Origin of the sequence: Streptomyces sp. NPDC007084, assembly GCF_040703595.1 — a bacterium.
Lineage (GTDB): Bacteria > Actinomycetota > Actinomycetes > Streptomycetales > Streptomycetaceae > Streptomyces.
This window is the reverse complement of record NZ_JBEYFY010000023.1, coordinates 56,274-113,651: the sequence shown is the minus strand read 5'-3', so window position 1 is coordinate 113,651 and position 57,378 is coordinate 56,274. Positions and strand designations below refer to the sequence as shown.

Sequence of the window (57,378 nt, the reverse complement as noted above, 5' to 3'; positions counted from 1 at the left end):
GCATCGCCCGGCAGGCAGCCGCGCAGATGAAGGTGGCGGGGGAAGCGAAGGCGGTACTGGTCGCCGGGTCGGTGTCGCCGACGGTCACGATCCAGCAGCGTCCCCAGACCAGTCGTCAGGCACGAACCGCCGCGCTCCGCGAGCAGATCGAAGCCCTGGCCGAGGCCGACATCATTCTGCTGGAGACTTTCGGCTACCTCGAAGAGTTCATCGAAGCGATCGAAATCGCCACCCAGGTGACCGAGTTGCCCGTGATGGCGCAGGCGACCTTCGGTGCGGATGGCCGCACGCTCAGCGGGCACACTCCGCGGGAGGTCGCCGCCGCGGCAGCGAGCGCGCGGATCGCCACCCTCGGCATCAACTGCACACTGGGGCCGCAGCGTTCCCTCGGCGTGCTGCGGGAGCTGCGGGCCATCAGTGACCTGCCGCTGAGTGTCCAGCCCAACGCGGGCGTCCCCCGGCGGGTGGCCCCGGCCAGGTTCGAGTACGACGTCAACTCCGAGTACTTCGCGCGGTACGTCCGACAACTTCTCGAGGCCGGCGCGACCATCGTCGGCGGCTGCTGCGGAACCACGCCCACGCAACTGGCCGCCGCCGTCGCGACAGTCGGCGGCCACCGCCGGCGGCTCGCGTCCCGCCGGGTCCCCAGCGCCCGCGCCGAAACAGCGCCGGCCCGTACGACGACCCGGCAGGGCGCCGAAGCAGCTCCGGCCGCGACGGGGACGGGGCTGCCCTCGCTGGCCGAGCTTTCCCAGGCCGGTCCGGGCATCGTCGTCACCGAGCTGACCACTCCGGTCTACGGGAGTGCCGGCGAAACCCTGGACCTGGCACGGGAGTTGACCGAGGCGGGCGTCCAGCTGGTTTCGATAGCGCCTGCCCGGACCAGCCGCGCCCAGCTCAGCGCGATGGACGTCGCCGCGCAGCTTCGCCACAGTGCCGGCATAGAGACGATCGCCGGTGTCACCACCTGGGATCGCACCATCATGGCGCTACAGGCCGACCTCCTGGGACAGCACGCTCTCGGTCTGCGGCGCATCATCTGTGAGGCCGGAAACCCGCCGCTGCTCGGCGACTACCCGCATGTGGACGGAGTCTGGGATGTCGATTCCATCGGCTTGATCAGGCTCCTCGCCAGCCTTAACCGCGGCGCCGACTACTACAGTCTTCCGCTCGGAGCCAAGACCGACTTCGAGATAGGAGCCCGGATCAACCCCGGCAGCCGGGCCCTCGACCGGGAGGTCAGTCACGCTCTCAACAAGATCGCCGCCGGAGCTACTTTCCTCGTCACCCGACCGGTATACGAACTGACCGCTCTGGAACGGCTGCTGGAGGCGATCGACGGACAGGTCCCGGTGCTGGCCTCACTGCGCCCGCTCACCAGTTTCGAGGAAGCCGAGTACCTGGCCCATGAAGTTCCCGACGTGATCATCCCGCGCGACGTCCTCGACGCTCTGGAGCGAGCCGGGGACAGCGCGCCGCGGGTGGGCGTCGATCTGGCCGTGCGGATGGCGGCCAGGCTCCGGGAGATGGCCAGTGGCATCGTCATCACTCCGACCACCGACATCCTGGCAACCACCCGAGAGATCATGGCCGGCTGATACGCGGGGCCGGGCCGGGAAAAAACACCGCCTCTCGTGGTGCGGAGAAATACGTGTGGGAATTTTCGTACCCTGTCCCGGGCGAAACGTGTCCCGCCTGACCGGCCGGCGATCATTGCGCCACGAGTGCTGTGTCAGAGCACAGCGAAATGCGACCACTGTTGGTTTTCCGACCCATGACACATCTCTGCGGCGCTGTCAGAGTGGCATGTCAGAAACCTGATCGCCATCTCCGGCAAACACAAACCGTGCCCCTCGTAACGCACGGGAAACGGAGGTCGGCCACCGCCTGACAAAGCAGCAAGATCCACGACGAGACGGGTCTTCGGCAGGCGACCCAGAGCTTCTCGATCGAGTGAATCCCATTTTCTCAACGAAGAGGTTAAATGGATGTACACCACTACTCGTGACGCTATTCTTCCCACCACGGTGACCGGCTCCTGGCCGCGCCCTCGGTGGATGAGCGAAAACCTATCGGGGGAGCTGTTCTCCGGCAAGCTGAGCGACGTTCGATTCCGCGAGCAGTTCGTCGACGGTGTCACCACCATAATCAGCGACCAGGAAATGGCCGGCCTGGACATTCTCACGAACGGCGACTACCACCAGGATGACACCCTCGGTGGCGGCTCCTGGACGATCTACCCGCTGGAGCGCCTCGGCGGGGTGTCCAGTGAGCACCCGCAGAGGTCCTGGATGACCTCCCCCGCCCACCCGCCGGGCACGATCTTGCACGAGGTCATGAGCGGCGTGGTCTATCCGACCGTGGTGGACGCCATCACGGACGGCGTCCCCCTGGAGTACGACAAGATCTGGCGCATCGCGCAGGCGCGCAGCGTACGCCCCGTCAAGTTCGGTACGGCCTCCGCGCAGAGCATCGCCATGGCGGCGCCGCTGCGCACGGAGCGCTACGCCAAGGACAAGCGCCAACTCATCTGGGACATCGCCACGGTGCAGAACGCCGAGCTGCGCAAGCTCGCCGAGGCCGGCTGCAAGGCGATCCAGATCGAGGAGCCCCTGATCCACATGGTCGCGGCAACCGCCAACGACAAGGATTTCCTGGACTTCCTGGTCGAGGCGTTCAACCACGAGGTCGCCGGTCTCGATGACGTGGAGATCTGGATCCACACCTGTTGGGGCAACCCGGCGATGCAGCGGATCCAGGACGCGGTCTCGTACGAGAACTCGCTGGAGCTCTACCTGGACCGTCTGCACGGCGATGTCTGGACGGTCGAGTGGAAGAACAACGGCCAGCAGACGCTGAAGCTGCTGGAGAAGTACCGGGACAACCTGCCGAAGAAGGTCGCTCTCGGCCTCATCGACCACCGCACGCTGCAGGTCGAATCCGCTCAGGAGGTCGCGGCGGACATCCGTACCATTCTGGAGTCGGTCGACCCCCGGAATGTGGTGCTCTCCTCGAACTGCGGCTTCGGCCACCAGGGCGCAAACAGGCTGATCACCAATTACAAGGCCGCCAGTCTGGCCCAGGGAGCGAACATCGTCCGGGAGGAACTCGGCTACCCGACAACACCGGTACGGTCCGCGTCACCCCAGCTTCAGATCGACGTCTGACGGCCGGTCGTGTTCCGCCGAAGAGCCGAATGCGCGTGATTCGCAAAAGGCAGTCCCCCGAGGCCGACCGGGCGGCCGGCGCGTAGGGGAATCGCGAACCGTGCCGGGTTCATGAGACACCCCCTGCCCTCCCCGGCCGAGCCGTGAGGCCGGCCGGGGAGGGCGCGCGGAGAAGACTCGGAGACAGAACAGGAGAGAGCCGCATGACCCTTGATGAAAAGATCAACGCGCTGTGGGATGAGAAGCAGGTCGAGAAGTCCATCCTGCGCGCCGGCCACGCGCTGGACACCGACGACTGGGCGACCTTCCGTTCCTGCTTCACCGAAACCGTCCTCGCCGACTTCAGGCGGGCGACCGGGCTGGACGAGGTAGTCGTCGATGTCGACCTCTGGGTGAAATGGGCCAAGGACATTCTGGGCCAGGTGCAGCGTCGTCATGTCTACACCAATTGGCACATCACGGTGGACGGGGACCGCGCGCATGCCCGGGTCTACCTGACCGCGGAACACTTCAAGTCGACCGACCGGGGCGCGCCCTACAACACACAGCACGGCTGGGAAGACTTCTGGCTCGAACGCCAGGAGGACGACACCTGGCTGACGGCGCGGGTGAAGCACGATTTCATGTGGATCGACGGGAACTTCGGGCTGATGGACCTGAGCAGTCCGGCGGTTCTGGAGATGATGGGCCAGGTTTTCCGCGAGGAGAACTTCGAGGCAGCGCGACTGGCTCTCGCCGCGTACTGAACTCCCTTGCGTCGAGGGCGCCCTCGACGCATTCAGCCGGCGGTTTCGGTCGCCCAGGGCCTCTTCGGCTGCCGGTCTACGGTTGTATCGCTCCGCTGCTCGCCGTTGTCTGGCGGACAGTGAACTCGTGGATCCACTGGGCGGTCGTCCGCAGGCCGCCGAAGGTGTAGAAGTGCAGTCGGATCGTTCCGTGGGCGGCCGGGTCCAGCCGGGCGGCCAGGTCGGTGATGAATCTGTCAGGGCCGGCGGTCGACATCATGTTGGTCAGTGAGAGCCCGTATTTCTTGGCGATGCCGGCGCTGGTGCCGACTCCGAGGCGGCGGGCGTAGCCGAGCAACCGCTTGACGCCCGCCGGGCCGGGAACTCCGACGCGGATCGGCAGGTCGACACCCCGTTCGCGGACCTTCTCGATCCACCTGACGACCGGATCCACGTCGAAGGCGAGCTGGGTGATGATGTCCCCTTCCTTTCCTTGCGCCGCGAGCGTCTGTGCCTTGTCGACCAGGGCCGTCCACAGGGCGCCCGTGCCGATCTCGGGGTGTCCTTCGGGGTATCCGCTGATGCTGACCGCCCGTACACCGTGCGCGGACAGCGGCGCGGCGGTGATGAGGGCGAGCGCGTCCTCGTAAGGGCCTTCCGGCTGGACGGGGTCACCGGCGACAACGAAGACCTGGTCGCCGACGCCGTCGCGTCGCAGTGCCTGGAGGAACTCGGTCAGCGCGCTTTCGGAGGCCAGGCGGCGGGCGGACAGATGCGGGACCGGTACCAGGCCGGCCCGCCTTACCGCCGCGGCGGCCGCGGTGCGCATCCGGAGGTCCTCGTTGCCGAGGAACGTGATGTTCACCCGGGTTCCCGCCGGGAGGAACGGCTGCGCCTCTTGCAGAGCGGGGATGTCCTTGCCGGTGATCTCCAGGGAGAAGTCCCCGAGCAGTTCGGCGATGGGTAGGGGCATGATCAGTACCTCAGTTCGTGGTGGAGGCGACGGTGTCCTCCGCGGCGGCGATGGTGTTGGCCAGCAGAGTCGCGATGGTCATGGGGCCCACTCCGCCGGGGACGGGGGTGATCCATCCGGCGACCTGGGACACTTCCGCGAAGGCGACGTCACCGGTAAGCCCTTGTTCGGTGCGGTGGATACCGACGTCGATCACGGCGGCGCCGGGCTTGACGTGGCCTGGCCCGATCAGGCCGGGGACGCCGGCGGCAGCGATGAGGACGTCGGCCCGTCGTGTCACCCCCGCCAAGTCGCGGGTGCGGGAGTGGGCGATGGTCACCGTGGCGCCCCGCCGCAGCAGGAGTTCCGCTGCGGGGTGGCCGACAAGCTCCGAGCGCCCGACGACCACCGCTTCGGCACCGTCGAGCGAGACGCCGGCCGAGTCGAGCATGGTGATCACACCGGCGGGAGTGCATGGTCGCAGCCCGGGCAGGCCGCGGGCCAGCAGGCCCTGGTTCGCGGTGGTGAGACCGTCGACATCCTTCCCGACCGGAATGCGGTCCACCAGCGCGTGCCGGTCCAGTCCGGCGGGCAGGGGCAACTGCAGCAGGATTCCCGACACCCGGCTGTCGTCGGCGAGTTCGTCCAGCAGACCGGCGACGTGGGCCTCGGTGACATCGCCGGGCAGGTGGTGATGGAAGTCGGCCAACCCCGCCTCGGCGGCGGCCTTGCGCTTGCGGCGCACGTACACCCCGCCGGCCGGGTCATCGCCGACCAGGACCGTGGCCAGGCCCGGTGTCCGCCCGTGGGCGGACCGAAACGCCGTCACCCGCTCCGTGGTGCGATCCCGGCTCTCCTTCGCCAGCTGAGTGCCGTCGATGACGCGGGCCGTCATCACGTGAAAACGATCGTCGAGTTGCCGCTGCGGATGACCCGGTCCTCGGCGTGCCACGTGACCGCCCGGGCGAGCACCTGTCGCTCCACGTCGGCCCCGCGGCGCATCAGGTCCCGGGTGCTGTCCGCGTGGCTGACGCGTACGACGTCCTGCTCGATGATCGGCCCCTCGTCCAAGTCCTCGGTGACGTAGTGCGCGGTGGCACCGATCAGTTTGACGCCCCGGTCCTTGGCCTTCTGGTAGGGGCCGGCACCGATGAAGGCCGGCAGGAAGGAGTGGTGGATGTTGATGACCGGCACGCCGACATCGTGAAGGAATTCCCCCGAGATGATCTGCATGTACCGGGCGAGGACGACGAAGTCGACGTTCCCTGTCAGCAGCCGCAGGTGCTCGCGTTCGGTCGACTGCTTGTCGCCGTTCCTCACCGGCACGTGGAAGTAGGGGACGCCGAACTGGCGGACCTCCTCGGCGAGGTCGGGGTGGTTCGAGATCACCATGGCCACGTCGGCCGGCAGCTCGCCGCGCCGGTGCCGCCACAGCAGGTCCAGCAGACAGTGATCCGTCTTGGACACCATGATGGCCACGCGCTTGCGCTGCGCCTCGCCCGACAGCGACCACTCGGCGCCGTAGACCCGGCCGATGCGGGACTGGATCTCGGCTTCGAGGCGTTCACGGACCGCGGGGAGGTCCGCGAGCTGGAACTCCGTCCGTTGGTAGAGCTCCCCGCCCTGCGGGCCGGAGGAGTACTGGTCCAGCGAGATGATGTTGGCGCCGAACTCCGCCAGCAACCCGCTGACGGCGCTGACGATGCCGGGGCCGTCCGGGCAGCGGACCAGCAGCCTGCCGACCACGTCGGGGACCGGGGACGCGCTGGTGTGCTGCGATCGCGAGGGTGACGGCGGACGCGAAGCCGTGGCCGTGGATGCGGTCATGATTGTGCTCCTGATTGCCGTGTTGCGGGGTCTGCGAGAAAGCGGCCTGCAACGGTGCCGCAGAGGGCCACCCGGCGACGCCCTGCCGCCCGGTACCCGCGGAGTCCGCCGGACCGGGCCGGCAGGTGCCGTCGTGGTCAGCGGCCGAGCAGTGGCCGGATCTCGGTGGCCGCGGCTTCGCCGTAGGCTTCCGTCAGACGGGCCAGCGCCGTCTGCGGGACGAGTGACCACTCCTGCGGGCCGGAGGTTTCCAGTACCAGCGTGGCTATCAGTGCCCCCAGTTGCGCGGCGCGCCGCGCGGCCAGCCCGTGGCTGATCCCGGCGAGGAACCCGGCCCGGAATCCGTCGCCCACGCCGGTGGGGTCGACGATCTCCGCCGAAGGCACGGCGGCGACTTTGGTCTCCGTGCCGTCGCTGGAGGCGATCAAGCAGCCGTCACCGCCCAGCGTGGTGACGCGAAGCCCGACCCGCCGGGTGATCTCCTGATCGCTCCAGCCGGTGGCCTTGGCCAGCAGCTCCCACTCGTACTCGTTGGTGAACAGGTAGGCAGCGCCGTCGACCAGGGCGCGGCAGTCGTCGCGACCGAGGCGAGGCAGTTGCTGAGAGGGGTCCGCGGCGAAGGGGATACCGAGTTCTCTCGCCTCGGTGGTGTGGGCGAGCATGGCTGCCGGGTCGTTGGCCCCGATCAGTACCAGCTCGACGTCGCCCGAGGCCGCGACCGGCGCCAGCTTGATCGTGCTCGCCTCGCTCATGGCTCCGGGGTAGAACGAGGCGATCTGGCACTGATCGCTGTCGGTTGTGCACGTGAACCGGGCTGTGGCCGCCGTCGCGGATTCGTACAGCGCCGTGCAGTCGACGCCATGCTCCTCCAGCCAGACGCGATAGTCGGCGAAGTCGGTACCGACCGCGCCGACGATCACGGGCCTGAGTCCGAGCACGCCCATACCGAAGGCGATGTTGGCAGCCACACCGCCGCGGCGGGTGACGAGGTCGTCGACGAGGAAGCTCAGCGACACCCGGTCCAGGTGGGTACCGATCAGGCTGTCGGCGAACTTCCCGGGGAATCGCATCAGATGGTCTGTGGCGATGGACCCGGTGACTAGCGTGGTTCCGGCAGACATGCGGCCTCTCTCAAAGTTGATGGTCTTACGGATGGCGCCCAACCACCGTCCGCGCGGATTCGGCTGCTCCTCGCAGATCACGGGAGCGGTCCTGACCCGCCGTGACCGGGGCGGTGCAGGCCGAACACTGCTGTCCCGCAAGGGGTTTCGTCCGGTTCCCCCACGGTGGCCGCCCTGTCGGCCACCGCCTTTGTCTTCCTGGTCAGGCTCCGACCGGGCTGGTCAGGCTCCGACCGGGGCGGCTACCGTCTCCGCCCCGGTCAGGCCGGCGGCGGTGCGCAGCGCGTCCGCCCTGTCGGTCCGTTCCCACGGCAGGTCGACGTCGGTGCGGCCGAAGTGCCCGTAGGCCGAGGTCGGCGAGTAGATCGGCCGGTGCAGGCCGAGGTAGTCGCGGAAGGCGGCGGGGCGCAGGTCGAAGTGCTCGGTCACCAGGGCCTCGATGAGCTTGGGGTCCACCCGCTCGGTGCCGAACGTCTCGATCAGCACCGATACCGGACGGGCCACGCCGATCGCGTAGGCCACCTGGATCTCCGCCCGGGTCGCCAGCCCCGCGGCCACCACGTTCTTGGCGACATAGCGGGCCGCGTAGGCGGCCGACCGGTCGACCTTGGAGGGGTCCTTGCCGGAGAAGGCCCCGCCGCCGTGCCGGGCGAAGCCGCCGTAGGTGTCGACGATGATCTTGCGGCCGGTCAGTCCAGCGTCTCCGACGGGTCCGCCGATCACGAACCGTCCCGTCGGGTTGACCAGCAGGTCCTTTCGCAGCCGCTCCTCGTCGTAGAAGCCGACGGGCAGTTCCGCGGTCACGACGTGCTGCCACAGGTCCGCTCGGATTTGCTCGGCCGTGGCGTCTTCGGCGTGCTGGGTGGAGATCAGTACGTTCTCCACCGCGGTCGGTATCCCGTCCACGTAGCGGACGGTCACCTGGGTCTTGCCGTCGGGCCTCAGGTAGGGCAGCGTCCCGTCCTTGCGGACGGTGGCCAGCCGGCGCGACAGCCGGTGCGCCAGCGCGATGGGCGCCGGCATCAGCTCGGGCGTCTCGTCGGTGGCGTAGCCGAACATCATTCCCTGGTCGCCGGCTCCCGCCGCGTCGTACGCGTCGCCCGAGCCGCCTCCTGCTCGCTGTTCGTAGGCCTCGTCGACACCCTGGGCGATATCGGGTGACTGCTTGTCGAGTGCCACCAGGACCGCGCAGTTGTGCCCGTCGAACCCGTACTGGCCGTCGTCGTAGCCGATCTTGTTGACGGTGTCCCGGACGATCTGGGTGTAGTCCAGGTTCCGCGGGGTGGTGATCTCCCCCGCGATCACCACCATGCCGGTGGTGATCAGCGTTTCGCAGGCCACCCGGGAGTGCGGGTCGTTGGTGAGTGCGGCGTCGAGTACGGCGTCCGAGATCGCGTCGGCGATCTTGTCCGGGTGCCCTTCGGTCACGGACTCGGATGTGAACAGGAAATCACCGGTGGACGGCATGGCTGTTCTCCTTGGCATCTGATTCGGCGTCAGCGGAAAGGTCTGTCTCGGTGGGGAGGCTGAGTTCGCCGCGGACGAGCGCCGCGCCCTCGCTCATGGCGGAGAGCTTTGCTCGGGCCACGGACCCGGGCAGGTTGCGCAGACCGCAGTCGGGGTTGATGATCAGCCGGCTCGCGGGGACCAGGTCGAGGGCCCGGCGGATGCGGTCCGCGACCAGGTCCGGTGTCTCGATCTCGCCGCTCTTGACGTCGATGACACCGAGGCCGATGTCCCGGTCCCAGCCGGACTTCCGCAGCACCGGGAGGTCCTGGTAGCCCTTGCGGGCGAATTCGAGCACCAGTTGGTCCACCCTGGCCTCCAGGACCGCGGGGAACAGGAAGTCGTAGTGCCCCTGCCACAGGGGGCGCGCGTAACGGTTCCCGTAACAGACGTGCAGCGCCCAGGTCACCGGAACCTCGGCGGTGACGATGTTGATGGCCTCGACGGCGAGGTCCACGGCTTCGGGGTAGCCGGCCAGGAACGGCTCGTCGATCTGGAGGAGTTCCGCGCCCCGCGCGGCCAGCGCTCGGGCCTCCCTGTTGAGTACCCGCGCGATGGCCAGGACCAGGTCGCCGCGGCTGCGGTAGACGTCCTCGGTCACCCGGTGGGCCAGCGAGAACGGTCCCGTAAAGGAGAACTTGACCGGAGCCGCGGTGTGGGCGGCGGTGAACGCGTAGTCGTCCGCCAGTTGCAGCGGCGTCCCCTCCGCTTCCGGCAGGGGTTCGCTCAGGCTCGCCTCGTAGTAGTCGAAGTAGAAGTCCTTGGCCGTGTCCTTGATTTCGACACCGGGGATCCGGGCGAGAAAGTAGTCGATGTCGTTGTCCCGGCGCAGTTCGCCGTCCGAGACGATGTCGATGCCGGCCTGCCGCTGGTCGTGCAGGGCGGCCTTGATGGCCATCTCGTGCACGTCGAGCAGTTGCGCGCGGCTCATCCGGCCGCGGAAGTAGTCGGTCTTCAGCCGTTCCATCCACTCCGGGACCGGATAGGAACCGACCACGGTCGTGGGCAGCACGGGCACTCGCGTCATCAGGGATCCGTGGGCCACGTCAGTCACCCGGCTGAGTGGTCATCGTCATGATGTTTCCGCCGCTCCGGTGCCTGAATGGCTCGAACCGCACGTCGAATCCCCTGCGGCGGCCCGCGTGCGCGAGCAGCGGCCCGTTCACCCAGTTCACGACCGAGCCGTCGTACTTGCCCGGCCCGCGGAATCCGACCCGGTAGTCCTGCACCTTGGTCACGAACAGGTCGTGGCAGACCAGCCGGCCGAACGGGTGCAGCAACGGCAGGCTGTCGACGAAGCTTGCCACGGCGCCGCTGCTGACATGCATCCGGACGTCGGCACCGGATTCGAGGAGTGGCCGCAGCTCCTCCCCGCTGACGCCGGGGGCGAGGGAGTACAGGTCGAGGCCGGCCAGCGGCACGTAGCGTTCCTCCAGTCGCAGCGCCGACCAGGCTTCCTGCCAGAACCGCACGGCGGTGTCGGTGTCGCCGATGTGCTCGGGCGCCGAATCGGCCAGCAGGGCCGGCCCGAGCCGGAGCAACCGGCGGACCAGGCCCGGCAGCTCCTCCGGCTCGGCAGACACCGACGCGGCCAGCTCGGTCGCGGCACCGGGCGGGAAATAGGCCCTCGTCTGCACGGAGTAGGGGCGGCCGCCGAGCTGGGCCACCTCGTCGGTGGGCAGGTTGTCGTACACGTTGGAGATGTAGAGCAGGAACGTCTTACCGCGCAGGAACCCGAGCGAGTGTGACGGCCGAGTCGCGTCGAGCGCGACCGAGCTGACATGGCCGGCGTGGGCGACCACCGTCTCCCTCGCCAGGTCGAGGACATACTGCGAGTAGTCGCACATCAGGTAGTGCAGCCGCCGGTAGTAGCCTCGTTCGCCGGTCTGATCCAGGTCGCGGAACTCGTCGAGGAATATCTTGGCCTGGCTGCCGTTGCCGACGCCGAGTTCGGCCACGTACAGCTCCTCGGGCAGTGCCCCTGCCGCGGCCAGACGGTCCCAGACGGTGAACAGCCCACTGATCAGCTCACGGGCCGCTCCGCGGTTGCGCGCGTCGCTCTCGCCCCCCGGCAGCGCCTGCTCGTAGCCGCGGCCGGATGCCTTCTCCCACAGTTCGAGCGCGGACCAGTAGAGGGCGTTGAAGTCCCAGATGCAGCTCTGACCGGCGAGCCCCCAGTCCTCCAGGTACACCCGCCCGTCGAGGTCATCCCCCGCGAGCCGGGCGGCCGTGAGGTCACCGAGGGCGACCGTGCCGCTGCGCCGCACATCCACCGCGAGTTCCACGTCATAGCCGGGGGCGCCGGCGGCCTGCCCCGCCTGGCTCTCGGCGGAGTCGGGACGTGGCAGCACAGGTCGTACGTCGACTATGTCCCGGAAGTTCTCCCGGTACTGCACCCAGTCGCAGGCGACCCGCATCCTGCTGACGTCCCGCCGGCCGGCGGCCAGCGCGTTCAGCACCGGGCCGACCGCCGAGTCGAAGTCGACGGGGTTCTTGCCTCGCAGCCGCCCCGACGGGCGAAAGTCGATCAGCATGACTACCCTCCTCGATGTCCGCCGGCGCGGGGGTGAGCGGCTCTCGCACCTTCTCCGCGTCCACGGTCGGCTTCCAAAGCCACAGCGCGGTACTTCGGATCAGGCCCACCGCACCGGTTCGATAGCCAATTGGAAAAACGCAGCGTTCAATTCTCTGCGAGGCCGAGGAACCCATTGCCCTGGCCGAGGATCCGGTTTTCGGTATCTCTTAAGATTCCAGTCGGCGGGTGGGGCGTCATCGTGCGGAAGGTGAAGGATCGGACGCCGTGGTTAGACTGCGACACAACCGCGAACTCCGGTCGGACACACCCCTATTGAACAGGTGGACCGCAGCCCGCTGGGCTATGGCACATACGGCCGGACCTTTCCCTTGTGTCGCGGCACAGCGGCGATTTTCCGTTTCCGCGCATTGTGTTCAAGGTATTTCGCCGGAGCGCGCAAAGGCGCGGCTACGCCGTGTCCGGACCTTTTCCGGGCCACCCGTCCAGGTGGGGACGTCGGCCCCGGACCACAGCCACCCGCGCCACCCGCATCCCGGCCGGCGTCTGGGCGCCTCAGGCAGCCGCGGACGTGACAGCCCGGCCGTCGAGCCGGGCTCGCGCGCGGGTGTGGCCGAGCCGGATCAGCTCGGGAGCGGCGGACAGCCACTCGCAACCGACAAGCGGAGCATGCTCTCCACTCTCCCGTCGCGCAATCCTGGCCGATCACCTGGAGCGGAACCGATGTCGACGTCGAGCACGTTCCGGTACGCGCTCACCCGAAGCAGCGCGAGGACGACCAGGGAGAACTCGGCCCGGACCTCGGCTGGCCGCCCACCCGCCACAGGGCTGCTCGCCGGCCGCCTCACGTTAACAGGAGAATTGTCTCCGATTGGTATGGTGGGCGTATGGCAGCAACGGAGAGCACACCAGCGGGCCGGGGCGGTCTCCGCGCCGACGCACTGCGGAACAGGCAGCGGATTCTGGAGGCCGCGCGGCAGATCTTCGAGGAGCGGGGGCTGGACGCGCCCCTGGACGAGATCGCGGAGAGTGCCCGCGTCGGCGCCGGGACGCTGTACCGGCGCTTTCCCACCCGTGAGGCCCTGATCGAAGCAGTCTTCGAGAAGCAGCTCGCGAAGGTCGCGACCATCACCGAAGAGGCGTCACATTGCGAGGACCCGTGGGTCGGGTTCAGCACCTATCTCGAGCAGCTCTGTGCCGCCATGGCGGCCGACCGGGGCCTGAGCGAGCTGCTCCTGCTGAAGCTGCCCGACTCCGCCCCGGCGGCGGGATCGCGTGAACGCCATGCCCGCGCCATGGCCAGGCTGCTCCACCGCGCCCAGGAGGCCGGCGCCGTCCGGGACGACCTCGTCGCGGAGGACGTCTTTCTGTTCCTCGTCGCCAACGACGCCGTGACGCAGATGACTCGCTGCGCCGCCCCGCACGCCTGGCGACGCCTGGTCGCCCTCCTCCTCGACGCCTGCCGCCCGGAACACACGGGCCCTCTGCCCGCCGCGCCGACCCCCTTGCAGGCCGAGCGGGCCAGGCATGAGCGGGCGAAGTCGAAGGGGTTGAAGTCGGCGGGCGGCAAGGACCAGAGCGACCGCTGAGGCATCGGCGCCGACGGAGGGCGGTGGAGCCTGGAGGCCGCGCCGATACCCCGCCGCCCGGCACACCCACCCGCAGATGTGTGACGCGCATCACATAGAGCGCCGAAATAAGTGGAGACCTAGGTCCGTTTGCCTGATCAATGACGCAGGAATAGCCGGCGCATCTCTCCTAGGACGCGCCCCTCATTGATCAGGAGGCCGCCATGGCCTACTCCGTATCCGAGCAGGATGGCGCGTCCTCGTCGGCGAGTCCGGCGAAGCAACGGACCATATTCGTGATGCCGCTCTGGCAAGCGGCCAGGGCGCGGCGCCTGAACCGTCCGGCCTCCCCCGAGGCCGGCGAGTTCCGGTGAGCTCGGCTACCTGCGGCCACCGCATCCGTGGCACGCGGTATGCGGCGGCTCCGGACCGGACCGCGCTACGGGCGCGGACCGCCGGCCGGAGTCGCCGACCCGCGGTGGCAGCGGTGGCGGCGACGACGCTCGGGTACGTCTTCCTCCTCGCTCTGCCATACCGGGCCGATCTCGCGGACCGGGCACCGGCGTTGGGGCGGGATCTGAACGCGATCGGTGCCGTCGCCGCGTTGCCGACGGCGATCGTGAGCCTCTTCTGGCTGGCCAGGCGGGACCAGAGACTCTACACACGGCTCGCCGTCGCGACGCTGTTGTCCTGTGCGACCGATGTCGGCGTCCTTGTCGCGGTGCGCGGCTGGTCGGTACGCGACGAGTCGCTCTTCCTTGGCCATCTGACGCCGGCCGGTGTTCCCGCGGGCTGGTACCTGCTCATGGCGCTGGCGGTGGTCGCCTCCGCCACCCAGGTGTGGCTGAGGACGGCCGTGGTGCTGATCGCCGTGGCCGCGATGGCGGCCGCGATACCGACCGCTGGCGGACCCTGGCCGACGGCACTTCCCGCCACGGTCATACCTCTTCTGGCGTGGTACGCCACAGGGCGCCTCAAGAGTCGGGCAGAGGAACCGCCCGACGCCCGGGCGGCCTCGCGTGACGCGGCGTCGGCGGGCAGCCTGGTGTCGCTCCGACGCCGTAGCCCGGAGAAAACGCCCGAGCACTCCCCCCATTCCGTGCCGCTGCGGCAGGCGGGGTGACGCCATGAACGTCGACGCTCTGATCGAGACGGCGGGGTGGTGGTCGTACCTCCTGCTGTTCCTCATGACGGCCGGCGAAACCAGCGCCTTCGCCGGTCTGCTGCTCCCCGGTGAGACGTTCGTCCTCCTCGCTTCCGCGGTCGCGAGCCAAGGTGATCTCAACGTCCTGATCGTCGCGGTGGCCGTGGTGGCCGGGGGCATCACCGGTGACAACCTCGGCTACGCGCTGGGGCATCGGTGGGGGCGGCACGCGCACGCCCGACCGGCGACCCCGACCCGGTTCCACCGGAGCATCGACCGGGCGCGGACCTTCCTCGCACACCATGGCGGGGCGGCGGTCGTCACGGGCCGGTTCATCGGCTTCGTACGGTCCTTCGTCCCCTTCGCCGCCGGGGCGTTCGGCATGCCGTACCGGCGCTTCTTCCTCTACAGCGCCATCGCGTCACTGTCCTGGGGTGTCGGCAACGTGCTCCTCGGCTACTACGCCGGCGCTGCCGCTGACAGGTTCCTGCACTCGGTCGGCCTGATCGGCGCGGCCGTCCTCGCCGCCGTGGCGGTGGTGATTGTCGCCGCCGTGTGGGTCCTCAAGCGCCGTCGACGGGGCCGCGTGCCGGTGCCGTCGCCCGTAGTGGCATCCAGCCGAGCCCTCCGGTCCCTTGAACTGGATTCACCGCGCGTTCTCAACTCTTCGAAGGAGTAGTGGCTATGAGTTTCGATGACGGGGAACTGGCGGTTGTGCCGCTGGACTCCGAACTTGCCAAGGACCCGTTTGTCACCGGTGCGAAGGCCGCCAATCTGGCCCGCGCCGCCGTGGCCCAACTGCCGGTGCTGCCCGGCTTCGTGCTCGTGCCCGTCGAACGGGCGGGCGAAGCTGCCGCCGGGACGCACGCCGTACGCTCCGCCTGGCGTGCGCTGGCCGGCCCGGAAGGACGAGAGCGTCCTTTGGTCGTGCGGTCCTCCTCCGCGCACGAGGACACCGAGGCCTCCTCCATGGCAGGGCGTTTCGAGTCGGTGCTGAACGTGCGGGGCTGGGAGGACTTCACCACGGCGGTGCGGGCCGTGCTCGACTCCGCCCTGCGCGTACGCCCGTTGCATCCGCGCGAGGACGACATGCCGTACGACGGGATGGCCGTACTGGTGCAGCCGATGCTCGAAGCCGCCACGGGCGGCGTGATGTTCGGTGCCGACCCCGTCGAGGGGCGCCGCGACCGAATCCTGGTCAGTGCGGTGCGCGGCGGGCCGGACCGGCTGGTCGACGGCAGCACGCAGGGTGTCCGTTACCAACTGACGCGCCTGGCCCGGCTGGTGCACTCGGAACCGGCCGAATCCTGGGGCGACCATCTGCTGTCGCACCGGCAGCGGGTTCAACTGGTGGAGCTTGCCAAGAAGACGGAGAAGGCCTTCGGCGGGCCGCAGGACACGGAGTTCGGCTTCGACTCCGAAGGACACCTGTGGCTGTTCCAGGCCAGGCCCATCACCGCCATGGCCGCCCGGCCGCCCCGCCGTGCGCGTCTGCTGGGGCCTGGACCGGTCGCCGAGACACTCCCCCAGGTTCTCCAGCCGCTGGAGGAGGACCTCTGGGTCGCCCCGATGTCCCACGGACTGACCGTCGCCCTCGACATCACCCGGGCGGCACCGAGGCGTCAGCTGCGCAAGCTGCCGCTGGTGTCCACCGTGCGGGGACAGGCCGCCGCCGATCTGCGTCTGCTGGGCGCCATACCGTCCGCGCATCCGGTCCTGAACTTCATCAATCCGGCTCCGGGAGCCCGTCGCGCCTCCGCGGCCTGGCGGGTCGGCCGGCTGCGCGCGGCGCTCCCGCTGCTCGCGATCGACCTGATGGCCGACGTGGACCGGCAGTTGGCCGACTTCGCGCCACCCCGGGAACTGCTCAGCGGACAGTTGCTGGACGCCATCGCCTGGGGCCGTGAGGTGCTCTCCTCCTTGCACGCCCAGGAGTCGCTGGCGGGCGCACTCCTCGGTGCGGGCGCCGGGGCCACCGCGGCGGGAGAAGCACTCGCCGAACTGGCGGAAGGCCGCTCGCGGGGCCTGAGCGACGGTCAGCTCCTGGAACGCCACCCCGTCCTCCTGGCCCTGCTGCCTCCCACACTCGGCGCCCGCAAGGAGCTGCCGGACGTCGTCGGGCGGCGCACCGTGCCGCGAGGAGTGGGCGCGTTGCCGCCCCGTGAAGGCCTGCGGCTGCGCATCCGCTGGGTCCAGGAGATGCAGGCCCAGATGGTACGGGAACTGGCACACCGCTTCGACGCCGGTGAGTGCGGGCTCGGGCTGTCCCGCCTGGTACTGCTGCGGTGGGAGGAACTGGTCGAGATCGCGCGGGGCGGGGCGCTCCCCGCCGGCTTCGCCGAACGGCTGCCCAGGCCGGCCGCCGGTCCCCTGCCCGCGGCTTTCCGGCTGGCCGATGGCCGGCCTGTGGCCCAACTCCTGCCCGGACAACGAGGATCAGGCGACGGACAAGGCGCGGGCGGGGGCTTCGGGACCGGCACGGCATGGGACGGCCGGGGCGAACGCCCTGCCCAGCCGGTGCTGGTGGTCCGCTCCCTGTCGCCCTCCCTGGCTCCGCTGCTGCCCGACCTCGCCGGTCTGGTCGCGGAGACCGGCAGCGCACTGTCCCATCTCGCCGTGCTGGCCCGTGAATACCGAGTTCCCACCGCGGTCGGCGTACCCGCAGCGGTCGAACGATTTCCCGTCGGAACACTGCTCGCGGTCGACGGAGGCACGGGTGCGGTGACGGTGCCCGCCGACATCTCCGCGGCGGCGGAATCCACCACGGCACGTGAGGAGTCGGCGGCATGAAGGCCATGCGACTGGTCGGCTACACCTTCGGCGGCCTGTCCGCCGTGTACGCCGGCTATTACACCGTTCTTTATCTGACCCGCTGGGAATGGCAGCGGGCCCTGATGTCCGCGGCGCTCCTCATCATCGTCGAGGTCTTCCTCGTCGCCAACCTGGTCCTGTCCCGCCTTTCCCGGCTGGAGGACCGGATGGTGCGGTCCGACGCTCGCGTCGAGGAAGTACGGCAACGGATCGAGCAGACGCGGGCCCCCGCGCCCAACCGTTTCAACTGGCTCAGTTCCGTCGATTCCGCGGAACTGAGCGGAACGCAACGCACCTTCGTCTTCATCCCCGTGCTCATGGTCGCCGGTGCGACGCTCTCCGGCATCGCCATGGTCATCCAGAAGGTGGCCGGGGCCACCGCTCGTCCCGGCGCGGAGAACCGCTTGGCCCAACGCCTGGGGGCTCTCACCGCGCCGCCCATCACCTCGACCACGCTCGTGGGGACCCGCCCGGCCGTGCCGCCAAACCGCGCCGGGCGCAAGGCACTTGCCGTAGCGGCGGCGGTGGGGGGTCTTCTTCTGGTGCCGCTGTTGTGGTCGGCGCTGGCGGACGCCACCCAGACGCGGCCCGAGCAGGCGCCGAACGCGGCAAGCACCACCATGGTGTTCCGCGTCGAGACCCGCAATGATCAAAGCTCGCGATCCGTGCGGCTCGCGGCGGAGGACCTGTGGGAGACCTGCCGCCGGTCCACTGCCGCCCAGAACGACGATGCCACGCTGAATCGGATGAACGACGGCATCTACACCGGCGTTGTACGGCCCGCCCTGCCGCCCCACGACGTCATGCGCCTGCGCGGTTGCCTGGAGGACGCCAATACCAATCGCACCAGCGCTGTCGTCCTGGCGGAGAGCCAGGCCGTAAACCGCAAATGAACCTGTGCCGCACGTCCGCCACCAGGGCTCTCGCGTCATTTCCCGAGGCTCACGGCGGTTGTGAGGGCACCACGCCGGTAGCACACTGAATGCACGATAACAAACACATGTCGTGATATCGGGTGACCGAGGCAACGGACGGAGGCACGGAGATGGACGAGCGCGCCCCTGCCGAGGCAGGGCCGGCCGACCCCGGTCCCCCCGGCGTCGCGGTCGTGAACGGCCGGGGCGTCGTCACGGCATGGAGCGACAGCGCCTGCCGTCTGCTCGGTTACACCGCGCAGGAGGTCGTGGGCCGAGCAGTCGTCGAGGCGCTCTCCGCAGCGGCTGCGACATCTGTCCAGGAAAGGTGGAGCACGGGGGAGCCCTGGAGCCGGCGGATCTCGGTTCGGCGTCGGGACGGACACCGTATCGAGCTGGCGGTTCAGGCCTTCCCCGTGAGGGGTGACGCGGGCGTGGTCCAGTGGTGCCTGGTGGCCACCGAACCGGTCGATGCGAACGAAGGGGCGGGCACGGACGGCACGACGGCTGACCGACCTGAGGTGACGACGCTCAAGCAGTGGGCGTTGGAACAGATTCCGCTGCCGATGGCGCTCTTCGACCGTGAGACCCGGGCCATGGCGGTGAACGCGGCCATGGAAGAGGCGCTCAGGCGGACCGAGGGCGACCTTCGCGGTGTTTCCATGAGGGAGCGCCGGCCCGGCCTGCCGTTCGAGCCCACGATGGGCGTCGTGGAGGCGGCCGACGAGGTTCTTCGGTCGGGAGAGGCCGCTTCGCGTGAAATGTTTCTCCAAGTCCCGGGAGAGAGCCACGCGCATGCCTGGCTTCTCACGCTCTACCCGGTGAAGGACGCCACGGGACGCGTTCACGCGCTGTCGATGACCGCCATGGACAGCACCGAGCAGTACGAGGCCCGGAAGCGACTCGACCTGCTGAAGGAAGCGGGCCTTCGGATCGGAACGACCCTCGATCTACGGCAGACCGCCGACGAACTCGCGGTCCTGTGCACGGAGCACTTCGCGGACTTCGCCGCGGTCGACCTCGTGGACGGCATTCTCCAGGGCGAGGACACCAACGACTCGGTGTACCGAGGGGAGGCGGTACTCCGCCGTGCGGCACTGCGGTCCGTTCTCGCGGGCTGCCCCGAGGCGGTGATTCGGCTCAACGCCCCCTACACCTACACGGGCTCGATTCTCGAACGGGCCCTTGCTCCCGGACGCGGCACGCCGCGACATCTGGACGCACCCGCCTTGCGGCGGTGGGCCGAGCAGTCACCCCAGCAGGCCGGTGGCATGAAGGCCGCCGGAACCCACTCCCTGCTGCTCGTTCCGCTCCAAGCACGCGGCGTCACTCTGGGGTTGGCGATACTTGCCCGACACCGCTCCGCGGCCCCCTTCGACAACAGCGACATGGTTCTGGCGGAGGAACTGGCGGCGCGAGCGGCCCTGTGCCTCGACAACGCCCGCCGCTACACCCGGGAGCGTGCTGTCGCACTGGCTCTGCAACGCAGCCTCCTGCCCCGCAGAACACCCCGCCAGGCGGCGGTCGAGGTGGCCACCCGCTATCTGCCCACGGAGTCCCGCGTCGGCATCGGCGGCGACTGGTTCGACGCCATCCCCCTCTCGGGTGCCCGGGTGGCGCTGGTCGTCGGCGATGTCGTGGGCCACGGAATCCAGGCGTCCGCCGCCATGGGAAGGCTGCGCACGGCCGTCCGCAGCCTCGCTGACGTGGATCTTCCACCCGACGAGCTGCTCACTCACCTCGACGACCTCGTCCTGCACGTGGGCCGGGAGGACCGGCCGGCCGCCGGCGACGAGGCCTCGGCGTGGGGGGATGTGGGTGAAGTGGGTGCCACCTGCCTGTACGCCGTCTACAACCCCGTCTCGGGCCGATGCTCGATAGCCAGGGCGGGCCACCCTCCCCCCGTGCTCGCGACCCCGGCCGGCAGGGTGGAAGTCCTCGACGTGCCGGCCGGCCCGCCGCTGGGGCTCGGTGGCCTGCCTTTCGAAGTCGCCGAGTTCGATGTGGAGGAGGGCAGTGTGCTCGCCCTCTGCACCAACGGACTCATCGGGGCGGGCAAGCGCGACCTGGACGCCGGCTACGCCCTCCTCAGCGAGGCGCTCAGAGAGCCCGGACAGTCTCTGGAAGCCACGTGCGAAGGGGCCGTGCGCAGCTTGTCGCCCGGCGCGCCGACCGACGACGCCGCTCTTCTCCTGGCCCGGACCCGGGTCCTGGGCAGCGATCAGGCCGTCGCCTGGGATCTCCCGGCGGACCCCGCGATCGTCTCTCGTGCCCGTGAGATGGTCACCGCCCAGTTGGCCGCCTGGGGCCTACAGGACTTGTCCTTCACCACCGAGCTTGTTGTCAGTGAGCTGGTCACGAACGCCGTCCGCTATGGCGCCCCGCCCGTTCGACTGCGGTTGATCCGCGAGAACGACCTCATCTGCGAAGTGTCCGACGAGAGCAGCACCGCTCCCCGACTACGCCGGGCGCGCACCTTCGATGAAGGGGGCCGGGGCTTGATGATCGTGGCCCAGATCGCGGAACGGTGGGGCTGCCGCTATTCGGAGAGAGGAAAGACGATCTGGGCCGAACAGACACTGCCTTCCTAAGGCATGGCGCCGAAGTTCCGCCTGTCGCCGAAGTTCCGCCTGGCGCCAAAGTTCCGCCTGGCGCCGAAGTCTTCGTGGCGCCGAAGTCTTCGTGGGCGCGACCTACGAGGCGCGAGTCATCCGTGGCCGACGAGAACGGCGCGGTGCGTCCTCGCGTCGAGGACGGTGGGCGGGCCGTCCACGCCGCGCCGGATCAGCTTCGTCAGTCCTTCGCGTGCTGTGAGGTCATGGTGTCTCGGGCAGGGGAAGCCGAGGCTTCCACCATTGCGGTGGCGATGCGTTCGAGATGGCGTTGGTCGTCCGCGTCGAGAACGTCGGCGATGTCCGGAAGCCGCTTGGTGACCTCGGCGTAGACGGCTTCGGCGAGTTCCTTGCCGGCAGCCGTGACACTGAGCGCGGTGATCCGCCGGTCCGGCTCGCGGCTGTCGCGGCGAACCAGACCGCGTCTTTCCGTGCGGTCGACGAGCTGGGTGAGCGCGTTCTTGGTGATGCCGAGCGAGGCGGCGAGGCCGCCCATGCGCTGGGGCTCGTCCTTCACGGCGCACAGCAGGGTGGCTTGCGCGGGCGTGAGGTCGTGCCCGGCGCAGATCTGCGCGTACCGGCGCTGGATCAGGGACGAGAGCCAGACCAGCTTGTCGCCGTAGTCCTGGTGCACCACGCCTCCTTCGCCTCCCTCATCGCAGCCAGTGCCGTTATCGCACTCGGTAATACTTCATTGCGAGAACTAATTTACTCCCCGCTCTGGACCGCCACAGTCAGAAAGGGCTGCACGAACACAACAAGCCCCGCCTCCAGTGTTCTGGAGGCGGGGCCGTGAGAGCGCCGGGCAGGCCTTGCACCTGCATCTCCCCGCAGGAAGCGGGACGTCTTTCCTTGGACCACCAACGCGCGTCGCTCCGAGCCGATTTCGGCCGGACCGCTCAAGATCGATCCTAGCGTATTCCGGCGGCCCGTCCAAACACCGGCGGGTCCTCGCCCGTTCCGCGTCAGGAAGGCAGTGAGGGGCCCGCCCCGGCGTGGCGAGCCACGCCGGGGCGGAGGAGCGACGGGGTCCTACCAGCCGACGGCGACCAGCAGCCACTGCGGGTTGCCGTGGGAGATGAAGGAGGACTGGCCGGCCACGTCGTCGTAGGGGAATCCGTAGGCCAGGGAGTTGATGGCGTTGTCGTGCCAGAACTTGGCGTAGTAATTGGCGGGCGCGGCCTTGTAGAACTGCGCCGGGTCGCCCTGCTGGGACGACGGCAGGGTGGCCACGTGACGGTTGAGCGCGGCGCACATGTCGGGGTTGCCGGCCAGGGCGGCCGCGCAGCCGAAGATGTCGGAGGTGGCGGCGTTGACGCCGACGGACTGGGCGTAGGAGGTGAAGTAGTTGGCGTTGGCACCGCCCGCGCGGAAGCTCGGGTCGCTGCCGGGGGCGATGATCCGGTACGGGGCCTGGGTCTGGGCCAGCACCTTGAACGGGGTGGGAACGGCGTCGGTGAAGCGCTGGAACGTCGCAGCGCGGTCCTCGGCGAACGTCTGCCGGTTCTCGCCGACCTCGACGTCGTACCCGTCCTTGGTGTGCAGGCGCATCGCCAGCTTCAGGCCGAAGGCGTCGACGCGGGTGGTGTTGCCGTTGAAGACGTTGTTGCCGACGGTGAACTCGATGAAGTCGTAGTACGCGCTGTTGGGCGAGCCGAGGTAGAAGTACATGCGGCCCGCGGAGTTGGCCGGCACGTCGAGGTAGGGCTGCTCGGCGATGGAGTGGACCTGGCCGTTGAAGCTCCAGTACACCTGGCTGTCGGGGTACTTGCCGTTGGTGCGGTTCAGGATCTTCACCTCCACCGCGTTGTTGGCGGCGGGGATGTCGCTGGTGCTGCCCCAGAAGCTGTCGGGCGGGGTGGTTCCGCCGCCGGGTCCGAAGACCTGGAACTCCCACAGCGAGTAGCCGTAGGGCGTGGCCCGGGTCGTCCCGTAGAGGCGTACGTATCTGCCGCTGCCGGTGACGGTGAGGTTCTGGGTGCCGCCGGTGGCGGTGGTCGTGGAGTAGACGGTGGTCCAGTTGTCGCCGTCGGTGGAGGTCTGGATCTGGAAGGCCTTGGCGTAGGCGGCTTCCCAGTTCAGAGTGACGCGGGTGAGCTGCTGGACCGAGCCGAGGTCGACGCGGAGCCACTGGGGGTCGGCGAAGGCCGAGGACCAGCGGGTGCCGGTGTTGCCGTCGACGGCGGCGCTCGCGGGGAAGGTGCCGTTCTCCGTCGATGAGGCGGTGGCCGGGCGCCCCTGGGAGAGCAGTTGGTCGGCGGCGTGCGCGGGTGACGAGGTCAGGGCGGCGAAGCAGGCGACGATCAGGACGAGGACCAGGCCAAGGGCCGTACGGGTACGGGCAGTTGGTGACGAGGGTCTGCGGGTCGGGGCGCTGGCGCAGGGCTGCATGCGGGTTCTCCTCAAGCCGAGGCGGCGTGCGTGGGGGTGGAGCAACGGCAGACTGAGAGCGCTCTCCCGGGTTGTATCTCCGCTCGTTGCAGGCGTCAACAACTGAAGCCGAATTGAAGGAGATTCAGGATTCGGGGACGGTTCCGCGCCGCCTGTCGACGGTTGTGCCGCCGTCCTCGAATGGCTTGTTCGGGCCTTGATCGGTCACTGGCCGTGGTGCGGCGGGGAGCATTCAAGTCTTGACGCGCCCTCACCGATGCCGCCGGTCACCCTCACCGAGGCCGCCAGTCACCCTTGCCGAGGCCGCCAGTCACCTTTGCCGAGGGCGCCGCCCGCTCTTGCCGATGCCGCCGCCTGGCGCCGGTCCCGCCGGACGGTCGCGCCTTCCGGACGGTCGCGTCTTCCGGACGATCACACCCGTCGGACGGTGACTCCCGCGGCGGCCAGCGCCTCTGTCTCCTCCTGCGGGGCGCTGTCGTCCGTGACGACCGAGTCGAGGGCGGAGGCGGGCGCGACGACGGCCAGGGCGGTGCGGGACAGTTTGGAGCCCTCGGTGACCGCGATGACACGGCGGGCGGCGGCGATGGCCGCGCGTTTGACGCCGGCGTCGTCCAGGTCGTAGGCGGTCAGGCCGTTCGCCGCGTCGAGGCCGCAGCAGCCGATGATGGCGGTGTCGAAGCGGAGCGAGGCGAGCGAGGCCTCGGTCAGTGGTCCGGTCAGCGCCAACTCCCCTTGCCGGGGGCGTCCGCCAGGCACCAGCAGGGTCAACTGGGGTGCGTCGGCAAGGGCGTTGACGGCGTGCAGCGACAAGGGCATGACCGTGAGCCGGCGGCCCTTGAGCGCGCGGGCCACTTCCAGGCAGGTGGTACCGCTGTCGAGGGCGACGGACTCGCCGTCCGTGATGAGCTTCGCCGCTTCGGCGGCGATCCGCCGCTTGATCTCCAGGCCGTCGTGGACGCGCATCGCGAACGGCGGCTCCTCGCCGCGCAGCAGCAGACTACGGGCGCCGCCACGGTAGCGCTCCAGTACACCCTGAGCCGCCAGCGCCTCCAGGTCGCGGCGGATGGTCATCTCCGACGCGCCGGTCAGCTCGGCCAGCTCGGCGACGCCCGCGCTGCCCGCCGCGCGGACGGCGTCGGTGATCTGCCTGAGTCGGTCGGTGCCAGCCATGACACACATTAAACACGCAGGATGTTCGAAACACCACCTTTCGAAAGTCCTTGTTGTTCGTTACGTTTGAGCGGTGGAAAGACATCTGCGAGCCGCCCGGCTGGCCACCTTCGCCTACTTCGTCCTGAACGGCTTCCTCATGGGGATGTGGATCGTCCACATCCCGACCATCGAGCAGCGCGTCGGGATCGGTCACGCCACGCTCGGCTGGCTCCTGCTGCTCCTCGGGGCGGGAGCCTTCGTGGGGATGCAGGTGGTCGGGCCGCTGACGGATCGCTTCGGCGCGCGGACGGTCGTTCCGCTCAGCGCGGCGCTGTGCGCCGCCACCGTCGCCCTGCCGGGTCTGGCCGGGAACGTGTGGACGCTCGGTGCGGCGCTGCTCGCGCTCGGCATGGGGAACGGGTGCCTGGATGTGAGCATGAACGCCCATGCCGTCCAGGTGGAGCACGCCTACCGGCGGCCGGTCATGTCGGCGTTCCACGCCGCCTTCTCCATCGGCGGAGTCCTCGCCGCCCTGATCGGCGCCCGCACGCTGAGCTGGGGATGGACTCCCGCCACCACTTTGCTCAGCGTCGCGGCCGTAGGTATCGCCGCGTCCGTACTCGCCGCTCCCGCTCTGCTGAGGCCCGAGCGGGCTCCCGCCGCGGAGCCCGGCGCCGGCGCCGTGAAGACCCGGCGCAGGACGCCCCGGCACATCTGGATGCTCGCCGCGCTGGCCCTGATGATCATGCTGTGCGAGGGCGTCGCCAACGACTGGAGCACCCTGCATCTGCGCCGCGTCCTCGACGCGCCCCCGGCGACGGCCGCCCTCGCCTACGGAGCGTTCGCCACCGCGATGACCGTCGGGCGCCTGCTGACGGACCGGCTCGCGGCGCGCTACGGACCGGCGGCCATCCTGCGCTACGGGGCGGCTCTCGCGGCGCTCGGGCTGACCGCGGCGGCACTGTCCGGCCAGGTCCCGCTCGCGCTCGCGGGGTGGGCCGTGTTCGGAGCGGGGCTGTCCGGCTGTGTCCCGCAGCTCTTCAGCGCCGCCGGGCACGCCGACCAGGACGCCACCGGCGCGAACGTCTCGCGTGTCGCCGGGCTCGGCTACCTCGGCATGCTCGCCGGGCCGGCCGTCATCGGCCCGCTGACCCGGTTCGTACCACTCAACGTCACCTTCTTCCTCCCGGTCGCGTTCTGCGTCGTCGCTGCCTGCGCGGCCGGCATCGTCCGGCCTCCCTCGCGCGCTGCCGAGCCGGTGGAGGCGGAGGCGGCGTAGGCGTAGGCGTAGGCGGCGTAGGCGGCGGCGTATCAGGCCCGCCCTCACGGCCGGCCCGCCCTCGCGGCCTGCGGTGCCGGCGCCGCCGCCTCTTGTCGCGCGCCCGCCCCGCTCACCGTCCGGCGCCGCGACGTCCAGCGGCTCCCGCTCACCGCCCGCCCATCGTCCGGTCGCCCGGGCCGCGGTTCCGGCGGTCGGCAAGGCGTGGAGGGCGCCGTGGGAGGCGGTCGTGTGGAGGGTGCGGGTGTCGGGCGCGTAGGAAGTCGCGAGGATCTGGCCGCCGAGGTCGAGGCTCCGCACGGCGGAGCCCCCGGCGGCGTCGAGGAGATGCAGTCGCCCGTTCCGCCGACCGCATAGACGGTCGGCCGGCGTCAGCTCTCCAGCACCCAGTCCGGCACCCAGGTGCCGGGGGCACTGTGGCCGGGGGCTGTGGCGGCGAGGTGGGTGCGCAGTGTGGCCAGCGCGGGGTGGGGGTTGTCGTGGTGCCACAGCAGGGAGTGCGGGTAGACCGGTGTCGGGTCGGTCACCGGGATGAGGCGCAGTCCGTATCCGGCGGGCCAGACGTGGCGGGTGTGCGCGCCCATGAAGGTGGCCAGGGCGGGGGTGTCCGCGATGGTGTCGAGGAGGGCGTCCGAGCCGAAGTTGGGGCCGGTCGCCTCGATGGTGAGACCGAACTCGGCGACCAGGTGGTCGTAGTAGTCGGCCCACTCGGTTCCGGGGACGATGCCCGGCATCCAGATCCGGTGCCCCACGAGCTGGTCGACGGTGACCGCGCGGGCGCCGGCCAGGGCGTGGGCGGGGCCGGTCAGAAGCTGGAGCGGTTCGTCGAGCACGCGGACCGAGTCGACGTCCGGGGGCAGGGGCCGGTCGGGGGCGGCGACGGCCCGGAAGGACGCGTCGATCGTGCCGGACCGGATGGCGGCGACGGCGGTCTCGATGTCGAACAGCATGACCACGTCGAGGTCGATCTCGGGGTGCACTCGGTGGAAGTCACGGAGCAGCCCCGCCGCCGCACCGCGCGAGGCGATCACGTCCACCCGCAGGGGCCGGCGCGCCGCGTGCACGGACGCGAGCGCGCGTTCGGCGACGCGCAGCAGTTCGCGTGCGTGCGGAAGGAACGCCTGGCCGTCGATGGTGAGCCGGGCACCGCGCGGAGTGCGGGTGAACAGGCGCACCCCGAGGTCACGCTCCAGTACGGCGATGCGCTTCGAGACGGCCTGCTGGGTGATCGCCAGCTCGGCGGCGGCTTCCTGGAACTGCCCCGCGTCGGCTGCGGCGACGAAGGTCCGGACGGCGTCGAGGTCCATGGCGCCACCCTACGGTCACAACCGTTGGTTGTGTCTCGTCGCCCGGTTGGTTGTTTGATCTGCGGATCCGAGGGCCGCTTTGATGCTGCCGAACGCGTCATGGTTGTACGGGCGGCAGCGAGGAGCGTCGGACGTGAAGTACGAGCACCGGCCGCGGCAGCCGTTCGGCCGTCGGCCCGGGCCCCGGCGGGGACACCGGCTGGGGCGGCGGTTCGGCTGGCTCTGGGGAGCGTACGGGACGAGCGCGCTCGGGACCTGGCTCGCCTTCGGGGCGTTCCCGCTGATCGCCATCCAGGTGCTGCACGCGGGCCCTGCCGAGGTCGCCGCCCTCTCCTCCGTGGGGGCGGCGGTGGGTGCGGCCGTGGCGGTGCCGCTCGGCCCGTGGGTGGAGTTCCGCCGTAAGCGGCCGGTGCTGATCGGGATGGACCTGGTGCGTTTCGCGGCGCTGCTCACGATCCCGGCCGCGTTCGCGTTCGGGGCGCTCACCTTCGTACAGCTTCTGCTGGTGTCGGTCGTCGTGGCGGCGGCCGACATCACCTTCCGCGCCGCCTCGGGCGCCTATCTGAAGTCGCTGTTGCCGTCCGGGGATCTGCTGGTGGCCAACGCGCGTTTCGAGTCCACGGCCTGGACGACCACGGTCATCGGGCCGCCGTTGGGCGGCGTGGCCATCGGGCTGCTCGGACCGGTGGCGACGGTGGTGGCCGACGCGGTCACCTACCTCCTCTCGGCGGTCGGCATCCGCGCGACGGGCGGTCCCGAACCCGAGCCCGTACGGCGGGAGGGCACGCGGGTGCGGGCGCGTGACCTGCTCGACGGCTGGCGGTACATCCTCGCCGACGCGACCCTGCGTCCGCTGTTCTTCAACACCGCCCTCTTCAACGGCCTGTTGATGGCCACCGAGCCCCTGATGGCCGTGCTCATGCTCAGCCGGCTCGGTTACGAGCCCTGGCAGTACGGGCTGGCGTTCGCCGCGCCCTCACTCGGTGGCCTGCTCGGCTCACGCCTGGCCCGGCCGCTCGCCACCCGGTTCGGTGAGCGCCGGATCCTCCTCACGGCCGGAACCCTTCGCGCGATCTGGCCCGTCGGCCTGGCCTTCATCGGGCCGGGAACGGCGGGACTGCTCGTGGTGATGGGCGTCGAACTCGGGCTGATCTTCTGCTGCGGAGTCTTCAACCCGGTCTACGCCACCTACCGCCTCCGGCGCACCGCCCCCGGGCGGGTGACCCGCACGCTGACCGCCTGGACGGTCACCACCAAGGCCGCGACCGCCCTGCTGACCGCACTCTGGGGAGCACTCGCCACGCTGGCCGGTCCCCGCACGGCCATCGCCCTGGCCGGCGCCCTGCTCCTGACGACCCCGCTGCTGCTCCCCCGCGGCACGGCGGCACCGGCCGACAGCGCGGAACCGGCGGCGGCGCCGGAACAGACCCGCGTGTGACGGGGGGGGTGACGATCGCGGTCGGGCCCGGCAGGGGAAGTCGGCACGTGTACGCGGACCGCCCCGCCCTGGGAGGGACGGCCCGCGTACACCCCCAAGAGGAGGCGGAGGGTCCGCCGGCTCAGATCGAGCCGACCACCTTGCGCGGGGTCACGCGGACGACAACGCGCTCGGCGTCGTCCTTCGAGGCGGGGTTGAAGTCCGCGTAGTCCTTGCCCGTGTATTTGCGTGACAGCGTGTTGATCAGTTCCTGGCCGCCCTCCGTGACGAGGGTGGCCGTGCCGCGGATCTCGGCGTAGGTGTAGGGGGCGTTCGGCGGGTTGATCATGATGGTGATCCGCGGGTCCGCCCGCAGGTTCTTCTCCTTGCGGCGGCCCACGGTCGTGGAGACGAGGAGGTCGTCGCCGTCCCGGCCGAGCCAGGTGATGGTGAGCTGCGGACTGCCGTCCGGCTGGATGGTGGCCACGGTGGCGAAGACCGGGTTGTCGTCGATGAGCTTCTTCAGGTCGTCGGAGAGTTCGGCAGACACGGAACGGGTTCCTTCCCTCGGCTGGTTGCTGTCCCCAGGCCAACTGCCCGCAGAAGAGATCAGCAACGGACAGCCTGCAAAATCCCTGCCGCGCCCGGCAAGTCGCAGCGCCCCGCCCGCCGTCGCTCGCCGTGGACATCGGCGCACCCGATCCGGGCCCGCACCCCGGGTGGCCGCCCCCGTCTCACCGGCCCGGCGGGCACTTCGGAGGCATGTCGGAGATCACCCGTCCGACGTAAGCACGCTCATCGCGCGGATGCCCTCACCGCACCGGCGAACGGAACGCGGAGACCCGATCGGGTGAATCAGACCCGTCGTCGGCAACCGCGCACCAGCGGCATCCAGTCCCACGCTTCACATTCGTCAGCACACCTCAGGGGTATCCATGAGCCACCAACCAGATCAGCCACAGCACCCCGGCTGGGGCGGCCCGCAGCCGCCGTACGGGCAGCCGCCGTTCCCGCCCCAGCCGCCGAAGAAGTCGCGCCGAGGCAGGGTCGTCGGCTTCGGCTGTCTCGGTTGCGCGGGAGTGCTCGTCGTGATCGGTGTCATCGCCGCGCTCGTCAGTTCCGGTTCCGGCAAGTCCGGGTCGTCCTCGTCCTCGTCCTCGGCCTCCTCCGAGCCTTCCGCGTCGAGAAGCGGGAAGTCCGCCAACGACGAGGGCGGAAGGAGCAGCCAGAGCGCCGGAACACAGCGGAAGACCGACAAGAAGCTCGTCACCTTCAAGGTGTGGGGGACAGCGCCGTCCGGTGCTCTCGGCCCCCTGGACATCACGTACGGGTCCGACTCGGACAACCGTAAGGGCACCTGGAAGAACGGCGGGTTCGAGGCGACCCTGCCCTTCGCGGACAGCGCTCTGTACTACTCGGTGTCCGCTCAGCTCCAGGGTTCCGGAGACATCCAGTGCTCGGTGACCGTCGCCGGCCACACCAAGAAGGGCCACGCGTCCGGCGGCTACAACATCTGTAGCGCGCAGCTCAGCTCGGGCCTGTTCGGCGACTGGAAGTGAGGACTCGACGGCCGGCGCGTACAACTCGAACGCCGGTCCGTCAGTCATGCAGTCGTCAGTGGTCTCTCCCCCTCGATCCCGGAGGCTCGCCCGTGCGTCGTTCTCTTCCCATCGCCGTCGCGGTCGCGGCACTCGTGACCGGCACGGTGTACGCCGCGGGCCCCGCCGGAGCGGCGCTCGGCGCCCCCGTCTCCGCTCCCGTCTCCGCCCCTGCCCCTGTCCCTGCCCCTGTCCCTGTCACGGACTTCAACGCCGACGGCTACGCCGACATCGCCGTCGCGGCGCCCGCCGCCACCGTCTCGGGGCGGGACGACGCCGGTTACGTCACCGTCCTGTACGGGTCCATCCACGGTGTCGACAGCGCGCACCCCCAGGTCATCAGCCGGGCGTCGGCCGGTGTGCCAGGTGCCGTGGTCGACTACGACGCCTTCGGCCGTGTGAGCGCCGCCCGGGACTTCGACGGCGACGGCTACACCGATCTCGTGGTCGGGTCGGAGAACGGGCCGACCGTCGTGCTGTGGGGTTCGCCGGTGGGTCTCAAGAAGTCCGTGGCCCTCTCGCTGCCCCCGCACAACGGTCCGCTGGCCGCCGGGGACATCAACGGTGACGGGCAGGCGGACCTGGTGGTGGGAACCGGCCTGGTGGGCGTCGAGTTCGGGCCCATCTCCCGGTCGGGTACGTCGGCGGGCCGCACCGTGGTGCCCTTCGGGGACGAGGAGGACTCGCGTTACGACTTCATCGTGGGCGACGTGACCGGCGACGGCGCCGACGACATCCTCACCACGCACGGGTTCGAGGACCACGGCCACGGCACGCGCCTCTGGAAGGGCGGCAAGGACGGCTCGGTCACCCGTATCCCCGGGGCGATCACACCGTCCTCCAAGGGGGTGGTCGCCGACTTCGACCGTGACGGCTACGGCGACTTCGCCACCTTCAAGTTCGGCACCAGCCACGAGGACATCGCGACGCTTCCGGGCACCGTGGAGATCCGCTTCGGCTCGCCCTCCGGTCTCTCCACCCGGAAGACGACCATCACGCAGAACACGCCGGGAGTGCCGGGCGTCGACGAGGCCGGTGACCAGTTCGGGCTCGCGCTGGCCGCCGGCGATGTCACCGGTGACGGCTATCCGGATCTCGCCGTAGGGGTGCCCGGGGAGGCGATCGGCCGTACGGCGGGCGCGGGCAGTGTCGTGCTCCTCAAGGGTGGGCCCAAGGGTCCGACGGGCAAGGGGGCGCTCGCGTTCTCCCAGTCGACCAAGGGCGTGCCCGGTGTCTCGGAGCGGGACGACCGCTTCGGCGAGGCGGTCCAGCTCGCCGACGTGAACGACAACAACCGCGCCGACCTGATCGTCGCCGCGCCGTGGGAGGACGCCCCGAAGGCCGATTCCGGCGCCGCCTGGGTCCTGCGCGGCTCGAAGAACGGACCCGTCACCCAGAACATCGCCACCTTCAACCCGGCCACCCTCGGCACACCGGCGGCCGAAGCTCACTTCGGCGCCTCGTTCGCCCGCTGACCCCCGCGCGTTGGCGGACCGGGGCGACGGCCCCGGTCGTCGGGTGCCCGGAGCACGCGCAGTCCGGCGATGCTCTGGCAGGCCATCGCGGCGGCGGCCGTGGCGGTGACCGCGAAGCCGCCGCGTGCGCCGAGTGAGTCGATCGCCCAGCCGGCGCCGGCCGCCGCGGCAGCCGAGCCCGCCGCTCCGGCGGCGCCGAGCCAGGCGAACGCCTGCGTAAGGACGGCCTGTTGGACAGTTCTCTCGGTGAGGACGGGGAAGAGCACGAGGAGCAGCGGGATGGCGGCTCCCGTCACCGCCACGACCAGCCCGAGTCCTAACGGCGTGCCGACCGCGAACAGCAGCAGGGTGCCGAGCGTCAACACGCTGGTGGCGGCGAAAAGTTGTACGGGAGGTGCGGCGCTCCACCGGCGCAGCCCGTAGAGCCATCCGGTCAGCAGCCCGCTGCAACTGGAGACCGCGAGGATGGGGGCGGCGGCGCCCGGCGCGCCCTGCTCCACGACGAAGGCGGTCACCGACATCTGCATCGCGCCGAAGAAGATCCCGATGGCGAGGTTGAGGCCCATCAGGAGAAGCACGGCGCCACCCGGCAACACCCCTTTCCCTCGCTCGCGTTCGGGGCGGCGGCCCGCCGGTGGAGGTGCGCCGGCCCGCTGCGCCGCGAGGGCCAGTCCACCGGCGACCGACAGGGCGCCGGACAGCAGTGTGCCCGCGAGGGGGTGTCCGGCGGCGGCGAGGGCGCTGATCAGCGTCGGGCCCATCAGGTAGGCCAGCGCGTTGCTGATCGACTCCAGGGCGAACGCGGTGGGCAGTTCGGCCGCCCGGTCCCTGCGCAAAAGTGCCGCCCAACGCGCGGCGGACAGGGCGCCGAGTTGCGGAACACTGGCCCCGACCAGGCATCCCGCGAGGATCAGCGGGGTGCCTCCCGCTCCTGCCGCGACCAGGGAGCAGAGCCCGGCCACGGCGAGGGTGTGAGCGAGCAGGGTGGGCGGCAGGACGCGCGTCTGGCCGAAACGGTCGACGAGCCGGGCCAGTTGAGGTGCGCCGAGGGCCTCGGACACCGCGAACCCGCCGGTGACCAGACCGGCGGCGGAGAAGGTGCCCATGGTGCCGTGCACGAGCCAGACGATGCTGAGGCCGGTCATCGCGACGCCGACGCGCCCGAGTGATGCCGGGAGGAAGAAGGCCGCCGCGCCCGGGGTGCGCAGCAGGGAACGGTAGTTCGCCGATGACACGGCGAGTCCTGTTCGCTGCCCGGCGGGACGGCAGACCGGGGACGCCGGTGCCCGGATGGACCGTCCCGTGGTGCCGTCTGGAACCGTCCAGTGGTGGCGCGGGGAGGGGGCACGCGCCCCGCGCCGACTCCATCACCGGGCAGAATTCTCGACGTGGTGTGAGCGGCAAGTCTCGCCGCAGCGAGCGGCGCTGTCCACCCCGGTGCGATCGGACGCCGGGCGGAACCCGAGGGTCGGCACCCAGGAGTCGGCAGCTCGGCGTGGGGACTCACGAGCACCGGGGGGTCACGAGCACTGGGGAGCCGACCTCATCCGCCCCCCTCGGCCCGGGCGACGGACGGGCGGACGGGCGCCCGTTCAGTCGCCCGGGTCGGGGTGGTCGGAGTGATGGTCGGGGTGGTCGGAATGGTCGACAAGCGTGAGGAGCAGTTCGTCGACCTCCTCGCCCCGACCGTTGGCGAAGTCTCGCTCCCTGCCCGAGACAGTGAACCCGCACTTCTCGAGAACCCGGACGGACGCCACGTTGTCCGCGACGGCGCGGGCGTGCAGCGGGCGTTCCGGCGCGATACGGAGAAGCTCGCGGAGCGCGGCGGTCGCCACTCCCTGTCCCCAGTACCGCCGGCCGATCCAGTAGGTGACCTCGCGTTCCTCGGGCGGTCCGAAGACGGCGGCGTGCCCGACGACCTGGTGGCCGTCGCCGACGACGGTGCGGACGATGCCCACCGGGTTCTGGCGCACTCGCTCCCAGTGGGCGTCGAACCGCGCCCTGTCCGAGGGGTCCTCGGCCGTGAACGCGGCCATCCGGACCCCCTCGGGCTCGTTCATGTGAGCGAAGAAGACGGGCAGGTCGCCGTCCTCCACCTCGCGCAGCCTTACCTCCACCGAAGCCCCCCACCTGTCAGTCGTGACCGGTCAGCAGCGCCCCTGGCGGCTCAGGCGCCCGGAAGGAAGAGACAGAACGGGTGGCCGTGCGGGTCGCGCAGCACCCGTACGTCCTCCTGGGGCTGGTACTCCTCCAGCCTCGCACCCAGCGCGCACGCCCGTTCGGTCTCGGCCTCCAGGTTATCGACCTGAACGTCCAGGTGGGCCTGCATCTGCTGACTCCCCGGGCGCTGCGGCCAGGTCGGAGCAATGTGATCGGTCTCCAACTGGAAGCTCAGGCCCGGACGTTCACGTTCCGGGTCCCTGAGCCGTACCCACTCCGGACCGCGCTCGACTTCCTCCCAGGCGAGGAGGGCGCGGTAGAAGTCGGCCAGCGCGGGCGGATCGGGGGTGCCGAGGACGAAGGCGCCGAGTGTTGTCGTCATGCCTCCAGGGTTGCCCCCGACGGCCCTCCTCACGCGTAGGCTGCCCGTTCGGATCACCAGGCGACGTGGACTCATGAAGACGCCCGCGGGCACGGACCGGCCGGACGGAACGGCGGACCGGCGGACCGGCGGACCGGCGGACCGGCGGACCGGCGGACCGGCCTGACGGAACACCCGACCGGCCTGCCGAAGCACCCGTCCGGTCCGACGGGTCATCCGTCCGGATCACCGTTCTCGCCGGAACGCCGCGCCCCCACGGTCAGTGGCCGTCGTCAGAGACGGACCGTCATCTCCACGGTCACCCGGTCCCCCGCCGCGAGGTCGAGTGGCTTGCGGACGGCGTTCTTGACCGGCAGGAGGTATCCGCCGTCCTTGGGGAAGAGCGAGGTCCCGAACACGGCCTCACCGATCCTGGCCTCGACGGGAATGACGCCCCAGCCGTACGAGGCCAGCGCCGCCACCTCGCGGATCTCGGCGCACTGCTCGTCCGGCAGGGGAACGAAGTAGAACGGGGCGGGCCCTCGCCACTCGATCAGGTGGCCAGCGAAAGAGACGTTCATGGGTGGTGAGTCCGTTCTCGGGTGGCCCCTACCCCGTCAGCTCTCAGGTGGCCCACATCGCGCTCAGCCTACCCAAGCGGGTCGGCGCGGCCCCTCACGCGAAGGATTGTCAGGTACGGGACACAGCTCTACGGTGCGATGACGGCGTGGGACCGCTCCCACCCTCCCCCCACCATCCGAGCAACGGAGGCTCTGATGCGATCAACGGTTGCCCTGATGCGATCAACTCCCCTTGCCAGGAGCAGACTTGTAGCTGCCGCGTTCGCCGCGCTGATCCTGGTACTGCTGACCCAGCCTCCCGCGCACGCGGGTACCTGGGGCGCCCCGCAGACCGTCAACTCGTGGAACACCATCAACGGACGGTGGACCGCCAACAACGAACTGGAGACCTACACGCCCGCCTGCGTCTGGTACGAAGGCGGAACACTCGTCATCAAGACCTACAACGCGGGCAACGGGACCTACTACTCGGGCCGCGTCGAATCCAAGGCCCTCTACGGTTACGGCACTTACAGCTTCACCGCCAACATGCCCAACGGAAAAGGGCTGTTGCCCGCCTTGTGGGCCGCCTATCTCAATCCGTGGCTGCCCGAGTTCGACGCCGCCGAGATCGTGGGGTCCAGCCCCAACACGGTCTACCAGACGTTCCACGACACCGGGAACGCCCAGACCCAGTGGGCCGTGAACAACTCCGGCGGGTGGACCAACAGCTTCCACACCTACTCGTTCACCTGGTGGCCCGACCACATCGACTTCTCAGTCGACGGCGCCTTCCAGGGCACGAAGTGGTACACGACCCCGGCCGGCATCGGCATGCACTTCATCGTCAACACCGCCGTCGGCGGCGACTGGCCCGGCAACCCCGACGCCTCGACCTGGGCCACGGCGGACGGCGCCAGGTATCTCAAGGTGTCGGCGATCACGTACACGCCCTACTACCCGTGAGGCGGCGCGGGCCCGCGGGGTCCTGGGCCCGCGTAGACGTGAGCCCACGTAGTCGTCGGCCCACGTAGCCGCCGGAGTCGCCGGCCGTCCGGGCCACCGCGGGCCGGGCGGTCGGTCGGTCTGGGCGGGCGGCGCAACAGCAAAGGCAAGGAGAACTCTCTCCTTGCCTCTCCCAAGGTATAGCGCACCGGGGGGCTTGCGGCAAGGCCCCGGTGGTGGCGCACAATCGTCGGCCGAGGCCACCACCTGCGGAAACGAGGGGAATAGCGCGCGGTTGCCAGTGTCCGGTGCGGACGGGCGGGGCGGGCGCGCGACCCGACTGGCGGAGTTGCCCGCCGGCTCGTCCGAGGGACATCGACCAGGGATGACGACGTGGCCGACCACATGAGGTTCGAGAGAGCGGGAGGCGCCGGTGTTCCGGTCGGCCATCGCGGTACGACGGAGCACGGGCGCCTCGGAGGTGTCGCAGTGAGTGAGCAGTACGTACGGGATCTTGGCGAGGCCGACGAGACGCGGATCGCGATCGTCGGCGGCAAGGGCGCACACCTGGGCTCTCTGTCACGGATCGACGGCGTTCGCGTGCCGGAGGGGTTCTGTGTCACCACGGACGCCTTCCGCAGGATCATGGCCGGCGCGCCGTCGGTCGAGGAGCGGCTCGACCGGCTGTCGGGGCTGAGCCCGGACGACCGCGAGGGGATCCGCACGCTCAGTGCGCGGATTCGCCGGACGATCGAGGGGGTGGCCGTCCCCGACGACCTCGCCGGGGAGATCACCCGGGCGCTTGCCCGGCTGGGCGAGCGGTCCGGCTGTGCCGTCCGGTCCAGCGCGACGGCGGAGGACCTGCCGACGGCTTCGTTCGCCGGTCAGCAGGACACGTACCTGAACGTGGTGGGGCCGGCCGCGGTCCTCCAGCACGTCAGCCGGTGCTGGGCCTCCCTGTTCACCGAGCGGGCGGTGACGTACCGGCTGCGCAACGGCATCGACCACCGCACGGTCCACATGGCCGTGGTCGTGCAGCGGATGGTGGAACCGGAGGCGTCCGGCATCCTGTTCACGGCCGATCCGGTCACGGGCAACCGGCAAGTCGCCACTGTGGACGCCGGTTTCGGGCTCGGTGAAGCTCTGGTGTCCGGCCTGGTGAACCCGGACGTGTTCAAAGTGCGCGCGGGCGAGGTCGTGGAAAGGTCGATCGCCACCAAGCGACGCGCTCTCCGGTCCCTGCCGACCGGCGGCACCCACGAAGTGGCGGTCGAGGCGCGGCGGCGGGACGAGCCGGCGCTGACGGATGCGCAGGTCGTCCGGCTCGTACGGCTCGGGCGGCGGATCGAGGAGCACTTCGGGCGCCCGCAGGACATCGAGTGGTGTCTGGTCGATGACGACTTCCGGATCGTGCAGAGCCGGCCGATCACGACGCTGTTCCCCGTCCCCGAGGCCGACGACGAGGAGCACCACGTCTACGTGTCCGTCGGCCACCAGCAGATGATGACCGACGCCATGAAGCCGCTGGGCGTCTCGATGTGGCAGCTCACGGCCATGGCGCCGATGCGGGAGGCGGGCGGGCGGCTGTTCGTGGACGTCACCGCGCGCCTGGCCCCGCCCGCGGGCCGCGCGGCTCTCCTGGACCTCATGGGGCGAGGTGATCCGCTGGTCAGGGACGCGCTGGAAACCGTGCTGGAGCGCGATGGCTTCGTCCCTTCCCCGCTGGACGCGGCTTCCGGTGGGCGGGACTCGGCTTCCGGCCGGCCTGACGCGGCTTCCGGCGAGCGAGACTCGGCCTCCGGCCGGCCTGACGCGGCTCCCGCTGAGCCTCCGGCGAGCCGTGCCCCCGCCACCGCTCCCTCCCCTGCTCCTGCTCCTGCTCCTGCTCCTGCTCCTGCTCCTGCTCCGGTCGAGACTGACCCGATCGAGACCGATCCGGCCATCGTCGCCGAGTTGATCGAGCGCAGTGAGGCGTCCCTCGCGGCGCTGGAGCGCGACATCCGGTCGAAGACCGGGCCGGACCTGTTCGACTTCCTGCTGGAGGCCTTCCAGGAGCACAAGCGAGTCCTCAGCGACCCGTTGAGCATGCAGGCGATCATGGCCGGCATGGAGGCCACGTGGTGGCTCAACGACCAACTGCGCGAGTGGCTGGGCGAGAAGAACGCGGCTGACACGCTCACGCTGTCCGCGCCCGACAACATCACGTCGGAGATGGGCCTCGCACTGCTCGATGTCGCGGACGTGATCCGCGCGCGGCCGGAGGTGGTGGCGTTCCTGCGGGACGTCGAGGACGCCGACGACGCCGACGACGCCGACGACGCGGAAGACGCCGAAAACGGGGACTTCCTGGACGAGTTGACGAAGCTGGCGGGCGGGGCGGAGGCGCGCGACGCCATCAAGGCCTATCTCGACCGGTACGGCATGCGGTGCGTCGGCGAGATCGACATCACGCGGCCGCGTTGGAGCGAACGCCCCAGCACGCTCGTGCCCGTGATCCTGGACAACGTGCGGCTTTTCGAACCGGGCGCCGCGGAGCGGCGTTTCGAGGAGGGACGGCAGCGGGCGCGGCAGAAGGAGCGGGACGTGCTGTCCCGTCTGCGGGCCCTGCCTGACGGGGAGCGGAAGGCCGAAGAGACCAAGCGGATGATCGACCGGGTCCGGACCTTCATCGGGTACCGGGAGTATCCGAAGTACGGGATCATCAGCCGCTACTTCGTCTACAAGCAAGCCCTGTTGGCGGAGGCCGGGCGTCTCGTGCGGTCGGGAGTGATTCCGGAGACGCAGGACATCTTCTACCTCACCTTCTCGGAACTCCACGATGTCGCGCGCTCGCACCAAGTGGACGAACAGCTCATCCAACGCCGCAAGGACGCGTTCCGGTCGTACCAGGCCCTCACGCCGCCCCGGGTGCTGACCTCGGACGGCGAGGCCTTCAACGGCTCGTACCGGCGTGAGGACGCCCCGGCTGGTGCCCTGGTCGGCCTGCCGGTCTCGGCCGGGACCGTTGAGGGGCGGGCCCGCGTCATCCTCGACATGTCGGACGCCGGCCTCGAAGCGGGCGACATCCTGGTCACGACCTTCACGGACCCGAGCTGGTCGCCCCTGTTCGTCGGCATCGCGGGCCTGGTGACGGAGGTGGGCGGCCTCATGACCCACGGCGCGGTGATCGCCCGGGAGTACGGCTTGCCGGCGGTCGTGGGTGTGGACGGGGCGACCCGGCTGATCCGGGACGGTCAGCGCATCCGCGTACACGGGACCGACGGGTACATCGAGATCCTGGGCTGAGGGAACGCGCCGGAAGTCGGGGCGCTGCCGGGGGCGGAGCGGTGTCCCGGCGGCGTCGGATCAGCGTCAGCGCCGGCCTCAGTCGACCAGCGCGCCCGCCGACAGGTTGGCGATGGTTCCGGTCATCGCTCCGGCCCGGTCCGAGGCCAGGAACGCGGCCGTTTCCGCGATCTCCGCCAGCGTCGGCAGCCGCTTGAGGAGCGTCCCCTGGACCATTCCGCCGTCTTCCAGCATCTCCTGGACGGACTGCCCGGACGCTTCCGCCATCGGTTTGAAGAGGTCCTTGGTGTACGAACCCGCCGCCGGCGCGTCCACGACGGCGTGCGGGCGGATGCAGACCACCCGGATGTTGCGGGGCGCCAGTTCGGCGGCGAGGACGCGGGAGAAGGCCTCCTTGCCGGCCGCGCTCACGCTGTGTCCCAGGATGCCGCCCGCGGCCATCTTCGAGCCCGGCTCGGACAGTGTCAGGATGACACCGGGGCGTTCGCCTCCCATGTGGCCCGCCACGGCCTTGCTGGTGATGAACAGCGTGCGCAGGAAGCCGTCGACGGGCCGCATGAACTCTTCGAGCGACAGGTCCGCCAACAGCGTTCCCTGGTCATGCGGGACGCTCACGGCGTTGAGGGCGATGTCGATGCCTCCGGCTTTCGCCGCGACTTCCTTGGCGTGCTTCTCCACCGCCGCTTGATCATGGACGTCGACCTGCGCGGTCTCGACGGTTCCGCCCGCGGCGGCGATGTCGCGTGCCACCGCGTCGAGCTTCGCCCGCGTACGCCCGGCGATGAAGACGCTCGCGCCTTCCCGCGCGAACACGCGGGCCACGGCGCCACCGATGGCGCCCCCGCCTCCGTAGATCACGGCGGTCTTGTTGTCGAGCAGCGGACTCATGGCGCTCTCCAAAGGTGCTGTTTCTCATGGGTGTTGGAGGTCGTCGGGGACGTGGTCCGGCGACCGGATGGTCACGGCAGGCGTATGGCCGGTTGGTCACGGCAGGCGTATGGCTGGTTGGTCACGTCAGCCATGGGGCCGGTTGGTCACCTCAGGCGTGCGACGGGTCAGTCGGGTCAGGACGTCGGTCGATCGCCCCTCTGCCGCTGAATTTCCTCCGCTATGCGCTTGATGCGGTTCAGCCGGGCGTCCCAAGTCCTTCCGACCTCGTTCAGTTGCCGGACGGCGCGGGCGAGTTGGGCCTCGTCCACTTCGTAGCGCCGCTCGCGGCCGATCGGTGTGGCGTGCACGAGGCCCGCCCGGCCGAGGACGCCCAGGTGTTTGGTGACCGCCTGCCGGGTGACGGGGAGGCGGTCGCTCAGGCTGGTCGGCGTGCCGGTGCCCTGCGCGAGGAGCAGGTCGAGCAGTCGGCGCCGGATCGGGTCGCCGATCGCGGACCAGAGTTCGTCGTCGACAGGGGTGGTCATCGCGGCACCACGGAGGGGGCGTAGCCCTGGAGCCGGGGCAGGAACAGGTCCCAGCCGTGCTCGTGCTCGTGGAAGGCCTCTTCCAGTACGGCGGCCTCCCAGCCCTTCTCCCGCCAGCCGCTCTCGGTCAGGTGCAGGATCGTGCCGTCGCCGTCGGGCCGGAGTTCGATGGTGACCAGGAGGGAGTTGTCCTCGTCGGGCCGCTCCCCCTTGGGGGCGATCCAGTGGAACGCGAATCTGTGGGGCGGGTCCACGTCGACCACCGTGATCGCCTCGACCGCGGTGCGGTCGCCCCACACGAGTTCGCCGACCGCGCCGGGCCTGGAGTCGAACGAGGCGTCGTCGGACCACCACATGCTGATGTGCTCGGGACGGCTCACCACCTCGAAGACGATCTCCGGTGAAGCGTCGATGCGGATCTCGCGCTCCAGCTTTCCGAACTCCACCACAGACCTCCCACAAGCAACCATCGGTTGCGTACAACCGTAAGTCACCCCACCCCCATACGCAACCTTATGTTGCGCGTGTGATCCGCAGTCCCCGACATTTCTTCGGCATGAGGCCATACGTCGTGGCGTCGGTCTCGAATACCTCCCAGAACGTCCGCGTGGGAACGGCACCGGGTGCGCGCTCCACACAGAGCGACAGAGGCAACAGAAGCGACACAGGAACCACAGGCGACACAGGCACCCGCCGCCGACGGATCACGTTCCGTGCCCAACGCTCCACGCGTCGTATGTTCCGCCTGGCCCGGGTCCCCGGTCATGCGGACGACAGAGCCTCGGACTCCGGCCGTTCCAGCCGTCGAGGTCGAATCCTTCCCAGGGAGTTCCCATGACGGGAAAGCCGGTCGGCACCTTGCCTCCGAGCCGCCACGCCACCGCACCCCAGCCAGCCGAGCCCGGCCCGCCCGCCAGGGGCGCCGGGGCCGCCGCCGGGCCCGGTCTGTCCGGCCTGGGCACCGAGGCCGCGCTGACCCGGGTACTGGCGGACGTCCTGCACATCGACCAGGTGGACGCCGGCAGTCACTTCTTCGACGACCTGGGCGCCGATTCTCTGGTGATGGCTCACTTCTGCGCGCGGGTCAGAAAGCAGACGGACCTCGGACGGGTGTCGATGAAGGACGTGTACGCGCATCCGTCCGTCGGCGCCCTGGCGCTCGCGCTGGCCGCGTCAGCGCCGACGCCCGCACCCTCGGCACCCGCCACACCCGCCGCCGCTGAGCGCCCGGACACCGCTCCGGCCGACCCGCCCCCGACCCCTCCCATCGGGAAACCCCGGTATGCGCTGTGCGGGACGCTGCAACTCCTCGTGTTCCTCGCCTACTCGGGCATCGTCGCGTTCGTCAGCGTCCACGGCTACACATGGATCTCCGCCGGCTCGGGCCTGCTCGACGTGTACGTGCGCTCCGTGCTCTTCGGCGGCGCCGTGTTCCTGGGCCTGTGCGCGCTGCCCATCGCCGCGAAGTGGCTGCTGATCGGGCGCTGGCGGCCCCAGCGGATCCGCGTGTGGAGCCTCGTCTACTTCCGGCTCTGGATCGTCAAGACGCTCGTGCGCTCCGATCCGCTGGTCCTGTTCGTCGGGTCGCCCCTCTACACCTTCTACCTGAAGGCGCTCGGCGCCAGAATCGGCGGCGGGGTCGCCGTCTTCTCCCGCCATGTTCCCCTCTGCACCGACCTGCTCGCCGTCGGGGACCGCGCGGTCATCCGCAAGGACTCCTACTTCGCCTGCTACCGCGCCCGCGACGGCGTGATCGAGACCGGCACGGTGACCCTGGGGAGCGACACGGTCGTCGCCGAGGCCTCGGTACTCGACATCGGCACATCAATGGGCGACGGTGCCCGGCTCGCCCATGCCTCCGCCCTGCACAGCGGTCAGTCGGTTCCGGCCGGCGAGCACTGGCACGGCTCACCGGCCCTGCGCGCCGAGGCGCCGTACGAGGTGGTGGAGCGCGCCGCCTGCGGCACACTGCGCAGGTCGGTCCACAGCGTCACCCAGCTCCTGAGCGCGCTGCTGGTGTATCTGCCGCTGGCCGTCGGCGGGATCGGCATCCTGCTCGCCGAAGCGCCCCAGCTGTCCGCCGTACTGGAACCGGGACCCACGGTCCTCGCGACCTGGGCCTTCTACCGCGACGCGCTGGCCGTCTCCTTCCTGCTGCTCTTCGTGATCACACCGCTCGGTTTCCTGCTGCTCGCGACCATTCCCCGGCTGCTCGGCCGGACCATCGAGCCGGACCGGGTCTATCCGCTGTACGGCTTCCACTACGGGGTGCACCGGGCGATCACGCTCCTGACCAACCGGCGTTTCCTGACCCGGCTGTTCGGAGACAGCTCCGGCATCGTGCCGTATCTGCGTCTGCTCGGCTACGACCTCTCCCCCGTCGAGCAGACCGGCTCGAACTTCGGCACCGAGGTCAAACACGAGACGCCGTACCTGAGTTCGGTGGGAACGGGGACGATGGTCGCCGACGGGCTGTCCATCAACAACGCCGAGTTCTCCAGCACATCCTTCCGGGTGTCCCGGGCCTCGATCGGAGCGCGCAACTTCCTGGGCAACCGGATCGCCTACCCCTCACGCGGCCGGACCGGTGACAACTGTCTGCTCGCGACCAAGGTCATGGTCCCGGTCGACGGCCAACTCCGGGAGAACGTCGGCCTGCTGGGCTCGCCCAGCTTCGAGATCCCCCGTTCGGTACGGCGCGACAGCAGCTTCGACCGGTTCTCGCAGGGCGCGGCACTGCGCAGCGGTCTCGTGGCCAAGAACCGGCACAACACGGCCACCATGGCGCTGTATCTGCTTGCGCGATGGCTCTACGCGTTCGTCGTCACCATGGTCGTGTCGGCGGCGGCGGAGCTGTACACCACCGTCGGGGCCGAGGCCATCGCGCTGGGCAACGTCCTCGTGGTGCTCGTCAGCGCCGTGTACTTCGTGCTCGTGGAGCGGGCGGTCACCGCGTTCCAGGCGCCGGGCCCGCTGTTCTGCTCGATCTACGACCGCCGCTTCTGGCGGCGTGAGCGGTTCTGGAAGGTGCCGTCCGAGACGTACCTCCAGGTCTTCAACGGCACTCCCTTCAAGAACGTGATCTGGCGCCTGCTGGGCGTCCGGATCGGCCGCCGGGTCTTCGACGACGGCTGCTATCTGACCGAGCGCACGATGGTCACCATCGGGGACGACGCCACCCTCAACGCGGGAAGTGTCGTCCAGTGCCACTCGCAGGAGGACGGCACCTTCAAGTCCGACCGGTCCAGCCTGGGTTCGCGCTGCACGCTCGGCGTCGGCGCCTTCGTGCACTACGGCGTGACGATCCGCGACGGCGCCGAACTGGCAGCCGACTCCTTCCTGATGAAGGGCGAGACCGTGTCGCGGGACGCCTGGTGGGGCGGGAATCCGGCCCACCAGATCCGGTCGGGCGGCGCCCCGGACGAGGAGGCGACACGATGAACGGTTCCGCACGGTCCGCCTCGGACTACTGGCGGGATGTGCTCGCGACGGGCGGTGCCACCTCGGTTCCTCGGTGGACGCGCACGCCCGTTCCGGGCGTAGCGGTGGTCGAGGAGACCGTCCCCGAGCCGGTCGTCGCGGAGTTGGACCGCCTCGCGTCTTCGATGGGAGTCTCCTTCACCTCGGTGCTGCTGGCGGCCCACGCCAAGGTCCTCTCCGCCCTGTCCGGAGAGTCCGTCGTCACGACCGGCTATGTCCCGGCCGCCCGTGCGGCCGCTCTGCCCTGCCGCCTCACGACGGCCACCGGCACGGCGTCATGGCGGGGCCTGCTTCTGCACGCTCACGCCGTCGAGTCCGAACTGCTGGCCCACCAGGGGTTCCCCGTCGACGCACTCCGCGAGGAGCTGGGCCTCCCCGAACCCGCCGTCGAGACCCGGTTCGATCCGACGGGCGGCGTCAGCGCGGCCGGCGACGCCACCGCCCTGAGCCTGCGCGTCGTACGGCAGGGCAGCCGCTTCGTCATCCGGCTCCGGTACGCGACCGACGTCCTCGACGAGGAGTCCGCCACCAGGATCACCGGCTACCACCTCACCGCGCTCAGGCTGATCGCGGCGGACCCGGACGCGGCCCACGACCGGCGGAGTCTGCTGTCACGCGCCGAACTCCGCCACCAGCTCGACGGCCTCGCCGGTCCCGACCGTGAACTGCCCGACCTGCGCTGCCACGAGCTGTTCGAGCGGCGTGCGCACGCCCACCCGGACACCGTCGCGGCCGTACAGGACGACCGGCGGTGGACGTACCGGGAACTCAACAGCCGCGCCAACCGGATCGCCCACGCCCTGCTGGACGCCGGGCTGCGCCGGGAGGATGTCGTCGCCGTGGTGACCGAGCGGAGCCTGGAGTGGATGGCCGGCGTCCTCGGTGTCCTCAAGGCAGGCGGCGCCTATCTGCCCGTCGAGCCGCACTTCCCGCCCGATCGCGTCACCGCCATGCTGAGGCGCGCCGACTGCACGCTGCTGCTCACCGAGTCCGGCAGCACGGCAGCCCTCGACCGGGCCGCCCAACGCCTGCCGGGAATACGGACCTTGTCTATCGACCGGATCCGCGCGGCGGGCGGCGACGACGGTGACCCCGGCATCCCGGTCGGCGCCGGTGACCTCGCGTACGTCTTCTTCACCTCCGGCTCGACCGGCGAGCCCAAGGGCGCGATGTGTGAGCACGCCGGGCTGCTGAACCATCTCCTCGCGAAGATCGAGGACTTGGGCATCGGCGAGGGCGATGTGGTCGCGCAGACGGCGCCGCAGTGTTTCGACATCTCCCTGTGGCAGTTGCTGTCCGCGCTGCTCGCCGGAGGGCGGACGCTGCTGGTCGGCCAGGAAACGGTCCTGGACGTCCGCCGGTTCCTCGACACGGTCACCGACGGGCACGTGGGTGTGCTTCAGGTGGTGCCCTCCTATCTCGACGCGGTCCTCTCCTTCCTGGAACGCGATCCGCGCGAACTCCCCGACCTGCGCTGCGTGTCGGTGACCGGCGAGGCGGTGAAGAAGAGCCTCGTCGTGCGCTGGTTCAGGGCACGGCCCGGTGTCCGGCTCGTCAACGCGTACGGGCTGACCGAGACGTCGGACGACACCAACCACGCGGTTCTGGACGACGTCCCGGCAGGCGACAGCGTGCCGTTGGGGCGCCCGGTCCGCAACGTCCGCCTCTACGTGGTCGACGAAAACCTCTTCCCCGTCCCCCTGGGCGCCCCCGGCGCCATCGCCTTCTCCGGGGTCTGCGTGGGCCGCGGCTACATCAACGACCCGGAGCGGAGCCGGGCGGCCTTCCCGCCGGACCCGTACCGGGCCGGCGAGCGGCTTCACCTCGGCGGGGACTACGGGCGCTGGCTGCCCGACGGTCAACTGGAGTTCCTGGGGCGCCGCGACAGCCAGGTCAAGATCCGCGGGTTCCGGATCGAGATCGGCGAGATCGAAGAGGCGCTGCTGCGTGTGCCGGGTGTGCGTGACGCGGCCGTGGTGGTCGCCGACGGCGCGGGAGGCGGGCGACACCTGTCGGCCTTCTACACAGGGCCGCGCCCGCTGGACCTCGCTTATGTCCAGGGCGAGTTGGGGACCATCCTGCCCGCCTACATGATCCCGTCCGTCTTCAGCCGCCGGGACGCTCTGCCGCTCACCGGCAACGGGAAGATCGACAGGTCTCAACTGGCCTCTCTCGCGGCGGAGTTCACGCCACCAGACGAAGGCACATCCGGTGAGCGAGCGGCCGACGCGCCCCGCACGCCCACGGAACAGCGGCTCGCCGCGGTGTGGGCCGAGGTGCTCGGTGTCCCGCGCGACCGCGTGAGCCGGCGGGACGACTTCTTCGACCGCGGCGGGACATCACTGTCGGCGGTCAGGGTGGCCATCTCCCTGGACCGCGAGGTCACGCTCAAGGACCTCGTCCGGCATCCCGTCCTCACCGACCTGGCCGCGCTGGTCGACCGGCGCTCGACGCCCTGATCCGTCCACCCCCGTAAGGAGCGACATGCCTTCCATCGAATCGACCATCTCACCGCTCGGCCTGGAACAGGAGCCGGGCAGGCCCCCGATGCTGCGACTCCGGCCCGGTGACGAGCAGTTCGTCTGGACGGACGAGGGCCGGCAGGGACTCGTGTCGGCGCTCGCGGAACACGGAGCTGTCCTGATCCGCGGCCTTGACCTGCGCGACGCGTCCGGCGTGGCGACGGTTCTTGAGCGGCTCGGGGCCCAACCGGCTGCGGAGAAGGAGACGTTCGCCCAGCGGGAGACGTACGCGCCCGGCGTGTACTCGGCCTCGCCCTGGCCGTCGAACCAGCCGATGTGCATGCACCACGAGCTGAGCTACACGCTCGATCCGCCGGGTCTCATGCTCTTCGCCTGCGTGACCGAGCCCGCCGTCGGCGGAGCGACGGGCGTCGCCGACGCGGCGGCCGTGCTCGACGCGCTGCCCGCCGGCCTGGTCGAGCGGTTCGAGCGGGAGGGATGGCTGCTCAGCCGCACCTACAACGACGAGATCGGCGCCACCCTCACCGAGGCCTTCGGCACCTCCGACAAAGCCGCCGTCGAAAGCTACTGCCGTGCGCACGACGTGAGCTGGGAGTGGCGGCCCGACGGGAGCCTGCGCACGGTGCAGCGCCGCCGTGCGGTGGTGCGCCATCCGGTCGGCGGACGCCGCTGCTGGTTCAACCAGATCGCCTTCCTCAACGAGTGGACGCTCGCGCCCGAGGTGCGGGAGTACCTGGTCGAGGAGTACGGGTCCGACGGCCTGCCCTTCAACACCCGCTACGGCACCGGCGATCCCCTCACCGAGGACGTCGTCCAGCTCATCAACTCCGCCTACGAGGACCACACCGTCAGCACCCCGTGGCAGGCCGGCGACCTGCTCGCCGTCGACAACATACGCACCGCGCACAGCCGACAGGCCTACGAGGGACCCCGCAACGTGCTCGTCGGGATGGCCGCACCGACACGGCTCGGCAACGCCTCGGCGGCCGTCGAAGGGGGGCTGTGATGAACACGGAGCGGGCGCCGTCGGTCCTCGGCGGCGCTGCCGGTGTCGCTTCCGGTGCCGGTGAGGTCACCGTGCCGCCGTTCGCGGTGATCCCGGGTGGCCAGGTCCGTCGCGCCCTCGACGGCCGCGAGAAGCAGATCATCGACGTGATCGAGGCCACGTACCGGCTGCACGGGGCGGGCGAGACCGTGAACCCGCCCTCCTCGTTCCTCCGGTTCCCGGACCGCCCCTCCTCCCGGATGATCGCCCTGCCGGCGTCCCTCGGAGGCGAGTCGCCGGTGGACGGCCTGAAGTGGATCTCCAGTTTCCCGGAGAACGTACGGTCCGGAATCCCGCGGGCCTCCGCCGTCCTGATCCTCAACGACCCTTACACCGGTTACCCGTTCGCGTGCCTGGAGAGTTCCATCATCAGCGCCACCCGGACGGCGGCCTCGGCGGCTTCGGCCGCCGACCGTCTCAGCCGTGACCGGCCGCGCCCCACCCGTGTCGGCTTCTTCGGAACGGGGCTGATCGCCCGCTACGTCCACACGTTCCTCCGGGGCGCGGGCTGGTCGTTCGACGAGGTGGGCCTCTACGACGTCTCGCCCGCCGGCACCGCCGGGTTCCGGGCGTACGCGGAGCAGTCCGGCGAGACCGGCCGGGTCACCGTGCACGAGCGGCCCGAGGATCTGATCCGCGCCGCCGATCTGGTGGTCTTCGCGACGGTGGCCGGAGAGCCGCACGTCGGCGATCCGACCTGGTTCGGCCACAACCCTGTCGTACTGCACGTGTCGTTGCGGGATCTCGCGCCCCATGTGCTGCTGGCCTCGACCAACATCGTGGACGACGTGGACCACTGCCTGCGGGCCGCCACCTCGCCCCATCTGACCGAACAGCTCACGGGAGACCGGGACTTCGTCCACGGCACGCTGAGCGATGTGCTGGCCGGCCGGGTGCGCATCCCGGCGGACCGGCCCGTGGTGTTCTCGCCGTTCGGCCTCGGCGTGCTCGATCTCGCGGTCGGGAGCTACGTCTACGACGAGGTGGCCCGGTCGGGTGAACTCCGGCTCGTCCCCGACTTCTTCCACGAACGAAGTCGCTACGGCTGAGTGACCCGGCGGTCCGGGACGGCGCAGCAGGTGCCCGCGCGGTACCGCCGGGACGGGCCCTCAGAGCCGGATCTCAGAGCCGAGCCAGGACCCGCGGCACCCAGGCACATGCCCACACACCCCGCACGCAACCAGCAGGACACACGGCACACCGAAGAGGAGCTCGTCATGTCGGTCATCTCCGTTCCTCAAGCCTTCAATGAGGAGGAGCTCTACGTCGATCTGGAGTCGATCTTCGGGCACTCCCTGTTTCTCAAGTGCGAGGGCTTCAACTTCGCGGGCTCGATCAAGCTCAAGGCCGCCGCCGAGATGGTCGCGTCGGCCGAACGCGACGGCACCCTTGCCTCCGGCTCCATCCTCGTCGAGTCGTCGTCCGGCAATCTCGGCGTGGCGCTGAGCATGATCGCGGCGAGCAAGGGCTACCGCTTCGTCTGCGTCACCGACTCGCGCTGCAACCTGACGACTCGGCTGATGATGGAGGTGCTGGGCAGCGAGGTGCACGTGGTTTCCGGCCAGGAGGGCAACGGCGGATACCTCGGCGCGCGCCTGGACTACGTGCGGAACATGTGTGCCGGCGACGACCGCTGCGTATGGCTGAGCCAGTACACCAACCAGGCCAACTGGAGGGCGCACTACCTCACGACGGCCCCGGAGATCGCCCGCTCGTTCCCCGACCTCGACGTCCTGTTCGTGGGCACGGGGACCACGGGAACGCTGATGGGCTGCGCGCGCTATTTCCGGGACCAGGGCAGGCCCGTGCGGATCGTGGCCGTGGACAGTGTCGGTTCGGTGGCGTTCGGCGGATCTCCCGGCCGGCGGATGATTCCCGGCCTCGGCATGAGCATGCGCCCGCCGCTGCTCGACGAGTCGTATGTGGACGAGGTCGTGCGCGTCGAGGAGGCCGACACGATACGAGCCTGTCGGCACCTGGCCCGGCAGGGCTTCCTCTTCGGCGGCTCGACCGGCACCGTGGTGAGCGGGTCGATCGGCTGGCTGGCGGACCACGCGGCGGAATCCCTCACCGCCGTGGCCGTGGCACCCGACCTCGGGGAGCGCTACCTCGACACCATCTACCAGGACAACTGGGTCCAGGACCTGTACGGCAACGGCACGCTCGACTCCGACGAACTCGCACCGGCGCGGTCTGCCGGGGACGGACGTGCACGGTGAGCAGGGGCAGGGGCCGGTGGCCGGGACGGGGGGCCGGTGGCGGGGACCGGGGGGGCCGGTGGCCGGGGCGGGCGTCGAACGTTCCGCACCAGCGCAGGACCAACACGTCACTCCCCCGCTGTCCTGGCCCGGAATCTGACTCTGGTCGCGCCAGGGCCCGGGCGGCGGGGCGAGTTCACACCTTTCCCGAGTCGGAGCACGGGGTGGCGCGAGGCGGGGTTGCCCGAGGCGGGATGATGCGGGGCGGGAGGGTGGGCCCTGGGATGGCGCGCGGTGAGGTGGCGCCCGGCGGGGTGGCACGAGGCGGGGTGGCGGCGCTCGCACCGTTCCCCACCGCCGCGCCCGACGCCCGCCCCACCGGCCGAATCCCGCGTCCGCGCGTACGCCCGCCGGCCACAGCGCCCACGACCAGCACCATGCCGACCACCTGCGGCGCGGTGAGCCCCTCTCCGGCCAGGGTGACGCCGAGCAGGACGCCGGTGACCGGGTTGAGCAGGCCGATGAGGCCCACGGTGGACGCGGGCAGACGCCGTAGGCCGGTGAACCAGGCGAGGAAGGCCAGGGCCGTGGCGATGACGGAGGTGTAGGCGTACGCGGCGACGGCGGAGGGCCCGGCCGGCGGGGGCGCCCCTTCGACAACGAGGGCGATGATCAGAAGCACGGCCCCACCGCAGGTGAGCTGCCATGCCGTGACCGACAGAACGCTCGGGCCGCCGTCCCACCGCTTGTTCAACAGGAATCCGGCGGTGGAGACGAGCAGAGCCGCCCCGGACGCCAGCACACCGACAGGCCGGACTCCGGCCCCGGGACCGCCCAGCATCAGCGTGACACCCGCGAGGCCTACCCCGGCCGCCGCGAGATGAGTACGGTGCGGGCGCTCGCCGAGCAGCGCCCAGGCGCCCAGCATGAGCACGAGGGGCGAGAGGGCCATGACCATCGAGGCCGTGCTCGTGGCCAGCGTCTGCGAGGCGACGTAGACGAGGACGAAGAACGCGCTGGTGTTCAGCAGCCCCAGTAGCGCGGATCTCCCCCACCAGACACCGCGTGGGCGCTTTCCGGCGAGGACGAGCAGCAGAAGGCCGGCGGGAAGCGCGCGGACCGCGGCACCCCAGAGCGGCTGTCCGGCGGGGAGGAACTCGCGCGTGACGTAGTAGTTGGCCCCCCAGGCGATCGGAGCCACCGCGGTGAGGGCAACCCAGCGAATATTAGCTTCCACGGAAGTTACTATACCTTCCCTGGAAGATATAGTGCGGTCATGGAAGAAGAAGCCGGCTCGGCACCACCCGACCATGTCGCTCGTATCCAAGCGGCCTGGCAGCGGGAACGGCCCGACCTGGACGTGGGCCCCCAGGCGGTCATCGGCCGACTCCACCGCCTGGCCGCGCTGCTCACCGAGGAACTGTCGGTGGTCTATCGCCGCTACGGGCTGGGCGAGGGCGATTTCGACGTGCTGGCGGCCCTACGCCGGGCCGGTGAGCCCTTCGAGCGGGCGCCGGGAGAGCTGGCGGCCCACACCATGGTCACCACCGGCGCCATGAGCAAGCGGATCGACCGGCTGGAACGGGCCGGCCTGGTCACCCGCCGCCGCGCCGCCGACGACGGCAGGGGCCGCGTAGTCGGCCTGACCCCCGCGGGCCGAGACCTCTTCGACCGCGCCTTCACCGACCACATCCACAACGAACACCGCCTCCTGAGCACCCTCTCCCCCAAGGACGCCGCGACCCTGGAATCCCTCCTCACCACATGGCTGGGGCAACTCGAGGCGCCTTGACGCGGAGTGACGTCAGGTGCGGATCATCGACAGCAGCAGTTCGTGCGTTTCCTCGTCGGCCGCGGCGATCAGGCCGCGGCTCTGCTCTCCCAGGGGGGCGCCGTCGAGGTCGGTGATCGGGCAGGCCGCCGCTCGGCAGAGGGTGATGCCCGCGGCGAAGTGGACGCTTGTCGTCAGGGCGGAGCCGTCGGTGACGTACGCGGCGCGTTTGCCGGACGCCACCCAGGTCAGGGCCAGGGTCGTGGAGACGACGCGGGGGCGGAAGCGCGCGGCGAAGTCGGGGTGGCCCAGCAGGTCCACGGCCCGGAAGCGGGGCGCGTTCGGGAACGGCGGGTCTAGGTTCACGTCGACCAGTCGTGTGGCCGAGGTCGGCGCCAGCCGGGTGTCGGTGCCGTCGCGCCGGGACCAGGCCGTCTCACCGTCGGTGTGGAAGATCTCGCCGCCGAAGGGGTCGGCCACCGCCGCAGCCCCGTCGCGCAGGGCCACGTTGACCGCCACCAGCATGGTGCCGACGGCGTAGTTCAGCGTGCCGCACAGCGGATCGACCAGCCACCGGCGAGGAGCCTGCTCGGCGCCGCGCCGGCCGCCCTCTTCGCCGATGACGGTGTCACCGGGGCGGGCCGCCTGGATGACGTCGAGGATCGCCTTCTCGGCGGCGAGGTCGGCGGCCGTGGCGAAGTCCCCCGCGCCCTTGTCGACGCGGGTCAACCGTCGGCCGTACATCTCGCGTACCACCTCGGCACCCGCACGGGCGGCGGCTATCGCGACGTCCACATCGTCCGGGCCCGCCGGTGAGCTGATCACGTCGTTCAACCTATCGGGCGACCTGACGGCCTGTCCGGGTCGTGGTGCTAGGCGGGCCGGACCTCGACGGCCCGGACGCCGGCGTCCGCCTGTTCGATCGCGTAGATGACGGTCTGGCCCTGCGTCAGGTGGTCGACGAACTTGAGGGACTGCGCGTGGAAGGGCAGATCCTCGTCACTCCCGTAGGGGGCGATGACCCCGAACCCCCTCGCCGCGTCGAACGAGAGCACCTTGCCGGCCCGCAAATGGTTTCCCACACTGTCACCTCTTCGCCTGCGCCCTGTCGCCTCGTCGCGACCCGCGCAGGACTGTAGAGCACGCGCCCCCTCAGGAACAGGACCCCGGGCATCCATGCGGCAGCCGGCGCACCCCCGCGCGATGGGGCTGTACAGCAACGAGAAGGCCCGCCGGATCCTTCCGGCGGGCCTTCCGCGTGGGTCTCGCAAGCCTCGGCGGCTCAGACGGCCGGCGCGAACTTCGGGTTGGGGCCGTACTCGTTCGGCTGCGGCTTGCCCTCGGTGGCGAGGAAGACGATGAGGATGATCCAGCCGACCAGCGGGACGAGACCGATCAGGATCCACCACCCCGAGCGGTCCGTGTCGTGCAGGCGGCGGACGGCGACGCCGAGGCCCGGGAGCAGAACCGCGAGCTCGTAGACCAGGGTGAGCACCGAAGTCCCGATGATCTTGCCGATGATCGCCAGGACGATGACGACGGCCAGGTTGATCAGGAAGAACATCCAGTATTCCTGCCGCCGGGCGCGGCCGTTGAACACGGCGTACTTCTTGAGTACATCGACGTACCAGTTCACTTCTCGTCCCCCAGGGATTCTCAGTAGGTGCTGACGCACATCGAATCAGCCACTCTGACCGGATGCCATGATCTTGGCGTGTGCGGTTCAAGCCGTTACCTTGCTGCGGCCGTTCGGTGATCGATCCGGCCGCCCCTCCCGTCTCCCAAGGCCTCGAAACGGGCATTTGGCGAGCCAAGTTGGCGGCGCCCCTCCGAGACAGGGGCGGCGTCGATTGCCCGTTCGATCGACCTGCACGGACCATCCGATCAGGTGACCCTACGATCCGAGCGGCGGGGTACTGGCTGTCGTGAGCTACAACGGCGGAGAGGCACCGCACGCCGTGAAGTGACCTGTCCTGGCCTGTCCTACCGGTTGCCCTCGGCCTCCGAGGCAACACCGCCACCGCCCCGGCCCTTCACCCGAAAGGATTGCCTCGCACGGTGTCGTGCGGGTTGAGCACCATGACCGAGCCCCACGCCCCCACCGGAGCCGAGCGCGTCACCACTGCGGCCACCTACGAGCTGAGCGTCACCACCCTCCGGCGCAGATGTGTCATCCGCCTGGCGGGAAGCGTGGACTGGCAGGACATGCCGACCCTGCGGGCCAGGCTCTTCGACGCGGTCCGCGCCCCGCGCAAGCCGACTCTCCTGGACCTGAGCGGCCTCGACTTCGCGGACTCCTCGCTCCTGCATCTCCTGCTCGACCTGCAACGCCACTTCCGGGCCGGCGAAACGGAGTTGAAGCTCCGCGCCGAGCTGCGCCCGGTGCCGAGCCGCCTCTTCGCCATCACGGGCGCCCACAGCTACTTCGACCTCACCACAACGACGCAGCCGCAGACGTAGCGGTGCGCGCCCCGTCGGGTGCGGCCGCGGTCTCAGTCGTCGCAGTGGGAGATGCCGCGGACGATGCGCAGCATCTCGTCGTTGAGCGTCTGCTCGTTCGTGGTGGCGAGCGCCTCGTCGGGCAGCAGGTGACGCAGGATCACCACGCCGATGAAGAGCGACAGGACGAGTTCGGCGCCGAGGTCGGAGGCGTCCTCGGATTCGCTCCGCGCGGCAGGGTCCGCGCGCAGGGCCTTGCTCAACCGGCCGACCGCCATCAGCAGTCCCTCGCGCCGGAGACGCTCGGCGACCGGGTCGGGGCCCGCGTTGCGCAGCATCAGCATCATCGGATGCTCGCCGCCGTACTCGGCCCAGTCCCGCTCGTGCAGGCCCGCGAGCATGGAGGCGAACACCTCGGACGCGGACTCCTCGACCGGCTCACCGTCCTCACCCGATCCGTCGAACAGCGACTTCGACTCGTCGAGCACGGCGGCGAACAGTCCGTCCTTGGAGCCGAAGTAGCGGTTGATCAGCGCGACGTTGACGTTCGCGTCCGCGGCGATGGCGCGCATCGTGGTGCGTTCGTACCCGAGGAGGGTGAAGCGCCGGCGTGCCGCACGCAGCAGTTCGGCCCGCGTCCTCGTGGCGTCGCGGGGCCGGGAGGCGGGAACGTCAGCGTCGGCATCCATGGCCCCATCTTCCTATACCCGGACATGTAAACAACTGTTTGCACGCTCGGGCGGCCGACCGCTAGGCTGATGTAAACATACGTTGACTTAGGGGTCCGGATGGAACGTGACGCGATGACCGACGAGTCGGCCGCGGAGAAGACGTCACCCGTACGCGCGTACCTGGAGATCGGCGCCGTCGGTCTGGGCGCGCTCATGGCGTCGCTGACGCAGACGCTGGTCATTCCCGTGCTGCCGGTGATCTCCAGGGACATCGGGGCGTCCACGACCGAGGCGCAGTGGCTGCTCACGTCGACGCTGCTGGTGGCGGCCGTCTCCGTCCCGGTGGTCGGCCGGTTCGCGGACATGGTCGGCCGCCGTCTGATGCTGGTGCTGAGTCTCGGGGCGCTGGCGCTCGGTTCGGTCATCGACGCGCTGACGACCGACACCACCCTGATGATCATCGGACGGGCTCTCACCGGCCTGTCCGCGGCGGCGATCCCGCTGGGCATCAGCCTGCTGGCCGCCGTCCTCCCCGTCGACCGGCGCTCCTCCGCCACGGCGCTCATCAGCGCCATGCTCGGCATCGGCAGCGCGCTCGGCCTGCCGCTGGCCGGTCTGCTCGCCGACAACGTCGACTACCACGCGCTGTTCTGGATCGGCGCGGTCGGCGCGCTGCTGAGTCTGGTCGCGATCCTGGTGCTGGTGGGCGAGCCCCAGCAGAAGAGCGCGCGCTCGGTCGACCTGCCCGGCATCGCGCTCCTGACCTCCGGGCTCGTCTGCCTCGTCCTCCCGCTCTCCCAGGGCGGCACCTGGGGCTGGGGCTCGCCGCGCACGGTCGGTCTGCTGGTGGCCTCCGTCGTCCTGCTGGCGCTGCTCGTCCGGGTCGAGGCGAGGTCGGCCGCGCCGGTGGTGAACGTGCGCGCGCTGGCGAACCCGCCGATCGCCATGACGAACGTGGCGAGCCTGTTCTTCGGTTTCGCGCTGTTCGCCAGTTTCGTCGGCACGGCCAACTACGTTCAGGCCCCCGCCGCCACCGGATACGGGTTCGGGTCCTCGGTGCTCACCGCGGGCCTGTGCCTGCTGCCCAGCGGACTGCTGATGCTGTTGCTCGCGCCGATCACCGCGCGGCTCAGCACCCTGTGGGGCGCGGGCAGGGTGCTGTTCCTGGCCGGTCTCGTCGTCGCCGTCGGACTCGTCGTCAGGATCATCTTCGTCGACAGCCTGTGGCAGATCGTCGTGGGTACGGCGATCATCGGCGCCGGCTCCGGAATCGGCTACGCGACGCTGCCGACGCTGATCAACACCTTCACCCCGGCGACCGACCTGGCCGCCGCCAACGGCATCAACTCCCTCGCGCGGTCGCTCGGCAGCACCCTGGCCAGCGCTGTCGGCGGAAGCATCCTCGCCTCGATGACGATGGCCCTCGGCGGCTTCGACATCCCGTCGCTCAAGGCGTACCGCGTGCTGTTCGTCATCTGCGCGGTGGCGGCGGTGGCGGCGGCCGTACTGGGTCTGGTGGTGTCCCGCTCCAGGACCGCGGAGGAGCAGCCGCAGCCGGTGGCGGCAAGGGTCTGACGGATACGCGCCCCTCGTTCAGGTGGCCCCTAGCGAGGGGTTGGGCGAACCGTCGCAGGGGTCCGGGTCTCAGCGGTTCAGGTCACCCGTACAGCGCGAGCCGGTAGAAGTCCGCGAGGGCGGCGTCGATGGGGTGGGGCCGGGGGCGGCCGGTGGCGTCGAGGCGGTTCCAGCGCTGCGCGTTCACCGCCACGGTCATCTGCCGCTCGCCGTCGGCCCGGGTCATGGACAGCGCGCCGGCGCCCCAGACCGTGCCGCCGTGCCCCCAGAAGGCGTCCGGGCCGGGAGGGTCCATCGGGTGCAGGCCGAGGCCGTACTCGATGATCTTTCCCTCCTGGGAGAAGACCGGGACGGTACGGCGCATCTCCGCGAGCGAGGCGTGGCCGACGATCTCGCCGGCGAGCAGGGCGCGGTAGAAGCGGTTGAGGTCCGTGACGGTGGATATGAGGGCCGCCGCCGGGCCCACCCAGGACATGTCGTAGACGCTGTAGTCGCGCGGCGGGTCGATCATGCCGAACCAGGACTCGTAGAGCCGGGCGTGCGGGCCCTCGATGTGCGGGCCGGCGGGGAACGCGGTGGCGGTGAGGGCGGCGCGGTCGATGACGTTCCGGGTGATGTACCGCTCGGCCGTCGTGCCGGTGACCTGGCGCAGGAGTTCGCCCAGGAGCAGGTAGTTGGTGTTGGAGTACACCCCCGGTGAACCGCCCGGGGTGCCGACGGGAGGTGCGGTGACGCCCACCTCGATCAGTTCGGCGGGATCGAAGCGCGTGAAGCGGTTGTCGTCCAGGCTCTCGGGACCGGTGTCCGCGAGGACGGGGAACGCCTTGAGCGAGGGGTAGGCGTACGGGAGGTATTCGGCGAGGCCGCTGGTGTGGTTGAGCAGCATCCGGACCGTGATCGCGGCTCCTCGCCTTCCGGGGACCGGACCGGGGAGGTACCGGCCGATCGGCCCGTCCAGGTCGATCGCCCCCTGCTCGACCTGTTGGAGCACGGCGGCGGCGGTGAACGTCTTCGTGACGCTGCCGACGCGGTGCCGCATACCGGCGGTGACCGGGCGGCCCGTCGCGGTGTCGGCGGCTCCGGCGGCGCCGTGCCAGAGCTGGTCGCCGTCGCGTACCTCGGCGAACAGGCCGGGCATTCCGGCGCGGTGGACTTTCTCGATGGCGGCGTTCAGTTCGGCGGGGTCCGGTGAGTTCCTCACGGCATGCGTCCTTTCGGCTTCGCCGGGTGAGAGACGCGTAGCGGCTCGGCGCGCTGATCGGCCGCTTCACGCTGGTCACCCGACCGGGTGACAGGCATGACCGGTGCGTCGGACCGTCGCGTGGTGGACCGTCCGGCACGCCATGCACCCATTATGCACGCGGTGCGTGCAACACCAAGCGCATGAGCTAGGCTGAAGGCCGGCGAGAGGATGTGGACATGGCGGGCCGAAGGCGTTGGTCGACCGACGAGATCCTGGACGCGGCAACGGAGTTGCTGCGCACGAGCGAC

The 57,378-nt window shown here is 70.2% G+C and carries 49 protein-coding genes (2 of these 49 running past the window's edge); 24 read left to right on the top strand and 25 right to left on the bottom strand.

The window, feature by feature from the left end:
* The 3 genes from AB0912_RS20410 to AB0912_RS20400 all read left to right on the top strand — a co-directional run.
* Positions 1–1,598, top strand: partial view of a bifunctional homocysteine S-methyltransferase/methylenetetrahydrofolate reductase gene (locus AB0912_RS20410; protein WP_366701611.1) — the 3' portion only. The gene continues 268 nt to the left of window position 1, outside the view; only the last 1,598 of its 1,866 coding nucleotides appear in the window; its start codon lies off the left edge, out of view; its stop codon occupies positions 1,596–1,598.
* Positions 1,599–1,988: 390 nt separating this feature from the next.
* Positions 1,989–3,167: a cobalamin-independent methionine synthase II family protein gene (locus tag AB0912_RS20405; protein WP_366701609.1), complete on the top strand. Its 1,179-nt coding sequence runs from the start codon at positions 1,989–1,991 to the stop codon at positions 3,165–3,167.
* A gap of 203 nt (positions 3,168–3,370) precedes the next feature.
* A complete protein-coding gene (locus AB0912_RS20400; protein ID WP_366701607.1) occupies positions 3,371–3,913 on the top strand; it encodes a nuclear transport factor 2 family protein in 543 nt (180 codons plus the stop codon).
* A gap of 76 nt (positions 3,914–3,989) precedes the next feature.
* On the opposite strand, the gene AB0912_RS20395 is transcribed toward AB0912_RS20400, so the two are convergent.
* From AB0912_RS20395 to AB0912_RS20365, 7 genes are all read right to left on the bottom strand, one after another.
* Entirely contained in the window at positions 3,990–4,865 is an 876-nt protein-coding gene (locus AB0912_RS20395; RefSeq protein WP_366701605.1) for a methylenetetrahydrofolate reductase, read from the bottom strand.
* Between the two features lie 10 nt (positions 4,866–4,875).
* Positions 4,876–5,739 (bottom strand): bifunctional methylenetetrahydrofolate dehydrogenase/methenyltetrahydrofolate cyclohydrolase FolD, encoded by an 864-nt coding sequence (gene folD / locus AB0912_RS20390; RefSeq protein WP_366701635.1) that lies wholly within the window; start codon positions 5,737–5,739, stop codon positions 4,876–4,878.
* Positions 5,739–6,671, bottom strand: coding sequence for a formyltetrahydrofolate deformylase (gene purU / locus AB0912_RS20385; RefSeq protein ID WP_366701603.1), 933 nt, complete (start codon positions 6,669–6,671; stop codon positions 5,739–5,741). The genes folD and purU overlap by 1 nt, the downstream gene beginning before the upstream one ends.
* A gap of 137 nt (positions 6,672–6,808) precedes the next feature.
* Positions 6,809–7,873: a carbohydrate kinase family protein gene (locus tag AB0912_RS20380; protein WP_366701601.1), complete on the bottom strand. Its 1,065-nt coding sequence runs from the start codon at positions 7,871–7,873 to the stop codon at positions 6,809–6,811.
* 141 nt (positions 7,874–8,014) lie between these two features.
* On the bottom strand, positions 8,015–9,259 hold the full coding sequence (gene metK / locus AB0912_RS20375; protein WP_366701599.1) for a methionine adenosyltransferase: 1,245 nt from the start codon (positions 9,257–9,259) through the stop codon (positions 8,015–8,017).
* The gene (locus AB0912_RS20370) at positions 9,243–10,325 is read right to left on the bottom strand and encodes a hypothetical protein (RefSeq protein WP_366701597.1); all 1,083 of its coding nucleotides are present in this window, start codon (positions 10,323–10,325) and stop codon (positions 9,243–9,245) included. The genes metK and AB0912_RS20370 overlap by 17 nt, the downstream gene beginning before the upstream one ends.
* 19 nt (positions 10,326–10,344) lie before the next feature.
* A complete protein-coding gene (locus AB0912_RS20365) occupies positions 10,345–11,832 on the bottom strand; it encodes a hypothetical protein (RefSeq protein WP_366701595.1) in 1,488 nt (495 codons plus the stop codon).
* 886 nt (positions 11,833–12,718) lie between these two features.
* On the opposite strand from AB0912_RS20365, the gene AB0912_RS20360 reads away from it, so the two are divergent.
* From AB0912_RS20360 to AB0912_RS20335, 6 genes are all read left to right on the top strand, one after another.
* The gene (locus AB0912_RS20360; RefSeq protein ID WP_366701593.1) at positions 12,719–13,420 is read left to right on the top strand and encodes a helix-turn-helix domain-containing protein; all 702 of its coding nucleotides are present in this window, start codon (positions 12,719–12,721) and stop codon (positions 13,418–13,420) included.
* Positions 13,421–13,886: 466 nt separating this feature from the next.
* Positions 13,887–14,522: a hypothetical protein gene (locus AB0912_RS20355; protein WP_366701591.1), complete on the top strand. Its 636-nt coding sequence runs from the start codon at positions 13,887–13,889 to the stop codon at positions 14,520–14,522.
* Between the two features lie 4 nt (positions 14,523–14,526).
* A complete protein-coding gene (locus AB0912_RS20350; RefSeq protein WP_366701589.1) occupies positions 14,527–15,222 on the top strand; it encodes a DedA family protein in 696 nt (231 codons plus the stop codon).
* A 5-nt stretch (positions 15,223–15,227) separates the two neighbouring features.
* Positions 15,228–17,333, top strand: coding sequence for a PEP/pyruvate-binding domain-containing protein (locus AB0912_RS20345; RefSeq protein WP_366701587.1), 2,106 nt, complete (start codon positions 15,228–15,230; stop codon positions 17,331–17,333).
* Positions 17,330–18,247 carry a hypothetical protein gene (locus AB0912_RS20340; RefSeq protein WP_366701585.1) on the top strand — a complete coding sequence of 306 codons (918 nt, stop codon included), beginning with the start codon at positions 17,330–17,332 and terminating at the stop codon, positions 18,245–18,247. The genes AB0912_RS20345 and AB0912_RS20340 overlap by 4 nt, the downstream gene beginning before the upstream one ends.
* 122 nt (positions 18,248–18,369) lie before the next feature.
* Positions 18,370–20,859 carry a SpoIIE family protein phosphatase gene (locus AB0912_RS20335; protein WP_366701583.1) on the top strand — a complete coding sequence of 830 codons (2,490 nt, stop codon included), beginning with the start codon at positions 18,370–18,372 and terminating at the stop codon, positions 20,857–20,859.
* Between the two features lie 202 nt (positions 20,860–21,061).
* On the opposite strand, the gene AB0912_RS20330 is transcribed toward AB0912_RS20335, so the two are convergent.
* The 3 genes from AB0912_RS20330 to AB0912_RS20320 form a co-directional block, all read right to left on the bottom strand.
* Positions 21,062–21,514 (bottom strand): MarR family transcriptional regulator, encoded by a 453-nt coding sequence (locus tag AB0912_RS20330; protein ID WP_366701581.1) that lies wholly within the window; start codon positions 21,512–21,514, stop codon positions 21,062–21,064.
* Between the two features lie 398 nt (positions 21,515–21,912).
* Complete coding sequence (locus tag AB0912_RS20325; protein WP_366701579.1) at positions 21,913–23,271, bottom strand: beta-1,3-glucanase family protein; 1,359 nt, start codon at positions 23,269–23,271, stop codon at positions 21,913–21,915.
* A 411-nt stretch (positions 23,272–23,682) separates the two neighbouring features.
* Positions 23,683–24,441: a DeoR/GlpR family DNA-binding transcription regulator gene (locus AB0912_RS20320; RefSeq protein ID WP_366701577.1), complete on the bottom strand. Its 759-nt coding sequence runs from the start codon at positions 24,439–24,441 to the stop codon at positions 23,683–23,685.
* A 73-nt stretch (positions 24,442–24,514) separates the two neighbouring features.
* Here AB0912_RS20320 and AB0912_RS20315 point away from each other — a divergent pair, with 73 nt between their 5' ends.
* A complete protein-coding gene (locus AB0912_RS20315; protein ID WP_366701575.1) occupies positions 24,515–25,702 on the top strand; it encodes an MFS transporter in 1,188 nt (395 codons plus the stop codon).
* Between the two features lie 371 nt (positions 25,703–26,073).
* Here the strand turns inward: AB0912_RS20315 and AB0912_RS20310 are convergent, their stop codons facing one another.
* Positions 26,074–27,009 (bottom strand): LysR family transcriptional regulator, encoded by a 936-nt coding sequence (locus AB0912_RS20310; RefSeq protein ID WP_366701573.1) that lies wholly within the window; start codon positions 27,007–27,009, stop codon positions 26,074–26,076.
* 199 nt (positions 27,010–27,208) lie between these two features.
* Here AB0912_RS20310 and AB0912_RS20305 point away from each other — a divergent pair, with 199 nt between their 5' ends.
* Positions 27,209–28,447, top strand: coding sequence for an MFS transporter (locus tag AB0912_RS20305; RefSeq protein ID WP_366701633.1), 1,239 nt, complete (start codon positions 27,209–27,211; stop codon positions 28,445–28,447).
* 121 nt (positions 28,448–28,568) lie between these two features.
* Here AB0912_RS20305 and AB0912_RS20300 read toward each other — a convergent pair whose 3' ends face one another.
* Positions 28,569–28,976: a PPOX class F420-dependent oxidoreductase gene (locus AB0912_RS20300; protein WP_366701571.1), complete on the bottom strand. Its 408-nt coding sequence runs from the start codon at positions 28,974–28,976 to the stop codon at positions 28,569–28,571.
* Between the two features lie 385 nt (positions 28,977–29,361).
* Here AB0912_RS20300 and AB0912_RS20295 point away from each other — a divergent pair, with 385 nt between their 5' ends.
* Positions 29,362–29,985, top strand: a complete 624-nt coding sequence (locus tag AB0912_RS20295) for a hypothetical protein (protein ID WP_366701569.1) — start codon at positions 29,362–29,364, stop codon at positions 29,983–29,985.
* A gap of 92 nt (positions 29,986–30,077) precedes the next feature.
* A complete protein-coding gene (locus tag AB0912_RS20290; RefSeq protein ID WP_366701567.1) occupies positions 30,078–31,499 on the top strand; it encodes an FG-GAP and VCBS repeat-containing protein in 1,422 nt (473 codons plus the stop codon).
* Here AB0912_RS20290 and AB0912_RS20285 read toward each other — a convergent pair.
* The 4 genes from AB0912_RS20285 to AB0912_RS20270 form a co-directional block, all read right to left on the bottom strand.
* A complete protein-coding gene (locus tag AB0912_RS20285; RefSeq protein ID WP_366701565.1) occupies positions 31,472–32,734 on the bottom strand; it encodes an MFS transporter in 1,263 nt (420 codons plus the stop codon). The two genes, AB0912_RS20290 and AB0912_RS20285, sit on opposite strands and share 28 nt — an antisense overlap.
* A gap of 357 nt (positions 32,735–33,091) precedes the next feature.
* Entirely contained in the window at positions 33,092–33,616 is a 525-nt protein-coding gene (locus tag AB0912_RS20280) for a GNAT family N-acetyltransferase (protein WP_366701563.1), read from the bottom strand.
* Between the two features lie 50 nt (positions 33,617–33,666).
* A complete protein-coding gene (locus tag AB0912_RS20275; protein WP_366701561.1) occupies positions 33,667–34,041 on the bottom strand; it encodes a VOC family protein in 375 nt (124 codons plus the stop codon).
* A gap of 272 nt (positions 34,042–34,313) precedes the next feature.
* Positions 34,314–34,601: a DUF1905 domain-containing protein gene (locus AB0912_RS20270; protein WP_366701559.1), complete on the bottom strand. Its 288-nt coding sequence runs from the start codon at positions 34,599–34,601 to the stop codon at positions 34,314–34,316.
* A 216-nt stretch (positions 34,602–34,817) separates the two neighbouring features.
* Between AB0912_RS20270 and AB0912_RS20265 the strand changes: the two genes are divergently transcribed.
* Together AB0912_RS20265 and AB0912_RS20260 are read left to right on the top strand one after the other, a co-directional pair.
* Positions 34,818–35,546: a glycoside hydrolase family 16 protein gene (locus AB0912_RS20265; protein ID WP_366701557.1), complete on the top strand. Its 729-nt coding sequence runs from the start codon at positions 34,818–34,820 to the stop codon at positions 35,544–35,546.
* A gap of 468 nt (positions 35,547–36,014) precedes the next feature.
* The gene (locus tag AB0912_RS20260) at positions 36,015–38,810 is read left to right on the top strand and encodes a phosphoenolpyruvate synthase (RefSeq protein ID WP_366701555.1); all 2,796 of its coding nucleotides are present in this window, start codon (positions 36,015–36,017) and stop codon (positions 38,808–38,810) included.
* A gap of 78 nt (positions 38,811–38,888) precedes the next feature.
* Here AB0912_RS20260 and AB0912_RS20255 read toward each other — a convergent pair whose 3' ends face one another.
* The 3 genes from AB0912_RS20255 to AB0912_RS20245 all read right to left on the bottom strand — a co-directional run bounded on the left by AB0912_RS20255 (position 38,889) and on the right by AB0912_RS20245 (position 40,671).
* Entirely contained in the window at positions 38,889–39,698 is an 810-nt protein-coding gene (locus tag AB0912_RS20255; protein ID WP_366701553.1) for an SDR family oxidoreductase, read from the bottom strand.
* A gap of 176 nt (positions 39,699–39,874) precedes the next feature.
* On the bottom strand, positions 39,875–40,225 hold the full coding sequence (locus tag AB0912_RS20250; RefSeq protein ID WP_366701551.1) for a helix-turn-helix domain-containing protein: 351 nt from the start codon (positions 40,223–40,225) through the stop codon (positions 39,875–39,877).
* Entirely contained in the window at positions 40,222–40,671 is a 450-nt protein-coding gene (locus AB0912_RS20245; RefSeq protein ID WP_366701549.1) for an SRPBCC domain-containing protein, read from the bottom strand. The genes AB0912_RS20250 and AB0912_RS20245 overlap by 4 nt, the downstream gene beginning before the upstream one ends.
* A 388-nt stretch (positions 40,672–41,059) precedes the next feature.
* On the opposite strand from AB0912_RS20245, the gene AB0912_RS20240 reads away from it, so the two are divergent.
* From AB0912_RS20240 to sbnA, 5 genes are all read left to right on the top strand, one after another.
* On the top strand, positions 41,060–43,666 hold the full coding sequence (locus tag AB0912_RS20240; protein WP_366701547.1) for a Pls/PosA family non-ribosomal peptide synthetase: 2,607 nt from the start codon (positions 41,060–41,062) through the stop codon (positions 43,664–43,666).
* Entirely contained in the window at positions 43,663–46,164 is a 2,502-nt protein-coding gene (locus AB0912_RS20235) for an amino acid adenylation domain-containing protein (RefSeq protein WP_366701545.1), read from the top strand. The genes AB0912_RS20240 and AB0912_RS20235 overlap by 4 nt, the downstream gene beginning before the upstream one ends.
* 25 nt (positions 46,165–46,189) lie before the next feature.
* On the top strand, positions 46,190–47,194 hold the full coding sequence (locus AB0912_RS20230) for a TauD/TfdA family dioxygenase (RefSeq protein WP_366701543.1): 1,005 nt from the start codon (positions 46,190–46,192) through the stop codon (positions 47,192–47,194).
* Positions 47,194–48,282, top strand: coding sequence for a 2,3-diaminopropionate biosynthesis protein SbnB (sbnB, locus tag AB0912_RS20225; protein WP_366701541.1), 1,089 nt, complete (start codon positions 47,194–47,196; stop codon positions 48,280–48,282). The genes AB0912_RS20230 and sbnB overlap by 1 nt, the downstream gene beginning before the upstream one ends.
* 168 nt (positions 48,283–48,450) lie before the next feature.
* Complete coding sequence (gene sbnA, locus AB0912_RS20220) at positions 48,451–49,452, top strand: 2,3-diaminopropionate biosynthesis protein SbnA (RefSeq protein WP_366701539.1); 1,002 nt, start codon at positions 48,451–48,453, stop codon at positions 49,450–49,452.
* 175 nt (positions 49,453–49,627) lie between these two features.
* Here the strand turns inward: sbnA and AB0912_RS20215 are convergent, their stop codons facing one another.
* A complete protein-coding gene (locus AB0912_RS20215; RefSeq protein WP_366701537.1) occupies positions 49,628–50,668 on the bottom strand; it encodes an EamA family transporter in 1,041 nt (346 codons plus the stop codon).
* Positions 50,669–50,707: 39 nt separating this feature from the next.
* Between AB0912_RS20215 and AB0912_RS20210 the strand changes: the two genes are divergently transcribed.
* Positions 50,708–51,223 (top strand): MarR family transcriptional regulator, encoded by a 516-nt coding sequence (locus AB0912_RS20210; RefSeq protein ID WP_366701535.1) that lies wholly within the window; start codon positions 50,708–50,710, stop codon positions 51,221–51,223.
* Between the two features lie 12 nt (positions 51,224–51,235).
* Here the strand turns inward: AB0912_RS20210 and AB0912_RS20205 are convergent, their stop codons facing one another.
* The 3 genes from AB0912_RS20205 to AB0912_RS20195 all read right to left on the bottom strand — a co-directional run bounded on the left by AB0912_RS20205 (position 51,236) and on the right by AB0912_RS20195 (position 52,838).
* Positions 51,236–52,027, bottom strand: coding sequence for an inositol monophosphatase family protein (locus AB0912_RS20205; protein WP_366701533.1), 792 nt, complete (start codon positions 52,025–52,027; stop codon positions 51,236–51,238).
* A gap of 47 nt (positions 52,028–52,074) precedes the next feature.
* The gene (locus AB0912_RS20200) at positions 52,075–52,284 is read right to left on the bottom strand and encodes a cold shock domain-containing protein (protein WP_366701531.1); all 210 of its coding nucleotides are present in this window, start codon (positions 52,282–52,284) and stop codon (positions 52,075–52,077) included.
* A gap of 200 nt (positions 52,285–52,484) precedes the next feature.
* On the bottom strand, positions 52,485–52,838 hold the full coding sequence (locus tag AB0912_RS20195; protein WP_366701529.1) for a DUF805 domain-containing protein: 354 nt from the start codon (positions 52,836–52,838) through the stop codon (positions 52,485–52,487).
* 443 nt (positions 52,839–53,281) lie between these two features.
* Here AB0912_RS20195 and AB0912_RS20190 point away from each other — a divergent pair, with 443 nt between their 5' ends.
* Positions 53,282–53,662, top strand: coding sequence for an STAS domain-containing protein (locus AB0912_RS20190; protein ID WP_366701527.1), 381 nt, complete (start codon positions 53,282–53,284; stop codon positions 53,660–53,662).
* A gap of 32 nt (positions 53,663–53,694) precedes the next feature.
* Here the strand turns inward: AB0912_RS20190 and AB0912_RS20185 are convergent, their stop codons facing one another.
* The gene (locus tag AB0912_RS20185) at positions 53,695–54,330 is read right to left on the bottom strand and encodes a TetR family transcriptional regulator (RefSeq protein WP_366701525.1); all 636 of its coding nucleotides are present in this window, start codon (positions 54,328–54,330) and stop codon (positions 53,695–53,697) included.
* A 114-nt stretch (positions 54,331–54,444) separates the two neighbouring features.
* Between AB0912_RS20185 and AB0912_RS20180 the strand changes: the two genes are divergently transcribed.
* Complete coding sequence (locus AB0912_RS20180) at positions 54,445–55,887, top strand: MFS transporter (RefSeq protein ID WP_366701523.1); 1,443 nt, start codon at positions 54,445–54,447, stop codon at positions 55,885–55,887.
* Between the two features lie 82 nt (positions 55,888–55,969).
* Here AB0912_RS20180 and AB0912_RS20175 read toward each other — a convergent pair whose 3' ends face one another.
* Positions 55,970–57,088 carry a serine hydrolase domain-containing protein gene (locus AB0912_RS20175; RefSeq protein WP_366701521.1) on the bottom strand — a complete coding sequence of 373 codons (1,119 nt, stop codon included), beginning with the start codon at positions 57,086–57,088 and terminating at the stop codon, positions 55,970–55,972.
* A gap of 218 nt (positions 57,089–57,306) precedes the next feature.
* Here AB0912_RS20175 and AB0912_RS20170 point away from each other — a divergent pair, with 218 nt between their 5' ends.
* Positions 57,307–57,378: the start of a helix-turn-helix domain-containing protein gene (locus AB0912_RS20170; protein WP_366701519.1), read on the top strand. It continues 579 nt past the right edge of the window; 72 of the gene's 651 nt are visible here — the first part of the coding sequence; its start codon is at positions 57,307–57,309; the stop codon falls past the right edge of the window.

Excerpts from the sequence above, each read along its gene's own strand:
- AB0912_RS20405 (WP_366701609.1), top strand. The coding sequence starts at position 1,989 with ATGTACACCACTACTCGTGACGCTATTCTTCCCACCACGGTGACCGGC.
- AB0912_RS20400 (WP_366701607.1), top strand. The coding sequence starts at position 3,371 with ATGACCCTTGATGAAAAGATCAACGCGCTGTGGGATGAGAAGCAGGTC.
- AB0912_RS20395 (WP_366701605.1), bottom strand. The coding sequence starts at position 4,865 with ATGCCCCTACCCATCGCCGAACTGCTCGGGGACTTCTCCCTGGAGATC.
- folD (WP_366701635.1), bottom strand. The coding sequence starts at position 5,739 with ATGACGGCCCGCGTCATCGACGGCACTCAGCTGGCGAAGGAGAGCCGG.
- purU (WP_366701603.1), bottom strand. The coding sequence starts at position 6,671 with ATGACCGCATCCACGGCCACGGCTTCGCGTCCGCCGTCACCCTCGCGA.
- metK (WP_366701599.1), bottom strand. The coding sequence starts at position 9,259 with ATGCCGTCCACCGGTGATTTCCTGTTCACATCCGAGTCCGTGACCGAA.
- AB0912_RS20370 (WP_366701597.1), bottom strand. The coding sequence starts at position 10,325 with ATGACGCGAGTGCCCGTGCTGCCCACGACCGTGGTCGGTTCCTATCCG.
- AB0912_RS20365 (WP_366701595.1), bottom strand. The coding sequence starts at position 11,832 with ATGCTGATCGACTTTCGCCCGTCGGGGCGGCTGCGAGGCAAGAACCCC.
- AB0912_RS20360 (WP_366701593.1), top strand. The coding sequence starts at position 12,719 with ATGGCAGCAACGGAGAGCACACCAGCGGGCCGGGGCGGTCTCCGCGCC.
- AB0912_RS20350 (WP_366701589.1), top strand. The coding sequence starts at position 14,527 with ATGAACGTCGACGCTCTGATCGAGACGGCGGGGTGGTGGTCGTACCTC.
- AB0912_RS20345 (WP_366701587.1), top strand. The coding sequence starts at position 15,228 with ATGAGTTTCGATGACGGGGAACTGGCGGTTGTGCCGCTGGACTCCGAA.
- AB0912_RS20340 (WP_366701585.1), top strand. The coding sequence starts at position 17,330 with ATGAAGGCCATGCGACTGGTCGGCTACACCTTCGGCGGCCTGTCCGCC.
- AB0912_RS20325 (WP_366701579.1), bottom strand. The coding sequence starts at position 23,271 with ATGCAGCCCTGCGCCAGCGCCCCGACCCGCAGACCCTCGTCACCAACT.
- AB0912_RS20320 (WP_366701577.1), bottom strand. The coding sequence starts at position 24,441 with ATGGCTGGCACCGACCGACTCAGGCAGATCACCGACGCCGTCCGCGCG.
- AB0912_RS20310 (WP_366701573.1), bottom strand. The coding sequence starts at position 27,009 with ATGGACCTCGACGCCGTCCGGACCTTCGTCGCCGCAGCCGACGCGGGG.
- AB0912_RS20295 (WP_366701569.1), top strand. The coding sequence starts at position 29,362 with ATGAGCCACCAACCAGATCAGCCACAGCACCCCGGCTGGGGCGGCCCG.
- AB0912_RS20275 (WP_366701561.1), bottom strand. The coding sequence starts at position 34,041 with ATGACGACAACACTCGGCGCCTTCGTCCTCGGCACCCCCGATCCGCCC.
- AB0912_RS20270 (WP_366701559.1), bottom strand. The coding sequence starts at position 34,601 with ATGAACGTCTCTTTCGCTGGCCACCTGATCGAGTGGCGAGGGCCCGCC.
- AB0912_RS20265 (WP_366701557.1), top strand. The coding sequence starts at position 34,818 with ATGCGATCAACTCCCCTTGCCAGGAGCAGACTTGTAGCTGCCGCGTTC.
- AB0912_RS20255 (WP_366701553.1), bottom strand. The coding sequence starts at position 39,698 with ATGAGTCCGCTGCTCGACAACAAGACCGCCGTGATCTACGGAGGCGGG.
- AB0912_RS20250 (WP_366701551.1), bottom strand. The coding sequence starts at position 40,225 with ATGACCACCCCTGTCGACGACGAACTCTGGTCCGCGATCGGCGACCCG.
- AB0912_RS20240 (WP_366701547.1), top strand. The coding sequence starts at position 41,060 with ATGACGGGAAAGCCGGTCGGCACCTTGCCTCCGAGCCGCCACGCCACC.
- AB0912_RS20235 (WP_366701545.1), top strand. The coding sequence starts at position 43,663 with ATGAACGGTTCCGCACGGTCCGCCTCGGACTACTGGCGGGATGTGCTC.
- AB0912_RS20230 (WP_366701543.1), top strand. The coding sequence starts at position 46,190 with ATGCCTTCCATCGAATCGACCATCTCACCGCTCGGCCTGGAACAGGAG.
- sbnB (WP_366701541.1), top strand. The coding sequence starts at position 47,194 with ATGAACACGGAGCGGGCGCCGTCGGTCCTCGGCGGCGCTGCCGGTGTC.
- sbnA (WP_366701539.1), top strand. The coding sequence starts at position 48,451 with ATGTCGGTCATCTCCGTTCCTCAAGCCTTCAATGAGGAGGAGCTCTAC.
- AB0912_RS20210 (WP_366701535.1), top strand. The coding sequence starts at position 50,708 with ATGGAAGAAGAAGCCGGCTCGGCACCACCCGACCATGTCGCTCGTATC.
- AB0912_RS20190 (WP_366701527.1), top strand. The coding sequence starts at position 53,282 with ATGACCGAGCCCCACGCCCCCACCGGAGCCGAGCGCGTCACCACTGCG.
- AB0912_RS20185 (WP_366701525.1), bottom strand. The coding sequence starts at position 54,330 with ATGGATGCCGACGCTGACGTTCCCGCCTCCCGGCCCCGCGACGCCACG.
- AB0912_RS20180 (WP_366701523.1), top strand. The coding sequence starts at position 54,445 with ATGACCGACGAGTCGGCCGCGGAGAAGACGTCACCCGTACGCGCGTAC.